54 protein-coding genes, 3 pseudogenes and 1 other annotated feature (1 of these 58 running past the window's edge) are annotated in these 57,671 nt (G+C 42.8%); of the genes and pseudogenes, 50 read left to right on the forward strand and 7 right to left on the reverse strand.

Annotated elements, in window-relative coordinates:
* The 14 genes from DP091_RS27555 to DP091_RS27620 all read left to right on the forward strand — a co-directional run.
* Positions 1–430, forward strand: a 430-nt coding sequence (locus DP091_RS27555) for a methyltransferase (protein WP_258394710.1), incomplete at its 5' end; no start/stop codon positions are given.
* A gap of 144 nt (positions 431–574) precedes the next feature.
* Positions 575–832 (forward strand): acyl carrier protein, encoded by a 258-nt coding sequence (locus tag DP091_RS27560; RefSeq protein ID WP_113061263.1) that lies wholly within the window; start codon positions 575–577, stop codon positions 830–832.
* Positions 833–930: 98 nt separating this feature from the next.
* Positions 931–1,635 carry a thioesterase II family protein gene (locus tag DP091_RS27565; RefSeq protein ID WP_113061264.1) on the forward strand — a complete coding sequence of 235 codons (705 nt, stop codon included), beginning with the start codon at positions 931–933 and terminating at the stop codon, positions 1,633–1,635.
* A 53-nt stretch (positions 1,636–1,688) separates the two neighbouring features.
* The gene (locus tag DP091_RS27570; protein ID WP_220091186.1) at positions 1,689–2,897 is read left to right on the forward strand and encodes a cytochrome P450; all 1,209 of its coding nucleotides are present in this window, start codon (positions 1,689–1,691) and stop codon (positions 2,895–2,897) included.
* A gap of 108 nt (positions 2,898–3,005) precedes the next feature.
* Positions 3,006–4,526, forward strand: coding sequence for an FAD/NAD(P)-binding protein (locus DP091_RS27575; RefSeq protein ID WP_113061266.1), 1,521 nt, complete (start codon positions 3,006–3,008; stop codon positions 4,524–4,526).
* Positions 4,527–4,674: 148 nt separating this feature from the next.
* Complete coding sequence (locus DP091_RS27580) at positions 4,675–6,231, forward strand: amino acid adenylation domain-containing protein (protein WP_113061267.1); 1,557 nt, start codon at positions 4,675–4,677, stop codon at positions 6,229–6,231.
* Between the two features lie 506 nt (positions 6,232–6,737).
* Positions 6,738–7,298, forward strand: coding sequence for a GNAT family N-acetyltransferase (locus DP091_RS27585; RefSeq protein ID WP_113061268.1), 561 nt, complete (start codon positions 6,738–6,740; stop codon positions 7,296–7,298).
* A gap of 429 nt (positions 7,299–7,727) precedes the next feature.
* On the forward strand, positions 7,728–8,585 hold the full coding sequence (locus DP091_RS27590; protein ID WP_113061269.1) for a manganese catalase: 858 nt from the start codon (positions 7,728–7,730) through the stop codon (positions 8,583–8,585).
* A gap of 655 nt (positions 8,586–9,240) precedes the next feature.
* On the forward strand, positions 9,241–9,801 hold the full coding sequence (locus DP091_RS27595) for a helix-turn-helix domain-containing protein (protein WP_113061270.1): 561 nt from the start codon (positions 9,241–9,243) through the stop codon (positions 9,799–9,801).
* Between the two features lie 207 nt (positions 9,802–10,008).
* Entirely contained in the window at positions 10,009–11,241 is a 1,233-nt protein-coding gene (locus DP091_RS27600) for a CynX/NimT family MFS transporter (RefSeq protein ID WP_113061271.1), read from the forward strand.
* Between the two features lie 5 nt (positions 11,242–11,246).
* Entirely contained in the window at positions 11,247–11,678 is a 432-nt protein-coding gene (locus tag DP091_RS27605) for a universal stress protein (protein ID WP_113061272.1), read from the forward strand.
* A 429-nt stretch (positions 11,679–12,107) separates the two neighbouring features.
* Positions 12,108–12,815: a response regulator transcription factor gene (locus tag DP091_RS27610; protein WP_113061273.1), complete on the forward strand. Its 708-nt coding sequence runs from the start codon at positions 12,108–12,110 to the stop codon at positions 12,813–12,815.
* A 71-nt stretch (positions 12,816–12,886) separates the two neighbouring features.
* Positions 12,887–14,233: a sensor histidine kinase gene (locus tag DP091_RS27615; RefSeq protein WP_258394711.1), complete on the forward strand. Its 1,347-nt coding sequence runs from the start codon at positions 12,887–12,889 to the stop codon at positions 14,231–14,233.
* 112 nt (positions 14,234–14,345) lie between these two features.
* Positions 14,346–15,065, forward strand: a complete 720-nt coding sequence (locus DP091_RS27620; protein ID WP_258394712.1) for a hypothetical protein — start codon at positions 14,346–14,348, stop codon at positions 15,063–15,065.
* A 207-nt stretch (positions 15,066–15,272) separates the two neighbouring features.
* Here the strand turns inward: DP091_RS27620 and DP091_RS27625 are convergent, their stop codons facing one another.
* The gene (locus DP091_RS27625) at positions 15,273–15,767 is read right to left on the reverse strand and encodes a hypothetical protein (RefSeq protein WP_113061276.1); all 495 of its coding nucleotides are present in this window, start codon (positions 15,765–15,767) and stop codon (positions 15,273–15,275) included.
* 290 nt (positions 15,768–16,057) lie between these two features.
* On the opposite strand from DP091_RS27625, the gene DP091_RS27630 reads away from it, so the two are divergent.
* Positions 16,058–17,482, forward strand: coding sequence for a hypothetical protein (locus DP091_RS27630; protein WP_113061277.1), 1,425 nt, complete (start codon positions 16,058–16,060; stop codon positions 17,480–17,482).
* A 2-nt stretch (positions 17,483–17,484) separates the two neighbouring features.
* Here DP091_RS27630 and DP091_RS27635 read toward each other — a convergent pair whose 3' ends face one another.
* A complete protein-coding gene (locus tag DP091_RS27635; RefSeq protein WP_113061278.1) occupies positions 17,485–17,847 on the reverse strand; it encodes a winged helix-turn-helix transcriptional regulator in 363 nt (120 codons plus the stop codon).
* Positions 17,848–18,349: 502 nt separating this feature from the next.
* Here DP091_RS27635 and DP091_RS27640 point away from each other — a divergent pair.
* The 11 genes from DP091_RS27640 to DP091_RS27685 all read left to right on the forward strand — a co-directional run bounded on the left by DP091_RS27640 (position 18,350) and on the right by DP091_RS27685 (position 28,048).
* Entirely contained in the window at positions 18,350–19,027 is a 678-nt protein-coding gene (locus DP091_RS27640) for a response regulator transcription factor (RefSeq protein WP_113061279.1), read from the forward strand.
* Positions 19,024–20,034: a HAMP domain-containing sensor histidine kinase gene (locus tag DP091_RS27645; protein WP_113061280.1), complete on the forward strand. Its 1,011-nt coding sequence runs from the start codon at positions 19,024–19,026 to the stop codon at positions 20,032–20,034. Before DP091_RS27640 ends, DP091_RS27645 begins: the two co-directional genes overlap by 4 nt.
* A gap of 92 nt (positions 20,035–20,126) precedes the next feature.
* On the forward strand, positions 20,127–20,840 hold the full coding sequence (locus DP091_RS27650) for an ABC transporter ATP-binding protein (protein ID WP_113061281.1): 714 nt from the start codon (positions 20,127–20,129) through the stop codon (positions 20,838–20,840).
* Positions 20,837–21,586, forward strand: a complete 750-nt coding sequence (locus tag DP091_RS27655) for an ABC transporter permease (RefSeq protein WP_113061282.1) — start codon at positions 20,837–20,839, stop codon at positions 21,584–21,586. Before DP091_RS27650 ends, DP091_RS27655 begins: the two co-directional genes overlap by 4 nt.
* Positions 21,583–22,341 (forward strand): ABC transporter permease, encoded by a 759-nt coding sequence (locus DP091_RS27660; protein ID WP_113061283.1) that lies wholly within the window; start codon positions 21,583–21,585, stop codon positions 22,339–22,341. Before DP091_RS27655 ends, DP091_RS27660 begins: the two co-directional genes overlap by 4 nt.
* A gap of 119 nt (positions 22,342–22,460) precedes the next feature.
* Positions 22,461–22,586: an ATP-binding cassette domain-containing protein gene (locus DP091_RS32130; RefSeq protein WP_258394713.1), complete on the forward strand. Its 126-nt coding sequence runs from the start codon at positions 22,461–22,463 to the stop codon at positions 22,584–22,586.
* Between the two features lie 54 nt (positions 22,587–22,640).
* Positions 22,641–23,036: a hypothetical protein gene (locus DP091_RS32135; protein ID WP_373456956.1), complete on the forward strand. Its 396-nt coding sequence runs from the start codon at positions 22,641–22,643 to the stop codon at positions 23,034–23,036.
* A gap of 88 nt (positions 23,037–23,124) precedes the next feature.
* Positions 23,125–23,367: a binding site (T-box leader), on the forward strand.
* Positions 23,368–23,475: 108 nt separating this feature from the next.
* Positions 23,476–25,347, forward strand: a complete 1,872-nt coding sequence (locus DP091_RS27670) for an alanine--tRNA ligase (RefSeq protein ID WP_181469932.1) — start codon at positions 23,476–23,478, stop codon at positions 25,345–25,347.
* A gap of 525 nt (positions 25,348–25,872) precedes the next feature.
* A complete protein-coding gene (locus DP091_RS27675; RefSeq protein ID WP_113061285.1) occupies positions 25,873–26,601 on the forward strand; it encodes a stalk domain-containing protein in 729 nt (242 codons plus the stop codon).
* A 200-nt stretch (positions 26,602–26,801) separates the two neighbouring features.
* Positions 26,802–27,008 carry a DUF6366 family protein gene (locus DP091_RS27680; protein WP_113061286.1) on the forward strand — a complete coding sequence of 69 codons (207 nt, stop codon included), beginning with the start codon at positions 26,802–26,804 and terminating at the stop codon, positions 27,006–27,008.
* Between the two features lie 281 nt (positions 27,009–27,289).
* Positions 27,290–28,048 (forward strand): hydroxypyruvate isomerase family protein, encoded by a 759-nt coding sequence (locus DP091_RS27685; protein WP_113061287.1) that lies wholly within the window; start codon positions 27,290–27,292, stop codon positions 28,046–28,048.
* A 311-nt stretch (positions 28,049–28,359) separates the two neighbouring features.
* On the opposite strand, the gene DP091_RS32420 is transcribed toward DP091_RS27685, so the two are convergent.
* Entirely contained in the window at positions 28,360–29,223 is an 864-nt protein-coding gene (locus DP091_RS32420) for a helix-turn-helix transcriptional regulator (RefSeq protein WP_113061288.1), read from the reverse strand.
* A 116-nt stretch (positions 29,224–29,339) separates the two neighbouring features.
* Here DP091_RS32420 and DP091_RS27695 point away from each other — a divergent pair, with 116 nt between their 5' ends.
* Positions 29,340–31,325 (forward strand): beta-galactosidase, encoded by a 1,986-nt coding sequence (locus DP091_RS27695; protein WP_113061289.1) that lies wholly within the window; start codon positions 29,340–29,342, stop codon positions 31,323–31,325.
* Positions 31,326–31,592: 267 nt separating this feature from the next.
* A pseudogene (locus tag DP091_RS27700) lies at positions 31,593–31,828 on the forward strand (alpha-galactosidase); the annotation flags it as partial.
* A 758-nt stretch (positions 31,829–32,586) separates the two neighbouring features.
* Here the strand turns inward: DP091_RS27700 and DP091_RS27710 are convergent.
* Complete coding sequence (locus DP091_RS27710; RefSeq protein ID WP_113061290.1) at positions 32,587–33,000, reverse strand: Lrp/AsnC family transcriptional regulator; 414 nt, start codon at positions 32,998–33,000, stop codon at positions 32,587–32,589.
* A gap of 141 nt (positions 33,001–33,141) precedes the next feature.
* On the opposite strand from DP091_RS27710, the gene DP091_RS27715 reads away from it, so the two are divergent.
* The 16 genes from DP091_RS27715 (at position 33,142) to DP091_RS32430 (ending at position 50,171) form a co-directional block, all read left to right on the forward strand.
* Positions 33,142–33,906, forward strand: a complete 765-nt coding sequence (locus DP091_RS27715; RefSeq protein ID WP_113061291.1) for an MBL fold metallo-hydrolase — start codon at positions 33,142–33,144, stop codon at positions 33,904–33,906.
* A gap of 184 nt (positions 33,907–34,090) precedes the next feature.
* Positions 34,091–35,275, forward strand: coding sequence for an MFS transporter (locus tag DP091_RS27720; RefSeq protein ID WP_113061292.1), 1,185 nt, complete (start codon positions 34,091–34,093; stop codon positions 35,273–35,275).
* Between the two features lie 754 nt (positions 35,276–36,029).
* Positions 36,030–36,305, forward strand: a complete 276-nt coding sequence (locus DP091_RS27725; RefSeq protein WP_113061293.1) for a hypothetical protein — start codon at positions 36,030–36,032, stop codon at positions 36,303–36,305.
* Positions 36,306–37,215: 910 nt separating this feature from the next.
* Positions 37,216–37,536 (forward strand): hypothetical protein, encoded by a 321-nt coding sequence (locus DP091_RS27735; RefSeq protein WP_113061294.1) that lies wholly within the window; start codon positions 37,216–37,218, stop codon positions 37,534–37,536.
* Positions 37,537–38,393: 857 nt separating this feature from the next.
* Positions 38,394–39,311, forward strand: coding sequence for a GntR family transcriptional regulator YhfZ (gene yhfZ / locus DP091_RS27745; RefSeq protein ID WP_113061295.1), 918 nt, complete (start codon positions 38,394–38,396; stop codon positions 39,309–39,311).
* A gap of 18 nt (positions 39,312–39,329) precedes the next feature.
* Positions 39,330–39,674 (forward strand): PRD domain-containing protein, encoded by a 345-nt coding sequence (locus DP091_RS27750; RefSeq protein ID WP_113061296.1) that lies wholly within the window; start codon positions 39,330–39,332, stop codon positions 39,672–39,674.
* A 27-nt stretch (positions 39,675–39,701) separates the two neighbouring features.
* Entirely contained in the window at positions 39,702–40,058 is a 357-nt protein-coding gene (locus tag DP091_RS27755) for a DUF2620 domain-containing protein (protein ID WP_113061297.1), read from the forward strand.
* Between the two features lie 31 nt (positions 40,059–40,089).
* On the forward strand, positions 40,090–41,385 hold the full coding sequence (locus DP091_RS27760) for a YhfT family protein (RefSeq protein ID WP_181469934.1): 1,296 nt from the start codon (positions 40,090–40,092) through the stop codon (positions 41,383–41,385).
* A gap of 12 nt (positions 41,386–41,397) precedes the next feature.
* Positions 41,398–42,330, forward strand: coding sequence for a phosphotriesterase family protein (locus DP091_RS27765; RefSeq protein ID WP_113061298.1), 933 nt, complete (start codon positions 41,398–41,400; stop codon positions 42,328–42,330).
* Positions 42,327–43,433 carry an aminotransferase class V-fold PLP-dependent enzyme gene (locus DP091_RS27770; protein WP_113061299.1) on the forward strand — a complete coding sequence of 369 codons (1,107 nt, stop codon included), beginning with the start codon at positions 42,327–42,329 and terminating at the stop codon, positions 43,431–43,433. The genes DP091_RS27765 and DP091_RS27770 overlap by 4 nt, the downstream gene beginning before the upstream one ends.
* Positions 43,434–43,437: 4 nt before the next feature.
* Positions 43,438–44,601, forward strand: a complete 1,164-nt coding sequence (locus DP091_RS27775) for a YhfX family PLP-dependent enzyme (RefSeq protein WP_113061300.1) — start codon at positions 43,438–43,440, stop codon at positions 44,599–44,601.
* Between the two features lies 1 nt (position 44,602).
* The gene (locus DP091_RS27780; RefSeq protein ID WP_113061301.1) at positions 44,603–45,796 is read left to right on the forward strand and encodes a phosphopentomutase; all 1,194 of its coding nucleotides are present in this window, start codon (positions 44,603–44,605) and stop codon (positions 45,794–45,796) included.
* Between the two features lie 185 nt (positions 45,797–45,981).
* Positions 45,982–47,397: an FAD-binding oxidoreductase gene (locus DP091_RS27785; RefSeq protein ID WP_113061302.1), complete on the forward strand. Its 1,416-nt coding sequence runs from the start codon at positions 45,982–45,984 to the stop codon at positions 47,395–47,397.
* Positions 47,390–48,784 (forward strand): (Fe-S)-binding protein, encoded by a 1,395-nt coding sequence (locus tag DP091_RS27790; protein ID WP_258394715.1) that lies wholly within the window; start codon positions 47,390–47,392, stop codon positions 48,782–48,784. Before DP091_RS27785 ends, DP091_RS27790 begins: the two co-directional genes overlap by 8 nt.
* 276 nt (positions 48,785–49,060) lie before the next feature.
* Positions 49,061–49,366, forward strand: a complete 306-nt coding sequence (locus DP091_RS32425) for a winged helix-turn-helix transcriptional regulator (RefSeq protein ID WP_113061303.1) — start codon at positions 49,061–49,063, stop codon at positions 49,364–49,366.
* A 592-nt stretch (positions 49,367–49,958) separates the two neighbouring features.
* Positions 49,959–50,171, forward strand: a complete 213-nt coding sequence (locus tag DP091_RS32430) for a GNAT family N-acetyltransferase (protein WP_113061304.1) — start codon at positions 49,959–49,961, stop codon at positions 50,169–50,171.
* 325 nt (positions 50,172–50,496) lie between these two features.
* On the opposite strand, the pseudogene DP091_RS32435 reads toward DP091_RS32430, so the two are convergent.
* Positions 50,497–50,625 (reverse strand): annotated as a pseudogene (locus tag DP091_RS32435) (aminoglycoside phosphotransferase family protein); the annotation flags it as partial.
* Positions 50,626–50,931: 306 nt separating this feature from the next.
* Complete coding sequence (locus DP091_RS27815) at positions 50,932–51,816, reverse strand: LysR family transcriptional regulator (RefSeq protein WP_220091187.1); 885 nt, start codon at positions 51,814–51,816, stop codon at positions 50,932–50,934.
* A 164-nt stretch (positions 51,817–51,980) separates the two neighbouring features.
* Here DP091_RS27815 and DP091_RS27820 point away from each other — a divergent pair, with 164 nt between their 5' ends.
* The 5 genes from DP091_RS27820 to DP091_RS27840 all read left to right on the forward strand — a co-directional run bounded on the left by DP091_RS27820 (position 51,981) and on the right by DP091_RS27840 (position 56,178).
* Positions 51,981–52,859 (forward strand): DMT family transporter, encoded by an 879-nt coding sequence (locus DP091_RS27820; RefSeq protein WP_113061306.1) that lies wholly within the window; start codon positions 51,981–51,983, stop codon positions 52,857–52,859.
* 122 nt (positions 52,860–52,981) lie between these two features.
* Positions 52,982–53,521 carry a prolyl-tRNA synthetase associated domain-containing protein gene (locus tag DP091_RS27825; RefSeq protein ID WP_113061307.1) on the forward strand — a complete coding sequence of 180 codons (540 nt, stop codon included), beginning with the start codon at positions 52,982–52,984 and terminating at the stop codon, positions 53,519–53,521.
* A 1-nt stretch (position 53,522) separates the two neighbouring features.
* On the forward strand, positions 53,523–54,329 hold the full coding sequence (gene proB / locus DP091_RS27830) for a glutamate 5-kinase (protein ID WP_113061308.1): 807 nt from the start codon (positions 53,523–53,525) through the stop codon (positions 54,327–54,329).
* A gap of 54 nt (positions 54,330–54,383) precedes the next feature.
* Positions 54,384–55,274, forward strand: coding sequence for a DMT family transporter (locus DP091_RS27835; RefSeq protein WP_181469936.1), 891 nt, complete (start codon positions 54,384–54,386; stop codon positions 55,272–55,274).
* Positions 55,275–55,617: 343 nt separating this feature from the next.
* Positions 55,618–56,178, forward strand: coding sequence for a Crp/Fnr family transcriptional regulator (locus DP091_RS27840; protein ID WP_113061310.1), 561 nt, complete (start codon positions 55,618–55,620; stop codon positions 56,176–56,178).
* 7 nt (positions 56,179–56,185) lie between these two features.
* Here DP091_RS27840 and DP091_RS27845 read toward each other — a convergent pair.
* Positions 56,186–56,841, reverse strand: a pseudogene (locus DP091_RS27845) (DUF4386 domain-containing protein).
* Positions 56,842–57,425: 584 nt separating this feature from the next.
* Between DP091_RS27845 and pyrH the strand changes: the two are divergent.
* Positions 57,426–57,671, forward strand: partial view of a UMP kinase gene (gene pyrH, locus DP091_RS27850; protein WP_113061311.1) — the beginning only. It continues 492 nt past the right edge of the window; only the first 246 of its 738 coding nucleotides appear in the window; it begins with the start codon at positions 57,426–57,428; its stop codon lies off the right edge, out of view.

Below are 57,671 nucleotides of genomic sequence, written 5' to 3' on the forward strand. Positions count from 1 at the left end.
AACTTTGCACGGGATTTTGTTCGATAGACCACATGTTTTACCAAGGAATCGACTAGAGGAACTTGGTGCCGATGACCGTTGGGAACTCGCGCCAGGGAATTTCTTCGAATCGGTCCCTAAGGCAGACATCTACGTGCTTAAGTACATCATGCATGACTGGCATGACGAGGAAGCCATTCGTATCTTACGCTGCTGCCGAGAGGCTATGGCTCCTGGCGGCCGGGTACTGGTGATGGATCCTGTCATTCCGCCGGGGAATACGCCGCATACAGGTAAGATCCTTGACCTCATTAGTATGACGATCTATGACGAAGGTCGTGAACGTACGGAAGAGGAGCTCCGCCTATTGTTCGCTGAAGCTGACTTAAGGGTGACGCGCATCATTAACACGGGTTTCTACATTTCGATCGTTGAAGCGGTAGCCAATTAAGACTCAGACTCATGATTGAGAAGTTTTCTGCTTCCCAAAGCACCACTTTCTGCACCAACTTCCCAATTTATACATCCAACAGCGGGCAATTTTTGTTGTCCGGAGTTGGATGAAATTCTATTTGATTAATCAGGAGGAACATATATGGATCGAAACGTCTTCTATTCAATTTTAAAAAGCGAACTAGCTCAGTTAGGAGTAAACGATACCGACTTGATCAACGAACAAGATAACCTCATTGAACACGGCGTAGATTCTTTGGCTTTGACCGTCCTGATCTCGAAAATAGAAGCTATCACTGCAAGAGAATTACCGATTGAACAATTTGAATTGTCCGATTTCTATACACTAAAGACGATTTATGAAAAAGTAGTGCTCCCTCAGCTAAACGCCCAAATTTAACTAATCCGCGGCCATGGATTTACTGCATATCGTCATCTATGAAGTCTTAGCAGGAAGAGTCTGAAAAGTCATCGAAGTCGTTATTTAGGGGTGAGCGCTTGATCCTATTTTGTATACCGTATGCCGGTGGAAGTTCAAAAGTATTTAGTTCCTGGGCAGATTCCTTAACAGGAATGCGTGTTATTCCAATTGATCTTGCCGGACATGGAAGCCGATTGCTTGAACCGCCTTATCCATCGTTTGACGAAGCGGTTGAAGATATCATTAATCAGATGATGAAATTCAATGTTTCGGATGAGTTTAGCATTTTTGGACATAGTTTAGGCGGTATTTTGGCTTACCACGTATGTTTGAGATTGCATAGTCGAGGCTTTACATATCCAAGGGTACTTTTCATATCGTCTACAACGCCTAACAGAGCGTCTGACCTTGAAACCATTCATGCATTAAGTGACGAAAAGCTGGTTCCGAAGCTTAGAGAATTAGGCGGCATTCCTAGGGAAATCATGGAGAATGAGAAACTATTAAAATTATTCTTGCCTGTCATCAAACGTGATTTGCGCCTTTTGGAGAGTGCGGACGGCGAAGTTCCATTGCAAAATCCATGCAGACTTGTCGTGCTCTACGGCATGAAAGATGAGTTCTGCAAGCCCTTTGTACACAAGTGGGAGTCGCTTAGCAACAACTGTATCTTCCATAGATTTTCAGGAGATCATTTTTATTTGTTCGAAGAGGCAGATCAATTGTTTGAAGTGATTCATAGGGAGCTTCATGACTTGGGATCTCCAAGTAATGCAGATTAGTCCGGAAGCCGACATTAACTAATTTTATTCACTTGAAGGGCAGGTTGATTCATTTGAAATTGGCTGATATTGACTTAACAGACCTTGAGTTGTTTGCAAGCGGCAAGATTGATTCCTATTTTGCTGCTCTAAGGCAATACACGCCGGTCTTTTGGAATCCCACTTCTGGCTCAAGCGGGTTTTGGGCATTAACCAAGTATCATGATATTTTGAACGCGTGGAAAGATACAAAAGCTCTAAGTTCGGAATATGGTAACATGTTGCGTCTGCACGGAAAACGGGATCCTGCGGCCGGTCGAATGATCAACGTGACGGATCCACCACGCCATGCACAGCTATATGCTTTGCTTGGTTCTGCGATTAACCGGAAAACGGTGGCGGAAATGGAGCCGCGAATCCATGCCATTATCTGCAAACTGCTTGATAGGGTTGTTGAGGGTGAAGTATTTGACTTTGTAGAGGATGTCGCGGCTAAATTGCCAGTTGCTGTGACTTGTGAGTTATTGGGAGTTCCTAGTACAGATTGGGAACTAATGGCGGATCTTAGCAGGGCTGCAGTCACCGGGGAGGATCCGGAATTCAGAAGAGAGGATTCGGTAAAAAAATCGCTCACGACGGCTCATACGCAAATACTGAGCTATTTTCTCAATCTTATTCGTTCCCGTAGACAGAATCCTGCTCAGGATGTGATCAGTCGATTAATTCAAGCCGAAAAGGATGGGGTGCGGCTAAGCGACCAGGAAATTGCACTTAACTGTTTCGTTCTTCTAATGGGTGGTAACGAAACGACAAAGTACGCTGCGGCCGGTGGGCTGATCGCTTTCATTAGGCATCCAACGGAATGGGAACGTTTACTTCAAGACCCCACATTACTATCAAGCGCCATTGAAGAAATATTACGTTGGACGACTCCCAACGTACACGTCATGAGGGTGGCCACAAAGGATATACAAATCAGAGACCAAACGATTTACAGCGGTCAGGCCGTGACGTTATGGACCACTTCGGCCAATCGGGATGAAGAAGTCTTCCCATCCCCATATAAATTTGACATTGGCCGGAGCCCCAATCGACATTTAACTTTTGGGGCTGGGCCCCACCATTGTTTCGGTGCCGGTTTAGCTCGGTTAGAACTAAAGCTCTTGTTTGGCGAAATCCTTAATCGTCGCTACCTGGCGGAAGTTCATGAAGTTCCCCCAAGGGTCGTCTCCAACTTCATGCAGGGCTACAAACATCTTTCAATCGCTTTTACCCGTCATTGATGACTAAGCATCCTTAAGTTCGTTCGGGTCCTGTCTGCTGTTTTAGTAAGTTTCAGTTGACGCGCCCCGTTTACTATCGATATTCGCACAAGAAAGGATGAGAAATCCATGCCTGCTCTTGAACTGGTCGAGCCTCTACAAAATACTTCAGGCACATATTCGGTTGCTGTCGTAGGAGGAGGCTCAGCAACTGTTTCATTTGTAAAGTCGCTAGTTAATCGCGTCATGGATCAAAAAATTAAAAAGGTCAAGCTAACCATCTTTGAGAAAGGGAACATAGCTGGTCCGGGGTTGCCTTACCAGGACGACTTCGACTGTATAAGAATAAACGTACCCGCCCAAGCCATGTCAATTTGCTCTAGGAATGCAAAAGATTTCGAAGAATGGTTGTACCACAAAAAAGAATACTGGCGGTTATATATGGAAAGTGAATTTCTTCCCAGGAGGGTTTTTGGAGAATATCTGTCAGAAACACTTTATTCGACCATAGAGCGGGGAAAAGACTACATTCCGTGTGAAATCATTTTTAAAAAAGTAATAGATATCCATAAACGGGACAATGGTAGGTACGAGATTATTACGGAAGATGGACAACGCTTCGATTATAATTTTGTTTTACTTGCGATAGGCGTCATGAAACCGGATGACCACTATCAGCTGATGGGGGAATCAGGATATATCCACTGTCCATACCCAGCGAAAAGGACATTAAAAAACATAGAGAAAAAAGAAACGGTAACGATGATTGGCTCGGGTCTGGCGGCCGTTGATATGGCTCTCGCGCTTCGCTTCAAGGGTCATGAAGGTAAAATTTTCATGGTATCAAGAAACGGAAAGCTACCCGCCATTAGAGGGCAAGACGGACCTTACAAAACAAAATTTTATACTTCCGATAACTTGAATTGTTCCCTTGAAAAAGATGGCTACGTAGGTTTGCGGCATGCCGTTCGGTTACTGCGAAAGGAGTTTAAGGCTGCTGAACTCGATTGGCGGGAAATCTTATTTAATAAAGCGGAACGGCACGATCATCTGGAAAGCTTTAGAGCAAAATTAAATGAGAGTGTGACGGAGAATCCATGGTATGAGATTTTATGCGAGATTCATGCTGTGACCAATCGATTTTGGAAGGACGTTCCCGGCGAACACAAACAGATTTTTATACAAAAATATCAATCCGCTTATATCAACAAAAAGGCGCCTATTCCATTGATCAACGCAAGCCAAATATACAGCCTGCTCAGGTCAAAGCAACTTCAAATATTAGGCGGCATACAATCCATACAGAAAAGGGAACGAGAGTTTTACGTTAAACTCCAAAACCATCAACAGATTACGTGCGACCACATAATTAACACGACCGGGCCTTCGATGGACGTTTCCAAAAATGGATTATTAAAAAAATTATTGGCGAGAGGCTATGTAACCGAAGATATCAATGGGGGAATAAGGGTTGATTTCGAATCCGGCTCCGTAATTAGTAAAGATGACCGCGTGAATTCTACCCTTTGTGCAATTGGCCATATTGCGAATGGGACTTATTTCTTTATCAATAGTCTTGAACTTATTGTATATCTCGCTGATAGCATTGCCGAGAGATGTGTGACCTTGCTGACGGAATCAACCTTATGAATTCGTACACTGCAGGGGGAGTGGGCAAATTTTTCTTCACAGAATTATACGAGGTTCTACCCATATTGAAAGAGTCCCCTCGAGTGCTGCCTTAGCACCTGGAATCGAATTTTCTTATGAAACTAACTAAGAACATTGGAGGGAAAATATGCGGGATTTTTCTAAACCCCGATTCTTACACGAATATTTTTTGCAGTTGTCATCCAAAATTCCTGATCAGCTCGCGATTATATCAAATCATGCAGAGTGGACGTATTCGCAACTAACAAAACAATCGGAAGCGTATGCAAGAATCCTGGAAGGGATTGGTCTTTCGATCGGGGACCGTGTCATCTTGGAATTTGAACCTTGTCCTGAAGCCGTTGCTCTCATCATTGCTTGTTCGATTCAAGGGCTTGTATTTATTCCCGTGAACCCTGATACTCCTCAAGAACGAATAGAATCCATTATATCAAAGACCGAAGCAAGGCTGCATATTCAAAAAGAGAGAGTTCGATCCTTCTCCCAACACCCACACTTAATTTGTGCCTACCTGGACAAGGATGTAATCATCACAGATTCTAGTACAAAACCTGAGGTCAATCGAAAAGAAATGAGGCTGCTAGAAAGCAACTTGATTTATATCATATTTACATCTGGAACCACCGGACAACCTAAGGGGATTATGATGAGTCATCGTGCAGTCCTATCCTTCTTTGATGGATTGATACACTTTTGCGATTTACCGGCAAAAACTCGAATTGGATCGATCTCTCCCTTGCAATTTGATTTCAGTATTTTGGATATGGGCCTTGCGTTAGGAAGTGGGGGTACACTCGTTCATGTCCCGCGCTCGCTTGTGTATCATCCGAGGCGTTTCTTGGAATACATTGACCGGCATCAGGTCAATCAAATGAATGCCGTCCCATCGATGTGGAAAAGCATTCTGGAATATGCCGACAACAATGCGATATCCAACTCCAACATGCATCTTTCTAGCATCATGTACGGCGGAGAATACTTTCCGATTGACGACTTGAGAAGGTTGCAATCCTTATTTTGCCTTACAAGGATCATAAATGCCTTTGGACCTTCCGAGTCCATTGGATGCTCTTTCAAAAATATCGAAATTCCCATACCGGAAGGGTTAACCAACTTATCGATTGGGGCGGGAATGCATAATGCAGAAATGTTACTTATAGACGAAGAAGGTGCTCTCATACGGGAACCGGATGTCGTTGGGGAAATATATTTAAGAAGCCCGTGTTTGTTCTCAGGCTATTGGAGGGACGAAGCATTAACCCAGATGCGGCTTATTCCTCTGCCGTTATGGCCCGATTCGGGAGAACGGATCTTCAAAACAGGCGACCTGGCATATCAAGATGAGGCTGGTGATTTTTATTATGTTGGCAGAACGGATAACCAAGTGAAAGTGTTGGGCAATCGAATCGAATTAGAAGAGGTGGAACGTAAGTTGATGTCCCACCCTGCTATCAATCAGGTAAGCGTCATCGTAGAAGAAGGGCAATTGCCACTGCTTCATGCCTTTGTGGTGCTTCATGATCAAAAACTAAAAACGCCTCCAAGCGACTTAAGAAGTTACTGCGCGAAGACGCTCCCCACTTATATGCTGCCGGCGAAATTTGATTTCTTGGATTCTCTCCCGCTTAATGCAAATGGGAAAGTGGATCGGAACGCTTTAAAACGGTTATATCAAAAAGTATAGCTAAATATTGTAGATTACTCTTTGACTATCATCATAATTGGTGTGTATGATAATCAATTCTTCCTTAAAACGACAAATAGAAAGATAATGATAGTGGAAAAACTATAAGATAAGATAAAAACTCCTGTAGCTAAACGGGAGTTTTTTTATGCATTATCATAGTTCGGCTTTGTTCGCATTAGCAAGAATACGTTACATGTAACTAATATTTCAATATTACTTGACATGTGAATGGATTGGATTATTACATTTGTATGAGGCCGTTGCTTTTACTTGAAGAGTTATATTTCCAAAGCGTTCAAGGCATTTCTATTCCTCTCAGGCAGCTAAAGAGCTGAAAAGGACACGAACTTGATCCGATTACCGATTAGATGTTTATCTAACTATGTTTCTGTTTCCATGCAATTTTATTAAGCTAACGGGCAGTTTAACGTGGTTCTAGCCATGGAAAATGCACTACCAATTAATTGGATTATTTTGTATATTGTAAGTAAAAGAGGTTGTCTATGAATTCTATCATGATTGATTTTCCGGATGAGTTTTTTACAGAGCGTCTACTAATTAGAATGCCTAGACCAGGTGATGGCAAGATAGTATGTGAAGCTGTTAATGCTTCCATTGAAGAGTTGAAGCCTTGGATGAAATGGGCCCAGGATAAGCATACCGAGTATAATTCAGAACTTGGAATAAGAGAAGCACATATTAAATTCCTAAGTAGAGAAAACCTAAGGCTACTTGTATTTTTGAAGGATACCGGGCAATTTATAGCCTCCTCAAGCTTACACAGCATCGACTGGGAAGTTCGAAAGTTTGAGATCGGCTACTGGATTGATACTAGGTATAGTGGGAAAGGTTACATGACTGAAGCTGTACAAGGTATCGCTGATTTTGCTTTTAATCACCTGAATGCAAATCGATTAGAGGTACGTTGTGACACTAAAAACACTAAAAGCAAGATGATTCCCGAAAGGTTGAAGTTTGATCTGGAAGGTGTTATTAGGAATGAAGATCTGTCTGTTGATGGAAGCGAATTAAGGGACACGTACATATATGCAAAAATAAAGTAATCATCCATTACTGAAGCAGTACACTGAGCTATCTAGAGACGATATTTCAATAATTGCACCAAGACAAGGCTGCCGCTGATAAACGGCAGCCTTGTCTTAGTATGTGTATTTTAGTAAGCAAGATTTGGCGCCTTTAGGCGCAGTTTGGCAACAGGGAGTTATACCCAAGAGCAAACCACCTAATGGAAGAGTGGTAATGATTTTAAGTACACAACTTCTTGTCCTAACTCAATGGCAAGAACTTATAGGCTTTGCCGAATTTTCAAGAACTTGATTACTTGGCCGATTAAGTAATTATTAATGTCTGGTGCGAGCACCTTGTTAAGCTAACTCATGAACCAGAGAATGGATGAACTGCTGCACTCATCCTTTGACAGAGCATATAATGCTGAGGGTAAACGCCCATATTTGTCAAGGAGTGATGTAGGAATGTTTTTTCATATCAAAGAATTGCAGTATCATGCGAAGCCCGAAAGACCCGACCCATTATACGCCAAGAAACTCCAGGAAGTTCTCGGGGGACAATTCGGTGAAATTACCGTAGCGATGCAGTATTTATTTCAAGGTTGGAATACGAGAGGGGACGGAAAGTACAGAGACCTTTTAATGGATACAGGAACCGAGGAGCTTGCACACGTCGAAATGCTCGCGACAATGATTGCAAGGCTACTGGACCATGCTCCAGCGGGAGATTTGGAAGAAGCGGCCAAAAACCCGGTTTTAGCAGCCGTACTCGGCGGCATGAATCCTCAGCATGCAATCGTATCGGGATTGGGTGCTACGCCAACCGACAGTGTCGGCTATCCATGGAATGCTCGGTATACGATCGCCAGTGGCAATTTATTGGCTGACTTTAGGGCAAACTTAAATGCCGAGTCCCAAGGACGGCTTCAAGTGGCGCGTTTGTACGAGCAAACGAGCGATCGTGGTGTAAGAGACATGCTTTCTTGGCTGCTAGCACGGGATACGATGCACCAAAATCAATGGATGGCAGCAATTGCCGAGCTCGAAGAGAAGGAAGGCAAAGTCGTTCCAAGCACATTCCCCCGAAGACTAGAGAAGCGCGAGGTATCTTACACGCTGTTTAACTTTTCGATGGGTGAAGATAGCACGTTGGGACGTTGGGCAAAAGGTCCGAGTCCGGATGGATGCGGCGAATTCAACTACGTACCAAATCCGAAACCGCTGGCTCCCGCTCCTCATCTTCCACCTGCACCGCCTTATATTTTCGATACGCCACCGGGCGTCGTATCGGGGAAAGGCCCATTTGTTCCCCCTTGCTATTGATAACTAGTACAGCTGATCTTCTTATTAAAGATGGATATATTTGATCAGGGATAACCCTTTCATGCATTGTTATATAAAATGGAGTGGAACAAATATTGATGAATATCAATTACTGTTAAGCATTTAAGTTGGACGACAAGAACATAAAGGTCGCATTATATGCGGCTTCGTATTATTAGGCCATCCAGAGAGTGAGATTTCTGGTTGGCCTAATTTTCTGGCTGGGTTAAGGTGGCGGTAGCCGGGAAAAAACGGTGAGTCTATGTGCTATGTCTCCGTTAAAAATAATCAGCGGCTTTTTATTTTTTGGTTTAATGAGAAGGAGAGTGTGATAAATCGAATGATCGTGGCGATTAGGCCAAATGTTGTCGGTGACTATAAATTTACGTGCCCCGTGTATCATATTTTTACAGATAATCGGTACATTAATAGCCATTGAATCTTCAATCTTTGTTCCGTTGTAAGCATCTGCATAATGAGCAATGACGAAAGAAGAACCAGCGGAGATAAGATGATTTCCACATAGACAGAGTTACATAGCTATATGGAAGTAAGGAAAGTATGGAAATCCACTGGGCTTACACGTGGTTCATATGGAAAAGAGTCTAAATAAACAATATACTAGCTATAAAGTATTAGTTGAGGTGAATTTTAAATGGATGAAGTCGATGAATCAAAACAAATGGTATTACAAATCGGCAGTGCATTGAAAAAGTACAGAAAAGAAAAAAACATGACCTTAGACGACTTAGCGGAATTAACGGGCGTAAGCAAACTTACGCTGGGAAATATCGAACGTGGCGAGACAAATCCAACTTTGGCAATTATATGGAAAATTTCAAAAGGCATATCTTTACCGCTATTGGCTTTGTTCAGATCAGATAACCCTGTTAGTTTATATCGAGCAAGCGAAGGATTACGGTTTTCTAATGATGAAAAAAATTGGATCATTGAACCAGTCTTTAAAAGCAACGATATTGAAATGTGTCGGGCATACTTACAGCCAAATAGCTCGTATCACCCCGAAGGTCATCATGTGAATACAACTGAAATCGCGACAGTAATGACTGGCTCCATTGAAATTCAAGTCAATGAAGAGATTTATACATTGAATCAATATGATACGATCAGTTTTCGTGCAGATTGTCCTCACTCTTATACCAATCGTACGAATAGCGAAACAGTGCTCCATATATCCTTAAAATATGGTTTCTAACAGTCGAAAAATCCACTTATTAAATACAACTCCGAATCCATGGCGGGAATTCAGAGTTGTATTTTTATTGTTTAGATAAGATTTAATATATCTTAAAATATTTATTGTTAAATTTAATATATTATAATATACTTTTATTGTTCGCGCGGATGTTATTCTCATATAGAAAAGAATAATTAGTATGAATTCTGGAAGGAGAAAAGAAGAATGCCGAAAAAACATAATAAAAAATTCGTGCAATCCTCTATAGGGCTGATCATTCTCGGCATTATTGTTATTGCAGCTAATTTACGTACTCCCTTAACCTCAGTCGGTCCTTTAGTGAGTCTTATAAGGGATGACGTTCATATTTCAAATACATTAGCAGGCCTGATCACAACGGTACCCTTGCTCGCCTTTGCTTTATTATCGTCTCTTGTACCAAAATTAGGACGAAGATATGGGGTAGAGCGTGTCATTTTGATTGCCCTAATCTTTCTGACTGCTGGTATTGTAATACGTTCATTATCTGGCGCAGTTAATCTGTTTATTGGGACAGCAGTTCTTGGATTCGCAATTGCCGTATGTAATGTATTATTGCCAAGTATAATCAAAAGGGACTTCCCAGATAAAATTGGCTCCATGACAGGTGTTTACTCCATCTCAATGAATTTATGTGGAGCAATCGCATCGGGAATCAGTGTTCCTCTAGCCGTGAACGCAGGTCTAAAATGGCAGGGAGCTTTGGGAATATGGGGGATTCTAAGCTTTGTATCGATCCTCTGTTGGCTACCCCAATTAAGAAATCAAGCGAAGGAAACAGCCACGACGAGTCAAAGGATGGTCAGCTACGATGTGAATGTTTGGCGATCCCCGCTTGCCTGGCAGATAACCTTGTTTATGGGTATACAGTCCATGGTTTTCTATGTGTTGATCGCTTGGTTGCCTGAAATTTTAAAGCAGCAAGGAATTGCCTCCAACCAATCAGGATGGTACCTCTCGATCATGCAGTTAGCGATGCTTCCATTTACCTTTATTGTTCCCGTTATTGCCGGGCGCATGTCTAGTCAACGTTTGTTAGTGGTCATCACAACCATTTTGCTATTGACGGGAACGCTCGGACTTCTTTACGGAAACTCCAATATCATTCTGTTGTGGATCATCCTACTCGGAATTGGTGGAGGTTTCGCCTTTAGTTTGTCCATGATGTTTTTCGGGTTGCGCACTGAAAATGCGCATCAAGCAGCGGAATTATCTGGCATGGCCCAATCGATCGGATACCTTCTTGCCGCAATCGGTCCAGCCCTTATAGGATATCTGCATGATGCGACAAATAGTTGGAACCTGCCACTTTTCATTCTGCTCGGGGCTTCGATCGTACTCTTTTTAGTTGGTATAGGAGCAGCAAGAAACCGTTTTGTAGGTAGCCGAACTAGTTACGAGCTGCCACGGAAAGGATGATAAATATGTTTGACAAAATTATGGTGGCCATTGATAAAGCTGAAATAACAACCAAACTCCTCGATGCAACCGTTGAAATAGTCCGAAACAAACAAACTCAAGTTACCTTGGTTAATGTCATCCAGGAATATGTGCCGAATGGCATGACATATGTACCAGAGAATTTCTTGGAAGATATACTGAACGAAATGGAGAAAGCGAGTTTGGAACAATTGCAACAAGCCAAATCTAAATTAAAATCTGCGGGGATTAACTCGGAAACAGTTCATCTTAAGGGAGATCCTGCACATGAAATATTAAAGTATGCAAGGGATGCCGAACAGCAACTTATTATTATCGGAAGTCGTGGGCTAACGGGCATAAAAGAAATGATGCTTGGTAGTGTCAGCCACAAGGTTTCACAGCTATCAAGTTGCCCAGTCCTCATTGTACATTAACTCCTTCGGAACTGCAGAGAAGATGCATTGTTATAATAACGGAATACGTGCAGCGGCATTCTAGGATATTTGTGTCCTACAATGCCGCTGTTTCTATATCCCTTTAGCTGCTCAAATGTTGACGATGAACATGAGCCGATAACCGATTAGATAAGCGTCTAACTATGTTTCCATGCAATTTCATTAAGGTAACGGGCAGGATTGCTTACCAATCTGAATTGATAGAAGAATCGCTCGTGAAAGATACATTAAAACTGGCTTATGTTATGAGTACCCAGAGCAGATCCATGGATTGTTCTCCTTTCTTCGGGTTTATTACAAGTTAAGTTGGGCACAGTGGAATCAGTTGGTGGAGGAATCTAAAGTGTCTGTGCTAAGATGAGGGTATATTATGATTCAAGCTGGGGAACAGGGCAGAAGGGGTGCACATTGAAGAAAATACTTGTCATTGACGATGAAGTCGCAATCAGAGATTTAATTGAGCTCGTACTGAGAAGAGAAAACTACGTCGTTCAAACGGCTGAAAACGGTAAAATAGCCCTGCAGCTGCTGGATGCTTTTGGGCCGGACCTTGTTGTGCTTGACTTGATGCTGCCTGACTGCTCCGGATATGACCTGTGCAAGGAAATCACCGGGAAACGTGCCGTTCCTGTGATCATGCTCTCTGCCAAAAATGAAGTAATCGACAAGGTGTTGGGACTAGAGCTAGGGGCGGAAGATTACATGACCAAACCCTTTGACAATCGTGAATTGCTCGCTCGGATCAAGGTGATTCTGAGAAGAAACGAGAGCAAGGAGGAATCAAGTGAAGGAACAGAAGTGAAATCTACACGCATTATTCATGAAGAGCTTACATTTGATCTGGAAAGCCGAAGGGTGCTGAAAAACGATGTACCCGTGTCTTTAACGGCCAAAGAGTTTAAAATTCTGGAAACGCTACTCAAAAGGCCAGACAAAATCTTTACCCGGGATGAGCTGCTGCAGATCGGATGGGGATATGACTTTATGGGAGACAGTCGCAGCGTGGATATGACCATCATGCGATTACGGAAGAAGCTGGAGGATAATGCGGACGAACCGAAGTATGTCAGGACGATCTATGGATTTGGCTATCAACTTGGAGGTGGCGAGGCCTGAAGTATGCAACCCGGTTACTGCTGAATTATTTATTTTTCTCCGTGCTGTCCTTTGGCATCATCATTTTAGCAGTGAATAAAGCCATCGATTACTATAGCTTCATTACCATTGAAAAACAGATGATGGAGAAGGCGGATTTGTCCGAGTTGTCCTTCCGTGAGGTGTTGGCACAGCATAGATCATCGACAGGAGAACCGCAGACAAAAGAAATCGTCAGACTTGCTTTGGAGAAGCTGAAAGCTTCAGGCAAGGAAGTACGTATCTATGATAGCTCCAAGCAGTTGCTGGGCTTGGCTGTGGATGGCATCATCGTTAATGATGGCAAACCTCTTATTTTTGATAATAATATCGAGAAAGCCCTTAGCGGCAGTTATGCCTACACCGTAACGGAAGATCATCTGCTTTATTTTGCCACTCCCATTCAGGATCAATACTACCAAAACGCTTATGTGTATGAGTTCGTGGAGGACATTTCCTACTTTTATGCGATTATGGATCAAATCCGTTACATCCTGTTTGCGGGTGCAGGCGGATTTATTATACTGATTACGTTATCCAGTCTGTGGATTGCACGCAACACAACCAAGCCGATTAAGCTGTTGCTTGGCGCAGCGCAAAGTTTCTCTAGACAGGAGTTTCGGAGAGTTCATCTAAACCGGAAGGATGAGCTGGGCATGCTGGCAGATGGGCTGGATTCCATGGGGCGGCAGCTTCATGATTACATTCAGTACCAGAAACAATTTGTCTCCAACGTATCTCATGAGTTAAAAACACCCCTGGCAGCCATTCGTGGTTTCTCTCAATACTTGGTTGAAGGGGAGAACGAGAACAAGGAGCTGCAAAAAATCTATGCTCATCTGCTGCAGGAATCGGATCGGCTGACGCGCTTGATTAATGAACTGTTGTTGCTATCTCGATTCGACAAGGCTGGTTCTAACGACCTGGAAGTCCGGAAGACGGAAATGAACGGACTGATTCAGCAAGTCGCAACGAGTATGGGTGCCAAGGCCAAAGATAAAGGAATCGAGATTATGTTCAGGGAGGCGGAACCGGAGGATAAGCTTCTGACGAGAGTCCACGCCAACGTGAATCCCATGCTGATGTCCCATGCGATCGCCAACCTTGTGGACAATGCCATCAAATATTCAGGCAGTCCATCGCTAATCGAATTGAAGCTTACACATACGCCAAACGAGGTAGTTATACGGATACGTGATCAAGGTATCGGTATCGCGGGCGATGAGCTGGAGAGAGTGCAGGAACGCTTTTACCGGGCGAAAAATGCAAGCACAGCGAACGGTTCAGGTCTTGGACTTTCTATTTGCAAAGAGATTGTAGAGCGGTTTAATGGATATATCGACATGGAAAGTCAAATCGGGGAAGGGACGACCGTTACGATTGTGTTACCCCGTGCGTAAACACGCGCGTAAATAGTTGCGTTACAAGATTAATACAATTCTGTTATGAGACTAACAAATGCTTTTTTTATAATCACTTCATAAGAAGAAATCACACATTTATGGAGGGATCATGATGAAATTGATAAACAAAGCTACAGCTGTTATCCTGCTGAGTATTTTACTCACGATGGCACTGACGGGCTGTCAGTCCAATGGTGCCAAGTCGCCTGAAGCGGCGCAGAACTCGGCTGAAAAAAACACGCCCGACGAACAGGCCAAAGGCGAAGGAGCATCAAATTCTACTGCGCCTGCTTCAGAAAATTCGGAAGGACAGAGTGCTGAAGCTATTAAGGAAGGTTCGATGGAGAAGGAAGGCAATGTGGTGCTGAAGGAGCTTGCTTTTGTCTATAATGAGCACACCATTGCGATTTCGGATACAGCGAATGAAGATCAGATGGAACAGATGCTGGGCAAACCGGATAACCTGAAATCTCATACGTACAGTGCCGGCGATGGAACAAACATGGATACGTTAATCGGTTTTACAGAAAAGGTTTATACGTATCCTGGTCTGGAGATTAAAACAATCAGTATACCGGAGGGGAAACAAGACTCCATCTTTCATATCGAAATTACAGATCCTAAGTACGCGACAGTGCGAAACATTAAAGCAGGAGATAGCCTGGATACACTCAAAAACGCCTACCCTGAGGGGAAACTGCTTGGTGATGGAGCCCCTAATGAGGAGGATGACTTCCGTTACGAGCCATCCAATTATGTGGATGTAATGTCATTTCATATCAAGGATGCCAAGGTGGAGAGCATTCAGATCTACAGCCTTCTGGACTAATATTTAGTGGCCGATGTTGGTAAGCCATTCATACGATTCACCTTTAATACCTGCCCCTGAGAGGGGCAGGTATTTACTCGTTTATAGAATGGTATCGAGCTGACAGGTGTTCTCTTAAAAAAACTTACTCATGGTACAATTTTGCCATACACAACTTTTTTCCAAGTGATGAACATATGATCCTTCAAAAAAGTATTTTCTAGTTAATCACTGTTGCTCCCTGTTTTGCAACCATTTAACCGTCCCAATGAAACCTGCCAGTCCTATTAAAAATACCAGAAAATAACTGGTGCCTGCCAAGGGAAATGATGCGATGCCGTTTTCCTGCAAATGCAAAGCAGGTACAGACCAGGGCAGATATGTGCCAATGGCAGTGGGACCGAATACCAAGCCCAGCATCAAAGTTGTAAAAGCAAAGCCGATAGGCACCAGAAAACCGCGCGATATAGGCAAACCGAGCAAATCTTTAAGCGTCCGATCCGAATACTCACGGACAAATGTCCAGCTTGTCCACCAATCCAAACCCCAGCAGCCCAAACACGGATGCATACAAAAACGCAGTCCACTCAAAAAAGAAGACCAATCGGGCTGTCCCAAGAACAACTTGATGACAAACAATATAAACAGAAGCGTGCCCCATAAAACAAAGGATCGACGCAATTTGTAAATTTCAACGCTGCAGGCTGTCAGCAATGGTCTCATTTTCGTTTTCCCTCCTGGGCTCCGATCACTTTAAGATCATTAACTGGAGAGGTGAGAGCCATTGGTATGATTAACTATCGAATTCTAAGCCGAATAAGTTTACTAACCGTTTTATGATGGACCATTACCCCAGGATGTCTGATATAAGTATATCTCCTGCCCTGATGCTACTCAGGGTTTCTCTTTTGAAACCAAGGCACTTATTTGAAATTGGCATACCTAAAAGTGCCTACTTTTCAAGAATATTGATTGAATTTATACTTCAGAAATGATGAAAGGGAGTGATTATATTGGAATATCGGATCGTATCAGGGGATAGCAGACTGCGACTTGGGACGCAAATTGATATCGAGACTTTGACGTTTCGTGGTAATAATTCGCAAGAAATCCCGCAATGGATATTTCCTGCTGGAGTGTACCGTGCTAAAGATATCGTTCGCGAAACAAGTACTTTACTCGAGGCGGTTTGTATGCAGCTAGGGGAATCTGCAGCTGCTGAGCCGCTGCTTAGGAATCTACAATCCAACTTAGCGGTTTCCGGAAGAGATGCTGTGTTGCCTTTGGCCTTGATCGCCTCGGAAGATGAAACGAAAAGCACGTTCCTCGATCAGGCTGAAAAAATCGGAACAAAGTTGTCTAGCTGGGCACGAGAAATTTATTTCGAGAATCCTGCCCGGCAAAAGTACGGAGAAAAAGCCTTACTCGAGCTTATTCAAAGAAGCCAGTGTGATAATCATCGGTGGACGCCAGAGGTGGCGAGCATTTTAATGGGGCCAAAGGGTAGTCCCGAAATCATGCAGTTGTTTAATGAGTATCTGCACCAACTTATCCTCCTGAGAGATGCGTTGATTCCTTTTGAGAACTGGGAGGAAGTTCCTCTTGTGATCGTAGAGGGGGATCAAGCGAAAGGACTTCGTTTTATCGAGCCGGCGCGGAATCGCTTCCTCACAGAACTGATGGTCAAACAAATGCCGCACAGAGAGGTTGTACGCTTCGCGCAAAGTTTCTTAAGCCCTGAGCTCTCCACGGTTGTTGGATACGGATTTCAATACCGTCTCGGGATGGTGCTGCCTGCGGCAATTGGAAAACCGATTACCGCCACAAAAAGCTTACTCTGCTGGCATCCCGCTCATCTTTTGCCCTATCAAAAGGCCGGGGAGTCAGACTCCGTTGTCTTCGATTATGCTGAGGGCGATTACTACGCAGCCTCCCGCAGTCGGATAGGTTCCCGCACATCAAAGCAACAGATCAACAATGAAATCAGTTTTCAAAACGAAATAGATATCGTACCCGAAGCAATCGAACAAGGTAGGGTTATATTAAATATGAGGTTGTCGGATGGGAATTACGAGTATCGTGTGGATGTTGGGCAGGCTATGCGAGGACACCGATATATGTATCGTCGTGAGCAAATCGCCGTAGCTACGGAAATTACAGCCTCGCAGTCCCGATCCGAATGGATCGAACATGCAGCTTCTGAAATATTGGGGGCGCCAGGACTCGCGACGTTCGATGAGGAAGGCGTTCACTACATTTCAGTAGGAGGAAATCCGCTCGTTGTGTGGGCGCTGCTTGGCAAATTATTTCCGCTAAATGTGGTTGTAATCGTTGACGAACAAGCGGATGGGGTGAAAGCGCCGCTTCTGGCAGGTAATGAATTAAGAGGGTTAATTCTGTTGAATGGAAGCTATTCTCGTCAAGTTGTTACCCGTTAACATCATGCCCTAGTATTGTGAATGGCAGTTTTGTCGTCCGGAAATAACCGCATATAATCTGTCCCAAAGTCGCGAAGCTGGATTAATATATCCATGAGGGCCTCCCCCAATTCGGTTAGCGAATATTCGACCTTTGGCGGAACTACCGCATACACTTTCCGGGCGATTAATCCGTCGTTTTCCAAGTCTCTTAACTGCACCGTCAGCATTTTTTGCGTAGCTCCGGGCATCAACTTCTGAAGCTCGTTGAACCGGTAGGTTTGTTTCGATAAATGACTTAAAATCAAAGGCTTCCATTTTCCACTTATTAATCCGAGAGTGATTTCGGAGGTACAAAGATAAACGCTATTGCGATATTCAATCATATTCAATACCTCTCTTTATTTTATTATTAATATCTACTAATCAACCCTGTTTAATATGAATTTTATCAAACCGAGCCCATCGTTTCAAGTATGAAACCCATGCTCAAAAGGATTGGCACATGGGACATGGTAGCTTGTAAGCAACAGGCTTGCCTCCAGATGAACCTCATTAGCATTGATAATGAGTACATTATGAAGTTGTAGTCCTGGTATTCCGTGCGGTTCGTTGATGTACTGGAGTAGCACCTGTTATATCCATTTTGTTGTTGAGGAAGGACTTACAACAGTACAGGATTTGCAGATGTTTTCAACATGTTTACCCTCACTTTTTTGAACCATAAATTTAGTTTATTTAAGAACAGAAAGAGCCCATCAGTTAGACGTTAGACGGGCCTCTTTTTTTTAAAACTCTATTAACGAACGATAAAATTGTCTTAACTGGAAACTATTTTTTATATTGTGTTAATCTGTAGTGGACTCCATTTAAAGAGAGGGATGTTACTTGAAAAGAAATGTATTATATATTGAAGATAATGAGAAAATTGGCAGTTGGGTAAAGGAAGAATTGGAACAGCGAGGGTTTTCAGTTCAGTGGCTGCTAACTGGTGAAGGAGCCGAAAGAGAAGTCAATCAGCATGAAATCGTTATTTTGGATATCATGTTACCCGGTTTAGACGGATTTACTGTGGGAAGACGATTAAAGAAGGCAGCTCCTGCTATTCCTATTTTGCTGTTAACTGCTCGAACATCGATAGATGATAAAGTAGATGGTTTACAATTTGCTGATGACTACTTAACGAAACCATTCCATACGGATGAATTAGTTGCAAGATTAGAAGTATTATTCCGTCGTAATGGTGGAACAAAATTCGAACGCATTTCATTAGGAAATCAGATTGAAGTAGATCCAGAAGGTCAAATGATATTTGACAAACGCACAGGAGAAGAAATTATATTAACAGGGAAACAGCATCAAATCTTAATGTACTTCTTACGCCACCCTAATCAAGTTTTACCAAAAGAACAAATTTATGAAGCAATTTGGGAAGAAGCTTATATAACTGGTGATAAAACATTAATGGTTCATATCCATCGACTGCGTCAAAAGCTGGAACGTCATCCGGATTCCCCAGAGATTATTGAAACATTGAAGGGAATAGGCTATCGGGTGAAACTATGAAACAGACTAGATCATTATTTCGTCGTTTTCTAAAAGTGCATTTTCTATTTATCTTTTTACCTCCCATTGTGCTTGTTTTCGTCAGTGCGTTTTTTGGGGTTTCAGATAATAATGAAAAAAATCTGAATACGTTAAATCTGTTTTACGTTACCGTGCTATTGTTTGGGTTTATTATTGTCGCATTTGTTATCTTATCTTGGCTGTTCTTCTTGAAACTTCAAAAACGTCTTGCCCGCTTACAGGAAGTCATGTCATTTTCAGCTAAAAATAATTCATTTCCTAAACCCATATCTGTTCAATCGGATCGTATGGATGAGATAGACCAGTTAGGAGTGTCTTTTAATTGGATGATTCAGCAGCTTGAAGACAGTCGCAAGCGAGCATTTGAAGAAGAATTATTACGACATCGACTCATTGCGAATTTATCTCACGACTTACGAACGCCACTTACCATTTTGAGAGGACATGTCACCCGTTTAGATAAAGAATCCATGAGTTTAGAAGGACAACACTCGTTAACAGAAGTCAACCATACGATTACAAGAGTCGGAGATCTAATGGATGATTTACTGTCCTATACATTGCTTACATCAGGGAAACATCCTTTTGAACCCGTTTCAACAGATATTGTACGTTTAGTAAGAGCATCTGTTGCTGCGTGGTATCCTGTGTTTGAAGAAAAAGAAATTCAGCTCGATGTTGATTTACCGGCAGAGGAGACTTTTTATTGGGAAGCAGATCCTAATTGGATAACACGGGTATTGGATAATTTATTTCAGAATATTCTTCGCCATGCAGCAGAGGGGAAATATGCAAACATTGTAGTTGATGTAGAAAAAGAACAGATCATTGTTGCAGACAGAGGTCCCGGTTTGGATAACTCTTCCCATGAGCGTGGGGCGGGGATTGGTTTATCGACTTGTCATTATATGTTGAAAAAAATGAATCTGAAAGCGAACTTTACATCAAATGAAAATGGTACAAGAGTAACCATTGCTAGGGCTTAACCAAAAGGTAATCCAGAATTAAACCACATGATATCCGTGATGTAACTTTGCTTCTATATAATTGGAACCATAACAGAAAGGAAGTGTTATGGTTGATTACCATTAATAAGTTAGTCAAATATCGCGGAACTCAACAAATCTTATCAGGTATCAGTTTTAAAGCAAGACCTGGTAGAGTGACTGGTTTTTTAGGTCCGAATGGGGCAGGGAAAAGTTCTACACTACGCATCCTGCTTGGATTAGATCGTGCCACCTCAGGGAGTGCACTCATTAATGGCAAGCCATTCGCAGAATTACATAATCCTCTAGCAACCGTAGGTGCCGCACTGGATGGATCTGGAGCTCATCGTATGCGAACAGGAAGGGCCCATTTACGTTGGATTGCTCGTGCCGCAGGATTGCCTCGTTCACGTGTTGAGGAAGTTCTGGAAATCGTAGGTCTTACTAATGCAGCTGACAAAAGAGTAGGGAATTATTCGCTTGGTATGGGGAGAAGACTTGGAATGGCGGCTGCACTGCTGGGTGATCCCCAAATATTAGTTTTAGACGAACCCGTAAATGGGCTCGACCCGGAAGGAATTCGTTGGATCCGGACATTTTTACGTGAACGTGCTGAGTCAGGCAACACGGTGTTACTATCCAGTCATCTAATAGGAGAGCTTGCAGAGACGGTTGATGATGTGGTCATTATTAAGCATGGAACAATCGTTGCAGATGGAACATTGGATGAAGTAATAGGTAACCATTCCACGCTGGAGAAAGCTTTTTTTGCCCGGACATCTGAACATGCAGGTGATGTTGTATGAGAGCATTCAACGCGGAACTATCTAAATTGTTCTCCCTTCCGGGCATTTGGCTTGCCTTTCTTATTGGAGCATTTGCCCCTGCGGTCATAGCTGCCTTAGACAGCATAGCACAAAAAGAGGATATTATAGCTGGAATTAACACACGGCTATTGGAAGTTGGCTATATTGGATTAGCTCTTGGTGTACAAGGTGTCATCATTCTTGGTGTGCTTGCTGTCAGTAGCGAGTATTTGACAGAGAGCAGTGAATCTGGCGGAGGACAACAGATTACAACAAGTTTAACGGTTATTTCATCAAGACTGCATTTTTTGCTGGCAAAAGCAGGCGCTGTGACAGTAATCAGTATACTGCTTTGTATTGTTGCTATAATGACAACTGTGTCAGCCACGCATCTTGTTCTTGGTCAGTATACCCCTGCATTGGAATGGTCTAAACTGCTCGGTGCAGTTTGTTACTGGACATTCACTGCTCTTGTAGCATTTGGGATTACTGTTCTAACTAAGAATGGCACTATTCCGCTTGCTGTTCTCATCATCAATACATCCGTTGTATCATTTAGTTTCTTGCTTTCTAAGGTTACAAAGTTAGCGTTATACTTACCGGATCGGGCTGGCCTTGAAATGTTTATGTTTCTGAGCGACAGATTTCTCACCCCGTTCACAGGCGGCTTAGTCATGTCTGCCTGGGTAGTCGTTCTTTTCATTGCTGCAGCTATTGTATTCCATAGGAGGGATGTTGCAGGATGAGTGTCCCTTCTAGTAGACAGATTACACAAATCCTTCGTGCTGAACTGGATAAATTAGTAACATTACCATTGATATGGCTCACCCTTATGGGTACATTCATTCTTCATTTACTATTAGCCGCAGCTTTTACTTCTATTGGTCTACAAGGGGCAGCAGGGACGCAAAGTATACTGAATATAGGGCTTGCTTCGATGGGATATCTTCAAGCAGGATTCATTATTCTTGGGATCATAGCTACTTGTTCGGAGTATACCGGTGGACAGATTCGAACGACGTTAGCTACGATACCTTGGCGTGGGATTCAATTATCCATGAAGCATTTGGCATTGGCAATCATAAACGTTCCCGCGGCCTTTATTATTGCTGCATCCGGTGTACTATATACTTATATGATGATGAGAGATACAGCAGTAGGGTTTGATATAGACACAACGATAGAAGCATTAGCAGGTGCAACAGGCTATCTAACGTTAACCACGCTTCTGAGTGCAGCTATAGGTGCTTTATCAAGACGAACCACTCCTGCTTTAGTAGTACTGCTTGGTTACTATTTCATTGTCAGTCCATTGTCGAGAGATTTTCTACCTGGTATTAAACATTATTTTCCCGATACGGCAGGATATTATATGTATACGCCGCCTTCCTCTGACGAAATAACTGTCCTTACACCAATGGAAGGGACAGGTATTTCAATGTTATGGACACTGATCTTTATTACAGTAGCTATTGTATTTTACCGTAAACGAGATGCCTAAGTTTAGGTTTCATCAATTCCATATTATAACGGTAGTGAATTTTTAAAGTGGTGGGCAAATGACAACGGAGGCACTATTAACACTTAAAGAAGTTTCAAAAAAATTACGGAAATAGAGAAGTGTTAACAGATGTCTCTCTTACGATTAACAAAGGAGATTGTTTAATTTTAAGGGGGAACAATGGTTCCGGAAAAAGTACGATGCTCCGAATTGTAAGTGGGCTAATTCCGATAAGTTCGGGGTGAACGGTTACTGAAGCATTCTGATTTAGTTATTGGTTACACACTAATACGTTGAAAATGACTCATTTTTCTAAAGGAATGTTGCAAAAAACGAACCTAATGCAAGCAATGATTGAAACGCCAGATGTCCTTGTACTGGATGAGCCTTTTTCAGGATTAGATAAAAAATCTACAGGGCACTTACTTAGCTCTGATCCGTTACTAGCAGGTCAATTGGAGAGTAGGGCATACTGGATCAGGCAAGGGCGAATATTGATGGATAATGTAGATAATTCTTCAGATCATTCGACTGCTTTTTTCGAACTGGAAGGTTCAGTGGACCAGGAGACTTGGAAAACATACGATAATGGATATCTCCTGTTCACCATCATGAAGAAAGATTATCGTGGCTTATTAATTGAATTTATACACAAAGGTGGAGAGTTTAACAGCCTGTGTGCAAAATCGACTTGACTCTTGGTTAAATTTTACATAGAATAGGAGAAACGTTATATGAAGAAGAGAGTCATTTGAGTGTGATACCATTGGTTTAACTTAAAACGTAAAGGCTATGATGAGAAATAGTAGGTATTAGGGATCTCACAGAGAGAAGATGGTTGGTGCGAATCTTCATTGATCTAATAGTGAAGCAGTCTCGGAGCTGTGAACCGAACAGAGGAATCTTAGTAGGCTTCAACGGAGTTCCACCGTTATTCAGGAAACAATATCGGAAATATCCCGTATTGATAGAGTGCAGAGAAATCTGAAATTAGGTGGTAACACGGACTAAAAGTTCGCCCTAAGTTGACAAGAAATATGTCAGCTTAGGGCTTTTTTATTTTATATCTTATCGTTTGATTATTTGTAAAATAATTTCCGAGAATAAATAATAATTGAAATGGAGGTATTGAGCATGGTGAAAATGACACCAGATGAGTTAAGAAAATCATATATTGATTTTATGAAAGAAATAGGGGCTAGCCAAGTGCCCTCTTCTAGCTTGTTACCAGAAAATGATCCCTCAACGTTATTTACAGGAAGTGGAATGCAACCTATGGTTCCATATTTATTGGGGGAAAAGCATCCGATAGGTAATGAGATTGCTAATATTCAGAAGTGTTTAAGGACAGTGGATATTGATGAAGTAGGAGATACGTCGCATCTGACATTTTTTGAAATGATAGGTCGATGGGAGTTTAAAGCAAATGAAAATATCTATAAGAAAAAGCAAATCGATGCCATTTGGAATTGGCATATTATCGAATTAGGAATTGATCCTGGCAGGCTGTATATCAGTGCTTTTATAGGAAGTGATGATTTGAATATACAGAAAGATACGGAAGCCATTCAAATCTGGTCAGAAAAATTTAAATCAGTTGGTATAGAACCTATCATTGAAGATGATCCCTATCAATATGGGGCATCTAGAGGTGGAAGAATATTCTTATACGATGAAAAAGAAAATTGGTGGAGTCGAGCCGGAAGTCCATTGGATATGCCTGTTGGTGAACCGGGTGGACCTGATAGTGAAATGTTCTATGATCTTGAACCAGGCGGTGATTCACTGGATCATCCTGCTTCTGTAAGCGAGAGGTTTTTAGAAATTGGGAACAACGTATTTATGTGTTACAAAAAAGAAGACACAGGATTTGTAAAAATGCAAAATCCCAATATTGATTATGGAGGCGGATTAGAAAGGGTTGCAACAGCCCTTAATGGTGACAAGGATATTTACAATACGGCTTTCTTCCTTAATCCCAAGAAAAAATTGATGGAGTTAAGTGGTAAACAATATACTGACGATTTAAAGTCGTTTAGAATCATACTTGATCATGTGAGAGCGGCTACTTTTCTAATTAATGATGGTGCGGAGCCAGCGAATAGTGATGCAGGGTATATAACAAGAAGGTTATTAAGAAGGGCGATTCGTGCAGGTAAAAAAATAGGCATACAAGGAAGTTTTGTAGGTGAGTTATCTGAAGTTTATATAGACGAAGCAACAGCTTATGAAGATTTGATCGGTAATAATAAGAAAGTTATCGAAATAGTAAATAAGGAAGAAAATCTTTTCTATAGAACTTTACAGCAAGGAGAATTTGAAATACAAAAACATCTTAAGAATAAGGGTAAAGTTACAGGTGCAGATGCCTTTTATTTTTACGAAACATATGGGTTTCCCTTGGAGTTGACGGAAGAGTTTCTAACTGAAAGAGGATATAGCATGGAGGACAAGGCGTCTTATATGGAGGCGGCAAAGAAACATGCTGAAAAGAGCAGAACTGCTTCTGCGGGTAAATTTAAAGGTGGATTAGCTGAACATTCAACAGAAACAACAGCGCTGCACACGGTATCTCATTTATTACTTGCTGGTTTAAGGGAAGTTTTAGGTGATCATGTTCATCAACAAGGAAGTAATATTACTTCAGAACGATTACGGTTTGACTTCAACCATGATGAAAAACTTACGCCTGAGCAAATAGCTGAGGTGGAAAAGTATGTGAATGATGCGATTACATCAAAAGCAGTTACCTATATTTCAGAGATGCCTAAAATTGAAGCGAAAGAAAGTAATGTCGAAGGGAATTTTTGGGATAAATATCCGGATATCGTTAAGGTGTATACAATCAAAGATGACGAAGGGAAAGTTTGGAGTCGAGAAGTATGTGGAGGACCTCATGTAGAAGATACAACAAACTTAGGAAAGTTCAGTATTAAAAAAGAACAATCTTCTGCTGCTGGAGTTAGAAGGATTAAAGGAGTAATTAATAAAAACGCGGAACAATAGCTGATGAATTAGGATTGCCATTTGTAACAACGTTATGAGTTGCCGGGAATCCTGAATGAATGATAAATCCGGCAATCGAAGAGGGTTTAACATCGCTTAGCCTTTCCGTTGGCGGTACCGGAGCACAGTATTCAAAGAAAGGGGAACTTATAAAAAAACAGAACGAAAATCGAGCTATATGGTGACACTAAATGAAAATTCAGTAGTTGTTCGAGGGACAAGAACTTGTACCGATTGCCGGAATGGACCAGATCATGAGCCGATATCCGATTAGATAAATATCTAACTGTTTCCATGTAATTTCATTAAGCTAACGGGCAGTTTAGCTTAATAACTCATCCTGCGCGGGGCACGAAGAAGAGAGCTACACAATCGCTTTTTTAGGCATATGGATGAGTAGTAGTGACCTAATGAATAAATTGCTGTTACTCAAAGGGTAAATTAGTGGATAAATTTACCTGTATTATTAATTGCTAATTCATGTAAAATTTATTGGTAGTATGAATAATTAAGTGAGGAGTAAATATGAAAATCATTATTTTGAAAAAACCAATTTTGTGGGTTGTTTTTATATCATTATTAAGTGGCGCTTTAATGATTGGTCCAAAGAGCACTTATGCCGCAAATGATGATTATGATGCATATGGCGGAGTAAACGGTTTGCTTTCTGAAGGTAGATTATATGCCCCTCTCCGTAGTATGGCGATGAATTATCAATTCAGATACGATGAACAACTTGATACATATTTTGATGTAAAAATAACTTGGAATCAGAAGACAAAAACTGCTTCACTAACTAAAGGCGGGAAGACTTTTAATGCTACTGTTGGTAATGGAGTATTGTTGAAGAATGGCTCGGTGTATGTACAATTTAAAGCTTTAAGTAACTTCTTCTATCCGAACGATTATATCAAATGGGATAAATCTACTTTGACAGGAAATTCTGAGCACATTACGGTATATGCTCGTCCATTGACAGATAATCAAGCATTGACTCTTGCAACAAATGCGATGTCCAAAAAGAAATACTGGATTCAATTTCATAAAAATAACGTAGAAATAGGTCTTCCTGAGTCAGAGTATATTCAATGGAATAAAAGTCTTACTAAATTTAAAGCGGTCTTTCATTCAGATGGGATTGTTGGCGACTATAACTATAGCTACAGTATTGAAGCTGAGATGACTAAGAAGGCTAATAATTGGACTATTACTTCATTTAATTATTCCGATGGTACAAGGATATATTATCCTTAATCATTACCTGGTCATTTACGTGATAAGGTTTGGTTAAATCGTGAAGCGCGCGTACAAGAGAGCCGTATGGGAAAGCATCCCTACGGCTTTTTTAATTTTTGATGAGCGTTGAAATTGAAAAATAATGTTATAATTATATTACTTCATCAATATAGTAGTATTTGATATCTAATTAAAATTATTTACCTAGGGGGTAAATAATGAGCAAAGATAATGAAACTCCTGAAAGAACAAGAGAAAGACTAAGACAAAAAGAATTGAAAAATAATCCATTTGGTCATATGAAAGACGGAATTGATAGGGCTCAGTATGGTAGTTTAGTCGATTTAGTAGGTAGTTTAGGTTGGAAAGGCACTTTAGTAATCATTGTTATTATAGTTAGTCTTATAGTTGCCCAATATTTTTAAGTAAGAGAATTTTTATTAATGGGTTTTAGTTTTATTCAGGGGACAAGATCATGGTCCCATTGAAAGTCGCTAATTTAGCGTTGTTTTATCGGTAAAAGTTGTTGTCCCGAATCGAGGACGATTGCCGAAATGGACAAGAACATGATCCGACTGCAAATGAACTACTTTCATCGAAGAACGATAGTTGAGGAGTTTTTATTGTTATTGGGGTAGTGGTATTAAACTTATTCGGTGCTGGACATGTTGAACGATAAGAATAATATAAAGGACGCGGTAAACTTATGAAGTTCTCAGTGTGCATTGATTCCGTATTTCGGGATATGGACATGCAAGAGGCACTGTCACTCGTAAAATCTTCGGGTTTTGACGCATTCGAGTTTTGGAATTGGAGACAAAAAGACATAAATCTGATGGCGAACGTAATGAAAAGACTAGATCTTTCGGTCTCAACTTTTTGTACGGATGGCGGCACCTTGGTCGATCGGGAATCGCATAAGGATTTCTTGGAAGGTCTCAAGGAATCAATTAGTGTGGCTAAGAAACTGGGCTGCAGCACGCTGATAACCCAAACTGGCAATGAACGGACGGGTATTCCGCGTGAACGTCAAATCGAATCCGTAGTAATGGGGTTACGATTGGCAGCTCCGATAGCAGAGGAAGCTGGAATTACACTTCTTTTAGAGCCTCTCAACACGGCAGTGGATCATCCTGGCTATCTCTTAACCAGTTCTAGCGAGGCATTCAACCTTATCGAACAAGTCAGTAGCGATCATGTGAAAGTGTTGTTCGATATTTATCACCAACAGATCACAGAAGGGAATATAATCAGTTCTATGCTGGGCAATCTTCAAAGTATTGGCCATTTACATGCTGCCGGTTGCCCGGGGCGCCATGAGTTGCAATTTGGTGAAATCCATTATGCTAACGTAATCCAAGCATTGCGCAGTGCGGGGTATTCGAACTATTTCGGTTTAGAGTTTTTTCCTTCCGTTGAACCTGCTCAAGGATTAGTGTTCGCCAAGAGTCTGATGGATCCATAGTAAGGACAGAAGAATAGTGGCCGGGCGCTGTTAGCTACCTGGCCATGTTTATTGAATTTACAAGATAAGTGCTGACAAGTATCCGGAGCTCGTCATTGAAAACTGCGATAGCGTATGCGTATCGACTATACCTTGTTGAGTTGGCACTGCATCCAGTCTACGAGTGATCAAGAAGGCTAATTGCGATATGCAGGCATTGCAGCTGAGCTCACCACTAGTTCTGACCACCGAGTAGTCGGCTATCAGGTCTATCCACTTCGAAAGGGAGACGAGGAAGAGGTTGTAGTCTACATGATAAACGCCTTATGTTGTTAGTTGCTGCCTATACCTCGCATTATTCTGAATTGTTCAGGAGTCATCCCCTCAGACTTTCGGAAGCACTGTATGAAGTACGTGCTGTTTGAAAAACCGCTGTACTCCGCAATGTGCTTCACTGTCATGTTTGAAGATACCAGTAGGGCTTTGGATTTGAGAATACGACATTCTGTTAAATACTCAATCGGAGTCTTTCCGATTGAGCGGTGGAACTGTCTGCTGAAATGTGAAGGACTACAATTCGCCTGCGACGCCATCTGCTCTAGCGTGAGCGACTCATGGCAGTGGGAGAGTATCCACTCCGCCGCCTCGGCTAGCTTGTCTCGCATCCCTGGTTTAGGGATGCCCTTGATAGCTTCTGCATGCTGGACGAGTAAGGCGACCATCTCATAAGTGATGGCTGATAATCTCGCTGATCCCTCTTGAAAAGGAGGCATGCTGCAGCAGTCTAGCAATTCTGACCAGAGCTGGTCAAGTCGCGCAACACCTTCCCACGAGAAGATCCAAACGTCTCGCTCCCCACGCCCCTGCAGAAGTGAGCCTAGTCCGCGCCCTGTAAAATGAATCCATCTGATATCCCATGGGTCGATACTGTCAGCGTAATATCGTTGCGGAACGCCGGGCCCGTAAAGAAACCCAGAGCCGCTTCGCAGTTCCACGAATTCCTCTCCGGTCCACACGTATCCCTTGCCTGCGCGAACGAGATGCCAGTTATAGGTTGTTAATCCGTTGGGTCTATTCTCATGGTGTTCTGTCTCATCGGTATAGTGACCGAATGATTCTGGATAACAGAGAAAGCGTTCGAATCGCGGGTTCGGAACAAAGTGATTTATGCGCAATAATGTCACCTCGAATAGCATAATTTTGATATACCGAGCAAAAATGAATGATTTATCACTCCATTTATTAATAATATAATTATTTTGTTGTTATAAACGCAAGCAAAATAATAATACAAAAAGTGGAGGATCGAAATATGAGAATGGGTGTGGATTACTATCCGGAGCATTGGGACCGCTCTATGTGGGAAGAAGATGCTAAGCTCATGCAAGAGACAGGCGTAAGTTTGATTCGTGTAGCCGAATTCGCCTGGTCACGACTTGAACCGACTGAAGGCAACTATGATTTCACTTGGCTTGACGATGCAATAGATACGTTTGCAACACATGGTATCCAAGTGGTCATCGGAACGCCGACCTGCACGCCGCCGAATTGGCTCGTGAATGCGTATCCGGATGTGCTACCACAAGATGAAAAGCTGCATCCACGTTATCCGGGAATTCGGGGGCACCGTTGTTATAACAGTCCTTCCATGAGACACTATTCGGCATTAATCGTGGAAAGGCTTGCGCTTCATTATGCGAATAATCCAGCTGTTATTGGTTGGCAGACTGATAATGAGTTTAGTCTGAATGAATGCAACTGCGAGCATTGCAATTCGCGGTTCCGGATGTGGCTTCAGGATAAGTATGATTCGATCGAATCCATCAACGCGGCGTGGGGTACCGTCGTGTGGAGCGGGGAGTACAGCGATTGGTCGCAAATAACGACTCCGCTTGGGGGAACCAATCATAAGAACCCATCCTATGTATTGGATTACAAACGTTTCGAGACTGATTCCGTAGTCGAATTCCAACAGCTGCAATTGAACATTTTGTGGAAGCATTGTCCAAATCATTTTGTTACGCATAACATCTGGAGTTACCCGATGTCGCTGGATTATTACAAGCTTTGCGAGAATCTAGATTTCGTTTCCCTCGACTATTACCCGAGCACAAGTCCGGAGAAAGCGGAGTCGAGCGGATACAGCGGAGCACTTACATTGGATTTGGCCCGTGGAATTAAACGGCAGAATTTCTGGATCATGGAGACGATTAGTGGCCCGCCGGGGTGCTGGATGCCGATGTGGCGTACGCCTCATCCTGGATTTATCCGTGCCTTTGCTTGGCAGAGCATCGCACGTGGCGCGGATACGCTCGTACACTTCCGTTGGCGAAGCGCTCCATCTGGAGCAGAGCAATTCTGGCACGGGCTTATCGATCACAGTAACGTGCCCGGCAGGAGATTCGAGGAATACCGCGGGTTGTGCGATGAAGTCCGGAAGCTTGCTCCGCTGTTGGAAGGGACGGAAGTGCAGGGCGAAGTGGCCATTCTTCATTCGCACGATCAATATAACGCGTTTCAGATTCAACACCAGGTAGAAGGTATGGATTTTTTCGATAATCTGAAAACGATCCATCGTGCCTTCACTAAGCTCGGCATCATGACGGATGTATTAAACGAGACAGATGATCTGAGCGGATATAAGTTAATTGTGGCTCCTTCGCTCTTCCTGCTCGACCCAGAGATTGCGTCTCGTTTAGAGACTTGCGTCAAGAACGGGGCTACGCTGGTATTGATGCCTCGAACGGGCGTGAAGAACCAGAATAACGTATGCTGGATCCAACCGTTGCCCGGACCGCTTTCCAATGCGGCGGGGGTCACTGTAGCTGAGTATGACCCGATAGGGAGGGATGTACACAAAATCCGCTGGCAGAATAAAGCTTACTCCTGCAGCCAATGGTGCGATATCCTAACACCTAAAAGTGCTGAGGCAGTGGCATGGTATGAAGACGATTTCTTCGCAGGTGAGACAGCCGCGACTGTTCATGAATTTGGCGAGGGCAAGGTTTACTATTTGGGAACGGTTCCCGAGGAGGCATTCTATTTGGACTTCCTTCGGGATATAGCAGATAATTCGGGCCTGCACTTTATCCCTGACTTGCCAGAAGGTATTCAGATTTCGACACGTGTCAAAGGGTCTACGAGATATTTGTTCCTAATGAATCTTACGCGTAAGCAACAGACCATGCTGCTTGATGATACGTTTCGAAGTCTTCTCGACAGTAGAGAGATCGGCCCAGCACTAACGATGGCTCCTTATGCGGTCGAAATCGTAGAACTTCCCCAGAAAAATGTATAGCTATAACGAAAGATAACATCGAGGCAAAGGAGTATGTTAGATATGATGGCACTCCTGCCATGTGGATCAAATTTTCAAAATATTTGAGGTGAGAAATTATGCTGTTTGCGGGTAAAAATAGCACTTATCAAAAAGATCCTCTACAGTTGCATATTAACACCGAAAAAAACACTATTAATTAAGAATTAAAAGGAGTTTGAATAATGAGTGTCATTGTTCAAGAGCAAATCTCAAAGTAGTATATCATCGGTTGTATCGAACAAGACTGAAGCGGCCAAGCTTGGAATTGAACTTTTTGTTTTGGTTGATGGTTGGTTTGGGAATAGGGATTCTGATAATTCGTCATTAGGTGATTGGTTCGAGGATCGCCGGAAACTGTCTGGCGGACTTGCTGATCTCGCGGAACTCGTGAATCGGCAGGGACTCAAATTCGGTCTCTGGTTTGAACCTGAAATGATCTCGCCAATGACCTCTTCAGAAAACAGCCAGTTTGGTGTCTTCATGTTCCGTGAAGGAGGCGAACTGTTTTAACGGTACATGTTTTTGTCCTCCGACAGACGACGAGGAGCATAAGATACGATAGTTCAGAATGAACCGCTTAAATGGCGGTTTTCCTTTTGCTCTCAAATTAACGAGCTTATGCAGCCTCGTCAACTATCGGGTAGAGGATAAAGGATACCGTAAACAAATGTTGGGGTAACAATACTGTCGGTGGACTAGAACATCGGTCCATTGAAAGTCGCTAATTTAGCGGCTTTTTTGTTTTATCGGTACAAGTTCTTGTCCCGAGCCAAGGACAAGAACATGGTCCGAGTACCGATTAGATAAGTATCTAATTATGTTTCCATGCGATTTCATTAAGCTAACGGGCAGAATAATATAATACGCTAAATATAATTTTGTAATTATTCTGGAGGATATTTATATGTGGCTAGGTGAGTAGGATTAATCAATTTAACCCTAGGTTCAGAAGAAATTTCATAGGTCATTCGAGCATATCCTGTAACCTAAGCTCTTCAGAGTCATGAGTTGGTTTGTCTGAAGAAAAGGTTGTTGTTTGAAAACTATTAATACAAACAAGGGATAGCATAAAAGTGATTAGGATCCTTTTCATTTTTTAATACACCTCTGCCAACGGACCTAGTAATAGTGACTTATGATTTTTATGCATAAAAGAAGCCGCTCCAATGATGGAGGGCCATTTTACTTTTTTGTGATGGGTTCGCTTCTCAGTAATACAAGTTTCTTTGTACGTTATTGTTTACAAGGTTTTGTCGATTACAATGGATAATTTATAGTTAGCATAATTGTTTAATTCTAATAAAAATTGGTTTAACGCTTCATTACTTGGAAACCTACATTCAAGCAGATAGCATCCATCACCGCTTATTTTGTAATTATTTAGGATGTGATCCTCTTTAGAATGAATGAATGAAAGAAATGGTTGATGGTGTGTATCTTTAATATAGATATTTAGAAATGCATACGTAAAACATCCTAATTTTGCGTGATTAACTTTTATGCTGTATCCCTCTATAACTCCAGTGCCCTCAAGTTTTTCTACCCGGGCTGCTGCTGCAGGTCCAGTTAGGTGAACTCTTTCCCCTAATTCTTTCATCGTAATTCGGCTATTTTGACTCAGCTCTTCAATAATTCGTTTATCTGTTTGATCCAAATCAAGCGCATCTCCTTTAAAAATAAAGTAAAAAGACCAATACACTTTATTTAATCTGTGTATTTGAAGGTAGCATCTAGTATAAACTTATCATTGTCAATAAACAAAATAAAAAATACAGAAGGAGAATTAAAAATAAATATGCACATTCAACAAGTTCGAAATGCAACAATCATTGTTCACTATGCAGGTAAAAAGTTCCTAGTCGATCCATTACTCGCAGACAAAGGTCTGTATGATCCATTCCCAGCAGGGATCAGAGAGGATTTGAGAAATCCTATAATTGATTTGCCAATGTCCGTTTACGACATCATTAAGGATGTCGATGCTGTTATTCTGACTCATTTGCATTTAGATCACTACGATGATAGAGCAAAAGCAGTGCTTCCAAAAGGCGCTAAAGTTTTTGTGCAAAACGAAGAAGATGCTAAACAAGTAAAAAGTGACGGTTTTCAACATGTAGAAGTACTTACTGAAGATACGCTTTTTGAAGGTATTCAGTTAATTAAAACAAAAGGCGAGCACGGCAGAGGGAAAGATTTATTAGAAATGATGGGTCAGGTGTGTGGTGTTGTCTTTAAACATGCCAATGAGAAAACATTATACGTAGCCGGAGATACAGTATGGTATGAAGGTGTCGAAAAAGAAATCACTTCCCACACGCCTGAGATTATCGTCCTGAACGCTGGAGATAATAGTTGGCACGATTTGGGGTCACTTGTAATGGGCAAAGAAGATGTCTATGAGGTGCATAAGGCGGCTCCTAACGCCAAAATTATCTCAGTCCATATGGAAGCAGTGAATCACTGGACATTATCTAGAAAAGAACTAAAAAGCTTTGGAGAAGAAAAGGGATTCACCTCTAGTTTATTAGTTCCCGAAGACGGGGAATCGTACATTTTTTAAATTGCACTGCGAACGGTAGGAATATGAGTCGCGTTGGAGGTTGTGTGCAAATAAAATGAGACCTTCATATGGGTCTCATTTTATTATGAATTTTTTACAACAAGTTATTTATTCCTTTAATACAAAATATTAGCTCACCTGCATATCAAGTATTTACCAAAATCTACAGATAGGAGAATATGCTATGAACCAAACGGATCCTAAACTGTGGACAAAAAACTTTATTATTCTTTCGTCTGTCAATTTCATTATGACATTAATTTTCTTTTTATTAAACGCGACGATCACTCTTTATGCAATTAATGAATTTGATGCATCAACCGGCCAAGCTGGTATCGTCGCAGGTATTTTTATTATCGGTTCATTATTAGGGCGTTTGTTTACAGGGCGTCTTATACATTCCAAAAAAATCTTGATGACCAGCTTGTTTTTATTAATTTTAACAACATTACTTTATTTCGTTCATCTTAATGTTAACTTTCTCATATTAAATCGGCTTTTAAACGGGATCACAGTGGGTATTATATCTACAATTGTGAGTACGGTTGTTGTATTTAGCCTTCCTGCATCACGAAAAGGTGAAGGGATAAGTTATTTTGCCATTAGTACTGCCTTGGCCACAGGAATCGGTCCATTTATCGGTTTAGTTTTGAGTCGAAATTCAAACTTTGATATGATTTTTTCTCTAAGTCTATTGCTTGGAATTTTCAGCTTGGTCATCGCATTTTTTCTGAAGTTTCCCGCAACGTACAAGACTGAGAAGAACAATAGAAAGGGAATTAAAATCTCTGACTTTGTTGAGCCAAAAGTAATGCCGATAGCAATTATTATTTTTCTCATGACTTTTTGTTTTTCCGGCATAGTTTCATATTTAAATATTTATGCTTTGGAGTTAGGGTTAATAGACGCAGCAAGTTTCTTCTTTATGGTATATACAGTTTTTGTCTTAATATCACGACCTTTTACAGGACGAATAATGGACAAAAAAGGAGCTAACATTATCATATATCCGGCTCTTATTATATATGGAGTAGGGATGTTTCTTTTAAGCTCAGTTAACAGTAACTTTACATTGTTATTGGTAGGAGCATTAGTTGCTCTAGGATTTGGTAATATTTCTTCTATAACTCAAGCCATAGCCATCAATTTAGCTGAACCTCACCGAGTTGGCTTAGCAACTGCGACGTTCTTTATATTCTATGATTTAGGGAACGGATTTGGCCCATTAATTATCGGTTTGGTAATCCCAGCTACAGGATATAGTGGTTTGTATGTAATACTCGGATTAATTGTATTAGCTACACTTTTTCTATATTACATGTTGTATGGAAAGAAAGAAGGTGAAATTCAAAATCAAGTGGTAAACTAAAGAACACTTAAAGAGAGGATCCTGAGAATTTGAACTTTGACCTGTAAGAGATAGACATCTATATAATTATTTTTTATATCAAAATAAAGGGTACGGGAAAGCAGCTGTTAATGAGATAATAAATAAAAACTCTAACTATCGGATTGGCCTGAATATTGAAAAAGTTAACCCTAAATTTCCTAATAATATTCAAAGAATTAAAAGGAAACGTTTTTATCAACTCTTAGGTTTGAGTCTCAGGATTACTTGTTTTCAAATTATGAAGGCGTATCTTTCGAAACGATGTCAATAAATGGCGATGTATCCTATAAAGAAATGCATGCGTTATTCGATTATTTTAAAAAGCTAAGATAGACTGAGAATAACACGGACGGGTAGCAAGAAAAATTATCAAAAGAATCTGACTGTAAATATGTTGATGGTGTGTGCATATTGAGGGAAACTAATATGCACACTTTACTATATATTTTCTTGATGTGATGATGAAGAAAAAACTTCTGTCGATGAAATCATATCTGGAATGTAACCATGTTCTTGTCATCAGTCGGGATAGAAGGATTCCACGGTGTAATTAAAGTAATGTCGGGGGACAAGAACACGGTCCATAGAAAGTCGCTAATTTAGCGGCTTTTTTGTTTTATTTGATGTCATGATTGCTTGGACATTATCACAAGGTATTGATCAATCTAATCTGCGAATTCGAGCGCATAACAACGGAGGTGCTCCGGAGGAGGATTTCTATTACGAGGTTTATATGGATCATACAGGGATAGATGTTTCAATAACAGAGGATTCACTTATCAGCCTGATAGATTTTGAAGGCGGATTGTTTGTCGTCACGCCCACACTTCATCGTATGTTGGAGCCGACAGGAGAAGCGTTTTTCAAATGGTTTGACCAGCAGGAGAAGTATATGATGACGAGTAAATGGTTCGAGGAATTTTTAATTCATGGCAGAAAAGTCACTTTGGACACACTTATCAGGATACATTTCGAAGCGAAGAGATTGTTGGTTACTGAATTGAAGTAACTGGGAAACGATAGCTCAATAAAACAATGGAGGCAGGCCGACCAACGTGATCGGCTGCCTTTGTTCATTTGCTTAATAAGTAAAAAGTAGCTCCTGGTAAGCGACGATTGAATGGGAGTTTATCTTAATTACGCATAACTCAAGTTAGACGAAATTAAAGTTGAGTATGTTTTGTTATGATATGAAAGTGAAGGGTTGTGGAAAAAGTTGAAGAAGAGATTATAGTCTGAAAAAGCAGAATGGTCTGATGTAATAGAAAAGACAAGACTGGTTTGATATCGTGTTTCAGTTCAGTGATATTCTAAAAAAATAGATGATAGAGTGTAAAGATGAACAAATCGAGTTATTGAAACAGATAAACAATAATCTTTTTGGTATGAAACTTGGTTAAATATAAAGATTACTCTGGAGTATAAAAGGGACTACTTGTGACACAATCCTGTCGGGTGACAAAAACATTGATAACATTCCCGACTCGATTTCATCTAGGGCGTCTAATAAAGATGATTAGACGCCTTTTATTAAGCTAACGGGCAGATTAACCTAATGTGTAACTAATCCTTAGTTTATTCCGTTATTCAAAGTAGGCATGTAATTGGATTTAGCGATAGTTTCAATCTGTAAGGAGCATTTCGCTACGGTGAAGTGCTCCTTACATTTCTTCATTCAACAACCTATAGGTTAGCAAAGTGGTGTGGGATTCCAAAAGTCGGGATACGAATGAAGGAAAAATTCCTTGGTTAGCGCGGCAAGACCTTTAACTGGCTTGATATCGTTCCAAGGTGAAAAGCTTCGTGAATCAGAGTGAAGTTTAACAACTCGCCTGGGGTGGAGAATTGGAACGGTCCCAACGAAAACGGAGCAGAAAGCTTCTCACCCAGCATTTCAGGTGTCAGATGAACCTCATTATGTGAAGCCTGAAACTGATAAACAGTATGTGTTGTTTTTGAGTAAATATAATGATATTTATGTGCCTTCTGTGTCTCCGTTTATTATAGAAATAGATGATCAGGACGCCGCCATTCTAAAATACAACACGGATAACGCTCCGAAAACTTTTAAAATATCTGGAACTGAAAGCATTGAATTGGATGATAATGATTACAGTGAAATTGACGAAATTACAGGCATGGATAAGAGCACTCTCATTGAAGCTATAAAAAACCAGATTCGGAGTTCCAACATGGAGATATCAAAAGTGATTATAAATTCGAGATTGAGGAGCTTTTAGGTGAAGAAGCCATTAAAGGTGTGTCGGGAGACAAAAACATAGTCGCATTGAATGTCGCCAAAAAAGCGGCTTTTTTGTTTTATCGGTACAAGAACATGTTCCGATTACCGATTAGATAAGTATTTTTTTATTTCTGATGTCACAAATCAGGGCCTTATATTGTTTTATGTGCAAAACGAAAACGGAGCTGGAAGGATGAGTGACTAGACATGAATAATTGGAGGCGAAAGTGCCGGGCATGGCGAATGAACGGTGAATTCGGTTTGTTCCTGTTCGACAAGCGGCAGTTGAATCACTTAGAAAAATAGCAAAGGAAGGTTGATACCACATGGTAGGAACGGAGAGTATGAAACAAGAAATTTTAAAAGCTTAGCCATTCAGAAATGCTTGCAAGGTATTTGACACCAACAAAAAGATTTCGGAAGAAGATTTCGACTTTATTTTGGAGACAGGTGTCGAGGGACAGGAACATAGTCCCATTGAGGGTGGTCTGCAGGTTGCCGGCAATGATGGCTACTCTTGTTTAGTTGAACGTTTCATCACTGCTCGCTTTAATAATATGAACATAAAGTCACTCCTCGAATGTTATGTAATATGACAACTCATGAAGCTTTGTGCAAATAGAAGATTCCAATCAATTCAAATAGATTTGTTGTGCTGGATTTTTCTATTAAATATATTCTTATATTCCAAATGAGGACGCATTAATCCAAGAATAATCAATCACCTTCTGAAAACTGATATGAAACAAGTTGACGTGTAATAAAAGAAGTATTGAAGTCAAGTTAACAAGATGATATGATTGTTCCAAATACAAAATACAGAATATTGTATATTGAGGAGGTGAAACCGAAATCGTGATACAAGGATTGAATTCGAAAAGCAGTGTCGTTCTAAAAAACCTAGCGGAAGAGCTACTCTTTATCGGACTGGACTCTCGGATTCCCCGAATCGAGGAGTTGTCGGGCAAATACGGCGTGGGCCGCGGCACGATTCAAAATGTTTTGAAAAAAATGGAGGAAAGCCAATGCATTACGCTGGAGTCCAGAGGTCATCTCGGCACCTTTCTCCGAAATAAAAACATGGACTTGCTGCTTCAATGCTGCGGGGTGAGCAGCATTATCGGCGTTATGCCGCTTCCGTACTCCCGTAAATACGAGGGACTGGCTACGGCAATGCATGCCAGCTTCGAAAAAATCGGGATCCCTCTGCACTGTGCTTTTATGCGCGGAGCGACCGTTCGTCTGGACAATGTCATTGATGGCAGATATGATTTCGCACTGGTATCCAAATATGCCGCGATGTCGGCGATCCGCAAATCGGATGATCTCGTTATTGTAAAGGAATTTGGAGGCAGATCATACGTTTCCCGTCATGCGGTTGTCTTTGCGGAGGAAACAAACGGAATCCAGGATGGGATGAAAATTGGCATCGACAGTTACTCGATCGACCAGCAAGTATTAACGAATCTTGAAGTAAAGGACAAGGATGTCGAGCTCATCAACCTGAACTACATGCATTTGCTGGAGCATTTAAAAGCCAAGTCGATTGACGCTATGGTATGGAATGTGGATGAAATCGACAAAGGTTCGTTCTTTTTGTCCGAGCTATCCTCCAAAGAAGCGTTGGAAATGGACAAAGAAATGAGCCAGGCTGTGTGCGTTATAAACAAGAACAATAAGAAAATGGAGTTTATGTTCAATCAGATCTCAACCGATCATGTCATGCAGATTCAGAAACAGGTGGAGCTTGGCGTGCTCATTCCGAAATACTGACAGGGAGCGTGGAGAAGCGTGAGTGCTTTGAGGGAACGACTTGATATTTTATTTTCTACCAATACGATTACACCCGGTGCCATGAAGCTATGCGAGGCCACGATTGAAAAATTTGTACAGCCGGACAATGAGAAGCGATATAAAAAGCTGGTGACGCATCTGGGGATGGCCGTCACACGGATCGAGCGGGACGAGGAGCTGAACGCTCCCCCTGAAGAGATCATGCAGGAAATCAGACGCTCTCAGCATTTTCCCCAAGCTGTAGAAAATGTAAAGTGGATCGAATCCCAGATGGATGGCGAGCTTCCGGATGAGGAAAGACAGTACCTGATCATGCATTTTGTTAACGCTTCAGAAATGTAAAAAACATACGAAAAGAGGAGAATTGTTATGAAAATCGTGATTGGCGGGCAAGTGGAAAAGAAAGAAATCGAAGCTTTGGTCAAACAGCATGGCGGAGCCGGCGTGGAAGTAACCGTTAAATCGGATCTGGAGGCGGCAATGGCTCTGAAGATGGGACAAGCCGATTATTATGTGGGTGCCTGTTATACCGGCGGGGGCGGCGCTTTGGCCATGGCCATCGCAATGGTAGGCAAATCGAACTGCGCTACGATTTCCATGCCGGGACAGCCGCCGACGCAGGAGAAAGTGGATCAGGCCGTCGCGCAAGGCGCGAAAGCATTCGGTTTTACCGGTGACCATAAAGAGAAGGCAGTGGAGCTTCTTATGAAAGCACTTACCAAGTAAGCGTTACGTCAAATGATTAGGGGGACATCTTATGCTGGAAGCTTTATTGTTAATCGGGCTAGGAATCGTGACTGCAATTATGGCCAATTTGGGGATCGCCGTATTTAATGACGGTCTTAGACCGATCGTCCCTGAAAATCTTGAAGGGCGGATGAGCCGGAAGGAGCTGGGCGTCACCGCTTTTGCCATGAGCTTTGGGCTTGTGATCGGTTATGGAATCCCCATTTCGATATCAGGCAGCATTTTGCTAATCCATAGCATTCTGCTCGGGACCGATATCATCGGGTTGTCTTTTAAACGAGGCAAACTGAGCACAGCTGCTGCCGGAGTGCTAGGCGGCGTGTATGGAGCGGGTATCTATTTCGGGCTTCAGGCAGTTGTGAAAGCGTTTGAAATGCTCCCGCTTAATTTTATTGACGGATTCAACAAAATTGGCGAGCCCGTCGTTGTATCCTTTATGGTATTTCCCGCCCTGGCCATCGCACTTCAATTTTCGATCAAAAAAGGCGTCATCGCATTTCTGGTGGCGGCATTGGCCAGGCAGCTCGTTGTTTTCAGCAACACAAAAGAACTTATTCAAATTGACGGCACACCGGTTATTTTGAGCCCGGAAGGCATCGCGTTGATCGTGGGCATGGCGTTTCTTATCACGTTTGCGATGAAGGAAAAGTCCGAGGATCAGAGCCTTTCAACACTTGCCTCCATGTTTACGGATCGCGTGACACGCATTAAAAAGTTTTCGTGGATCGTCATGATTAGCGGCGGTTTAGCCGCGGCTGCCACCAATCTCCTGTTGATTGCCGGCGATCCGATCTCGCTGAGCTTGCTGGCGGACGGAAAAATCTCGGAAGGCGGCATTGCCTCCCTGGCCAAAGCCATCGGATTTGTCCCGCTGATCGCCAGTACGGCGATCGCTACCGGCGTATTCGGCCCGGTCGGGTTTACGTTCGTATTCGGAGTGGGGATATTTTCTCCGAATCCGCTCGTTGCAGCGCTGCTCGGTGCCCTTGTCATCTTCCTGGAAATTCAGCTATTGTCCAAAATGGCCAAATTTCTGGATCGGTACCCGGGTATCCGTGCCTCGGGTGAAAGCATCCGGACTGCAATGACGCGTGTCCTTGAGGTCGCGCTTCTGATCGGGGGAGCGAATGCAGCCAATGCCATCGTGCCGGGACTCGGTTACTTTGGAATTGCCGGCTTCTATCTGTTGAATGAGGCGGCGGGACGTCCGATCGTTCGGATGGCTGTAGGTCCTGTGGGAGCTATCGCCATCGGTATCCTTGGGAACATACTGGTTCTGCTCGGATTGTATACACCACCACAGTAAGGAGAGAAAGAAATGTACATCCAGACCGTACTTGGGCCCATACAACCGGAGAAGCTTGGCGTATGCGCCTGTCACGAGCATCTATACGTGGATCTGAGCCGCATTAAGAAGAACGAAGATACCTGCCTGCAAGACACGGAACTTGTCATGGATGATCTGAAAAGCTTTTATGCCTATGGCGGCCGTGCCGTCATCGAGGTGACCAACGACGGAATGGGCAGGGATGCGCGTAAGCTTGCCGAGATCAGTAAAGCCTCCAATATTCATATTGTTGCTAGCACGGGGTGTTATAAAGACCCTTTCATACCCGAAGAGAAGCAGCATTGGAACCGGGATCAATTCGCCGAATGGATGATTCGAGAGATTCGATCCGGTATCGCGGATACGGGGATCAGACCGGGGGTAATCGGCGAGATCGGCAGTAGTATGAACGAATTCAAACCGGTCGAGACGGAGCTGTTCCACGGAGCCGCCGCCGCGGCCAAGGAAACCGGGCTTCCGTTATCCACGCATACAACGCTGGGAACCTGTGCGTTGGAGCAGATCGAGCTGTTTACTGCGGAAGGGATGCCGCTGGATCAGGTGATTATCGGTCACCAGGATCTTAACGAGCAAGATGAAGTGGTGCTCGAGGTGCTGAAGGCAGGCGTTTACGTCGCGCTGGATACGATCGGCAAGGAAAACTACCGCAGTGACAACGCCCGCTTGGAATCCTTATTGAAGTTTATCGAGCACGGGTACGAGGACCAGCTGCTATTGTCGACCGATCTGACCCGTAAATCACATCTGCACGCGTTCGGCGGACAAGGCTATGACGTGGTGTTAAGGTCGTTCGTACCTGCCTTGCGCGGCCGGGGAATCACGGAGGAAGTGATTCATAAATTACTGGTGGGCAATCCACAGAGGGCTTTCAGTATTCGAAAGGCGGGTGACTTGTCGGTATGAAATATGAACAATCGGTATTGATAAATCGCACGATGGAGCAGGCACAGCAGCTACAGTTTATATTGATTGATGAAATTACGAAAGAATTTGCGAACAATGAGTTTTTCCAAGTTGGCGATGTGGGGCTGCATCCGGAGTTCCACAGGCCGCTGGTTACGGCCCGCGTCGAAAAGGTGCTTGCCCGAACGTTTGGAGGGGAACATTGCGCATTGGTACGGGGCAGCGGTACCGGAGCGATCCGGGGAATTTTAAGCGTGCTGGTCGAGCCGGGAGATTCGGTTATCGTACACACGGCACCGATGTACACCACGACCAAGGAATCCTTTCGTTTAATGGGAATGCGGCAGTCCCAAGCCGACTTTAATGACATGGATGCCGTGGCGAAGCTGCTCGAGAACGATCGGATTTCCAAGGTATTTTATGTACAGCATGCGCGGCAGCAGCCTACGGATACGTATCTTCTCCAGGACCTGATCGCGCTCGTGAAAGAGAAGCGTCCCGATTTGCCGATCGTGGTGGATGATAACTACTGCGCGATGAAAATGCTTGGAATCGGTTCGGAATATGGGGCTGACTATTCTACATTCTCCGGATTCAAGCTGATGGGACCCCAAGGAATCGGCGTGATTATCGGCAAACGGGAAGGGATCGAGAAGCTGCACGAGCGCAACTACTCCGGCGGTGGACAAGTGCAGGGATACGAAGCGCACGAGCTGCTGCGCAGCATGGTGTTTGCCCCCGTCATGCTGGCGATTCAAAACGAACAGGTAGAGAAACTGTGCCAGCGTCTGGCAACAGGTGAAGTACAGGGCATCAAGGAAGCCTATATCACCAACTCGCAGTCGAAGAATGTCATCGTTGAGCTGGAGCAGCCGATTGCCTCGGCGGTTATCGAACGCGCATCCCATTATGGTGCGGCCACTTATCCGGTAGGGGCGGAATCGCGCTTTGAGCTGGTACCGATGATATACCGGGTATCGGGAAGTTTTCTCGAGAGCGAGCCCAAGCTCAGGGATTATGGTCTGCGCATCAATCCGATGAAAGCATCGGCAGATACGGTTATCCGCATCTTAGAAAATGTTCTGCAGGAATTTAGGGGGTAACTGCATGTTTGTAGATATGACTTTACAACGGAATGAGGGGTTGATTCGTACGGCGGCAATCCTTCACCAGAGGGGGGATATACCGGCCAATACGTATGTAATCGATGCGGATGGACTCATGCATAACGCCTGCGTTCTTTCCGAAATGGCGGAACAGCACGACATGACGCTCTATTACATGACCAAACAAATTGGCCGAAGCGGTTATGCCGGAAAGCTGATCGAACAATGCGGAATCAGGCAAGCGGTAGCGGTGGACATCGATGAAGCATATGCTCTGTCCGAAGCCGGGTGCCGCATCGGAAACATCGGGCATATTGTACAGCCGAGCAAAAGCCAATGGGCAGATGTGCTGCGCCAGATCAAGCCCGAAGTGGTCACCTTGTTCTCTTTTGAACGGGCGGTCCAATTGTCGGAGGCCGCTGTGGCACTTGGACGAGTACAAGATGTCATCCTGAGAGTAATCCGGCCCGGCGATGCGATCTTCCCCGGCCAATTCGGCGGATTTTTGCTCCATGAGCTTGAGCGGCTACTGCCGGAGCTGATGAAGCTGGGGGGAATCCGAATCGTGGGGGCGACCAGCTTTCCTGTGCTGCAGATCAACGCCGAGAACACGGATTTTGCAATTACGCCGAATCTGGAGACGCTGCTAACCGCCGTGGAGACCCTTCGGACGTACGGCATTGAGATTAAGCAAGTGAATGCTCCAAGTGCGACCAGCTGTCACACCATCCCGCTGTTGAAACGCTACGGTGTCACCCATGGCGAGCCCGGCCATGCGCTGACAGGCACGACCCCGCTCCATGCATACAAAGATCGGCTTGCCGAAATACCGAGCATTGTGTATGTATCGGAGATTTCTCACATGGACGATGAGTACGCCTATACGATTGCCGGCGGATTTTATCCGAGGTCGCATATGCAGCAGGCGCTTTACGGTTCAACCCCGCGCGATATTACGTTCCAAAAGGCGAAGGTCAGTCAATACTCGGCGGAAAATATCGATTACTACGGATGCTTGGAACGGGAGCAGCCGATGAAGGTCGGTGATACCGTGATCTATGCGTTCCGCACGCAAATTTTCGTAACCCGGGCTCATGTCGCTTATGTAAGAGGAGTGAACAGCCTCAAGCCGGAATTGGTTCATTTCCAGAAAAGAGGGATGTAACATGGGAAAACTATCCTTACTCGTACTCGATGGTTTCGGTATTGGCGCTATGAGGGATTGCCGGACGCTTAAGCCCGAGGATGTGGATGCCCATACGTACAACCATATTCGGGAAACGGTGCCGCTTGCGATTCCGGTCCTGTACCGCTTAGGGCTCGGCAAGCTGGTGGACGATGTCGGCGAGCCGCTCGGGGCCTATGGCCGGAGCAATCTGGCTCATTACGGGGCCGATACCTTTATGGGACATCAGGAGCTGATGGGCAGCAAGCCCGGGATGCCGGCCCAGCGCCTAATGTCGGAGATCGGTCCAAGGATCAGGTCTGCGCTGGAGGCAGCCGGATATCGGGTAGAGCTCCCTATTGCGGAAGCAACGGTTCTGCTGGTGGAAGGCGCCGTCGTTGTAGGCGATAACCTCGAATCTCAGCTCGGCAACATTATCAATGTCGTCGGAGATTTGAATAAGCTGCCTTTTGAAGAAGTCGTGAAAATCGGAAAAGTCGTCCGCGCCCATGTGGACACAAGCCGGGTGATCGTATTCGGTAATACAAAGACCGATATCGATACGATTCTATCGGTCGTAAGGGAACGACATCCGGGACAATGGGGGGTGGACGCGCCCAAGGCCAACGTTTACGGCGAAGGCTACCAGGTGGTGCATCTCGGTTACGGGGTTGATTTTGAAAAACAATTCGCTTATATGGCCGAGGAAAGCGGGCTGCCCGTATACCGCATCGGTAAAACGGCAGACGTCATTCAGGCCGGCGGGTTCAGCGATCCGGTCGTGGAGACGAAAGACGTCCTGGCAACATACCGCAGGAAGTATTTAGAGTCCGAGGAAAATGCCATTTTTCTGGTGAATGTTCAGGAGACCGATCTAGCCGGTCACAAAGAGGATTGCCAATGGTATAAGGAAGTGCTCGAAGCATCGGACCGGTTCCTCGAAACCTTCATACCTGAGATGGGGGAAGATGATATGCTTATCATTACGGCCGATCACGGCAATGATCCGACGATCGGTCATTCCAATCACACGCGGGAGCAGACGCCGATTCTGATCGTCGGCAAGCAGATTAAGCCGGTATACATCGGTGAACGGAGCACGATGGCGGATATTGCAGCCACGATGGCGGAGTATTCCGGGATTGGAGCTCCCGAATACGGGACCAGCTTTTTACCGTTGATCCTAAAGCGGTAAGCTTCGTTCTGATTTGATTTTCTAAGAGAAATATGAAATACGACTGGAAAGAAAACAACCAGTAAACACATAAGGTTGCCATGAAAGGACCCTACGATGGTTGCGGGGTCCTTTCTGACATCGCAATAATGCGAAGCTCTAAAGAAAGGCAACCGGTTGGATAACATAAGGGAGGGAACGTTATTATGTTAGAATCGGCTCTCGCCGCGCAATTAAGAGCCATCGTGGGCGATGTCCACTTCCGGGAAGACAAGGAAGCCCGAATTACTCATTCGTATGACGGGACACCAATGCTGCAGGCAATCCCTGATGCTGTGATCTATCCTAAAAGCACGGAACAAGTTTCCGCCATTATGAAGGTTTTATCCGCCTACAAAGTCCCCCTGATTTCCAGGGGATCCGGTTCCAATTTATGTGGCGGCACCGTTCCGGTGCAGGGTGGGGTCGTCATGGTCATGCATCGGATGAACCGGCTGCTTGAACTGGATACGGACAATCTGGTCGCCAGGGTTCAACCGGGCATCATTACTGCGGACTTTATTAACCATATCGAATCCTTGGGCTTGTTCTATCCCCCGGATCCAAGCAGCATGCGCATTTCGACGATCGGCGGCAATATCGCGGAATGCTCCGGCGGTCTCCGAGGTTTGAAATACGGTACGACCAAGGATTACGTGATCGGACTGGAGGCCGTGCTAGCGAACGGAGAGATCATCCGCACTGGCGGAAAGCTGATGAAAGACGTGGCCGGGTACGATCTGACCAAGCTGCTGGTCGGATCCGAAGGGACGCTGGCGATTATAACGGAGGCGACGCTCAAGCTGATACCTCATCCTAAATCCAAAATGACCATGCTTGCCATGTTTCGCGACCTGTATGGAGCCGCTCGCACCGTATCCGCTATTATTGAATCTCGGATCATTCCGGCGACGCTGGAGTTCATGGACAATCCGACCATACGCGTCGTTGACGATTTTGCCAAGCTAGGGCTACCTCTGGATATGGAAGCGATTCTGCTAATCGAACAAGATGGCGACCCCGAAACCGTGGAAAGAGATATTGAGATGATCCGCCGAATATGCGAACGAGAGCAAGCAGACTCGATTCAGGTTGCCGCTGACCGTGAGGAAGCCGAGCGGTTGCTGACGGCAAGAAGAAGCGCGTTTACGGCGCTGGCACGGCTTCGACCGACCACGATTTTAGAGGACGCTACCGTTCCCCGCTCCAAAATTGCCGACATGGTCCGGCGGATCAATGAGATTGCCCAAAAATACAATGTCACCATCGCTACCTTTGGTCATGCAGGCGACGGAAATCTGCACCCGACGGCGACGACGGATGCGAGGGATGCAGAAGAGATTCATCATGTGGAGCAAGCTTTTGAGGAAATTTTCGCTGCCGCTCTTGAGTTAGGCGGAACCATAACCGGCGAGCATGGCGTTGGCGTGGTGAAAGCCCCGTACCTTGAATGGAAAATCGGCGCTTCCGGCATCGAGGTCATGAAGGGGATCAAAAAGGCGTTTGATCCTGACAACATATTAAATCCGGGCAAAGTGTTTGCCAAGGAAACCAAGAAAAGGGTGATTATCCATCATGGCTAGTCAAACCAACATGCCAATCAATTTGAAGCCGAACGCTCAAGTCAGCTTGGACAAGAAACCGAAAATCGATCACGCCAATCCTTTGGCCCGCACCTTGCTAGAAAAACTGGATTACGATCAATTGACCAACTGCATGCGCTGCGGTTTTTGCCTGCCGGCATGCCCTACGTTCAGAGAAACCGGCGTGGAGCCAGAGTCGCCGCGCGGGCGCATCGCTTTAATGAAGGCCGTTGTTGACGGACTGATGGAGCCTGATGGCATGTTCCGAGAACAGATGAACCACTGTCTCGGCTGCAGAGCATGTGAACCGGTATGTCCGGCTGATGTGAAATACGGTCATCTGATTGAGCAGGCCAGGGATGCGATCGAAGATCATCCGAACCACTCGCTTCCGGTTAAAGGAATGCGCAAGCTGTTTTTTAAAGGCATATTCCCGCATCGAAACCGTTTAAAGCTACTTGGCGGAGCGATGAAATTTTATCAGAAATCCGGTTTGCGACGCGTTGCAAGTGGAGCCGGCATGATGAAGCTGTTTCCCCGCCATTTGCAACAAATGGAGAGTATTTTGCCTGACGCTGGCGCACTTGGAGTCGTGGAGAAGCTTGGGACCGTGTATCCGGCCAAAGGCATACCTATAGCCCGCGTCGCGTTGTTCCGAGGCTGCATTATGGATGTGATGTTTGCCGAGACGAATTGCAATTCCGTTAAATTGCTGTCCGAAGCAGGGTTTGAGGTCGTCATTCCTCCCGAGCAGGTATGCTGCGGAGCGCTGCATGCCCACAGTGGAGAAATGGATCTGGCCAGAGCTTTGGCAAGAACGAACGTCAAGGTATTCAAGGAAATGAATGTGGACTACATAGTTTCCAATGCCGGAGGCTGCGGCGCCTTGCTGATTGAATATGATCATTTGCTGCACAAGGATGCGGTTTGGAAAGAACAAGCGTCTTGGTTTGCAAGCAGGGTGGTGGATATCAGCAAGCTGTTGCTGGAACACGGAAGGCTTCCATCCTTTGCAGAATCATCGGCGTCAGTCCACGAACCTATCGTGGTAACTTATCAGGATTCGTGCCATTTGCGAAATGTCATGCGTAGCGGTGCGGCCCCGAGGCAGCTCATCCGTCAGGTGGGCAATGTGATCTTCGAAGAGATGAAAGAAGCGGATCGCTGTTGCGGGTCGGCCGGCATCTATAATGTGACGCAGCCGGAGATGGCAGGTCAAATTCTGGAGCATAAGATGGAGAACGTTAACGCTACCGGGGCGCGATACCTATTGACCAGCAATCCGGGCTGTTTGCTGCAGATGAAGCTGGGCATAGAAAAGCACAGCAACACCGATAAGATGGAAGTGCAGCATGTGGTGGATTTTTTATATGAACGATTAGTTTGAACCGATTCTTCTAAAACTCTAAAATTTGAAACATAGTAATACATTCAAATGAAGGACCAGCGGTTGAACTTAAATCGGCCCAGCCAAAAATTCTAATCTATTCTACTTACGGAGTCGAATCTCTCAAAAAAAGTCACATCGCGTATGAGGTGGGAATCATCTCTAGCGCAGTTCAACACGAATTTGGTACACTGAGATTAATTATAAGGATTGTCTCAAACTTGGGAGAATAACGGGTTTCCGACCTCGAATAGAATTTCTTTATTTTCGTCGTTGATGAGGCAATTCACCTTATTCCAGGTCATTACTCAACTATATTATAGCCGCCAACGTTTCAATCAACTGAGACGGAATGTCGGCGATATAAGTGTTAAATCTTTAATTGATATTTTGAAGCATTTGGAACAATTGCAAATCGTTAATCGCGAAGTGTACCCTACCCCTACAATACCCGAAAGCGTGGAATATTCGCTAACGGAGAAAGGTAAGGAATATAGAAAAGTACTGCTTCAAATGCGCGAGTGGGGAGAAAAATGGATGTTTGATTCTGAAGTAGGTGATCGAACTAACGGGGAACGTTAGTTCAATAAAGTCAAGAGGGCAGCCGGTCAGATTAATTAACACGGGAGAGAGGAGAAACTTATTAGGAAAGGTGTGGTGAAAAACACAGCTATGAAAAATAGAAACGTAACTGGTATTGTAGTGGCTGTAATTTATTGTTTGGTCCTTTATGGGATTTTAATTGATGCCCCCCTGGTGAAGCTCCAAATAATCCGCCATGGGCATACGCAATGATTCCACTTGGAGCTGTTGTAATTACCTCTCTCTTTGATTATGTAATCAAGTTCGATTTCTTCAAAAAAAAGAAAGAGCTGAGTGTTTACGACACTCGTGTCGGACAACAAAATTATGGTCCCATAGAAAGTCGCTAATTTAGCGGCTTTTTTGTTTTATCGGTACAAGTTCTTGTCCCGAGTCAAGAACAGGAACATAAGCCGATTACCGATTAGATAATTATCTAACTATGTTTTACATGCAATTTCATTAAGATATCGGGGAGGTTAGTACAATGGCATCAGCTAACGGATAACTGTCCTTCATTACGTTAACGGGCAGTAATCTTTGACAAAGCAAAAGGAACGGACCTTTCGGATGTGGCTAACCTATCTGAAATATGGGTCTCAGAATCTATCACTTACGGTTTGGGGCTAGTACCGAAAAGTTGTTTAGAAACAATATCGGGAATTACTTCTGGGTTGCAGAAATCAACTCAGAAATTGTAGGCTATATAACTGGTAGTATACATGTAAGCGACGGGTTAGCTGTAATCGAGCAGGGAGAGCATTATCTAGAGGTAGATGAGGTATATGTTCACCCTGAGTATTGAAGTAGAAATATAGGTCACGTGATGGTAGATAAGCTTCTTGAAGCTGCTGAAGGTAATGGCATAACTCGGGCTGTTGTATATTCTGCGACTAAGCAGTGGCAAAGAATAAATAGTTTTTACGAGAAACATGGGTTTAAAATGTGGTTTGTTCAAATGTACCGTTAAGAGCATTACTTTTCCTAAGGATAAAACTAACGGGAAACGATAGTGCAATAATACAAATGAAAGCAGCAGATCAATGTGATCGGCTGCTTTTAACGGCTTTCTTATTACATTCAAGGTTTTTGGAGTTCTTTTTTAGAGTCAACCCTGCGCAGGCTGGTACTCATTTTTCTTTGATTTTTTGCGTATGGACATGCTTCGTCTTCCCGTAATCGTGCTTGTTGTGGAGATACCACTCCACAAGTCTGTACCCAAATACGAGAAGGATCAGCTCGTAGACGCAATGATCAGCGGGATACATCGCTAGTAGAATTCGAGCATCTGATCGATTTCTAAGTTCCATGGTTCTTAACGACAGGAATCCGAACGTCCACTTCATACATATTGTTGTCTTTCTCGTAAATCAATTCAAACTCGAGATAATTAGCAAATTAGTAATTACAGAGTGGAAACTACTCTCTCCAAGTGTACTTCAATTGATAAACACTGTCATTTAAATTTAAATATTTTCCGAGTTGTTTAACATTGCGATTAATGATTGTGAAGGAATGCAATGTTTAGAAAGAGTTGGGTTGAAATAGCTTTAACATTAGATCGGTTACACCTCGTCGTTTGTAAAGTTGTTTCTGTATTGCAGGTAATCAATGAACCTCTTGACGGCAAGTGATGCTGTTTTACTATCTCTCATTGCAAGGCCTATCTTACGATATGCTGGTATATCAAGTTCTTTCGTTATGATTCGATATGGAATACGTTTCAAAATAAGCTCTGGCAAAATACTGATTCCCAATCCGCTTTCAATCATTGACATGATGGCATAATCATCCCATGTTGTAAAATGTATGTTAGGTTCAATGTTACATTTTTCAAAAATTTCCGATATTTCTGCTTTAGCGCCTTTTTCTAAAAGCATGAAGGGGTAATCACATAACGCTTTTACAGGAAAACGTTCGCAGTCGGCCATGGGATGATCCTCCGGCAAAATGACTAGTAATTTATCCTGTTCCAAAAAAATTGTTTCAAACTCTGGGATTGTCGGTAACCGAATAAATCCACAATCCACGCGACCCTCCAAGATCCAGCCTTCTATTTCAGTATAGTCACCCAGTAATAGTTCATAATCAATATTAGGATAATCCTTCTGAAACATCTTGATAATATTCGGGAGCCAATGCGTTGCCACACTGGAAAACGTTCCAATCCGAATTAACCCAGATTGCAAGCCGTTCAGTTCGTCTACTTGAGTCTGTAATTTCTCGAATTCATTACATACACTTCGAGCAAAGGGTAACAGCTTTAATCCATCAGAAGTCAAACGAACACCAGCACGACCACGTTCAAGAAGTGACACGCGCCATTCCTTTTCCAAATCGTTTATCATGCGGCTGATTCCGGACTGGGAATAGTTCAGTACTTCTGCAGCCTTTGTAAAACTGCCCATTTCGACGGTTTTGATAAAAGCCATGTATTTTTGAATATTCATATCCATAATTAGATATCCTCTTTTACATTTGATTTTGTTATTCTCATCATTAAAAATATTCGTTTTTGTTATCTTTAAGGATATGATAACCTACCTATGATGTAAAAAACAAATGATGGCAACTCATTATTTATTTTCAAACCGATAGAAAGCAGGAGCCTAGAATGAAGGAAAAACTGTATTTTATGTTGTCGATGATTATCTTCGGCGCGGTAGGAGTTTTCGCAAAATATATTGACCTGTCTTCGAGTAAAATTTCACTATTTCTAAGTCTATTTGGAGCATTATTTCTACTTTTTATTTTTCTATTCAGAAAACAGAAGGTATCCTGGGCCCTTGTAAGAAAAAATGCTTTTGTTCTGTTTATTGCAGGCATTGCACTAAGCGGAAACTGGATTTTTTTATTTCAAGCGTATAAGGAAACAACAATAGCTAATGCGGCATTAAGCTATTATTTTGCGCCTGTCTTGGTTATTATGTTTTCACCTTTGGTTTTAAAAGAACAGTTGTCGCTTAAAAAAGTGATGTGTATCGTTGTCGCTTTATTGGGATTATTCCTTATATTGCTAAACAGTACAATGGAAAGCAACGGGAATCATTTGCTTGGTATCGGCTATGGACTAATAGCAGCGGGATTTTATGCCTTGTTAACTATGACAAATAAATTTATTCGTGGTCTGGATGGGCTGACAATTACCCTTTTACAACTTGGTTTATCGGTTTTGCTATTATTCCCTTTAGTATTATTCACCGATGGCTTCAATTTTTCTTCTCTCACGTGGAGGCCGATTTTTGTAATGCTTTTACTGGGTGTCCTTCATGGCGGAATCGGATTTTATATGTTCTTCGCAGGTATGAAAGGATTAAAAGCCCAAAGTATCGCCGTATTAAGCTATGTTGATCCACTTACTTCACTAATGATTTCAGCTTTAATAATAAGAGAGGAAATGACTATGCAACAACTGATAGGTGCTGCTTTGTTGTTAGGGTCCATTTGGTTCGGTGAATCTGGCATATCAAGGGCAAAAATGAGCGATTCGTAAGCTAACAAGCATCTCTTTATATCTGGTATTGTAATGAAAATCATGATAAATATTCGTTATTGTATTCCAAATAAAAGTGATACATTAAAAACATGAATTACTCAGTGAAAGGAAAATGATCAATGTTCTTTGTAAGTGATATATATACAACAGCACCTTCCGAGTTTAAGTCGGTACTACAAGAAAAGACCTACCATACGTTGCAAAACCTGCATATTCCATTTGAGCGTGTAGATACCGATGAAGCGATAACAATGGAAGATTGTGTGCAGATTAATAAAAAGCTGAATATGAAGATGGTAAAGACTCTATTTCTTTGCAACCGGCAACAAACAGCATTTTATTTATTCATAACGGCTGGCGATAAACCTTTTAAGTCAAAGGAGTTCAGCAATGCTTTAGGAATTTCACGAGTCTCCTTTGCCCCTTCGGACTTACTGGAAAAGATGCTGGGAACAAAAGTCGGAGCCGCAACTGTATTTAGTGCACTACTTGACAAAGATAATGTTATACAAATTGTATTTGATAAGGACATTATCTGCGAAGAATGGTATGGATGTAGCGACGGTACAACCACAGGTTATATGAAAATCAAAACGGCGCAAATCATTCACGAATTTCTGCTTTTTGTGAAGCATACACCGTCTATTGTTGAGGTGTAGTATGGGACTATATCAGAATAGAATTGTTGTGAAAGTTGGAACTTCCACACTGACAAATGAAATAGGACAAAATGACTTGCGTTCTTTTGACCGGCTTGCCTGTGTATTATCCGATGTTCATAACATGGGTTATGAAATTATCTTAGTATCTTCCGGTGCGATAGCCATAGGTTCAAATAAGCTTCAAATGAAAACGCGGCCTACTTCTATGCGTTTGAAGCAGGCTGCAGCTGCGGTTGGACAGTGCAGTATCATGTTTTTATATGATAAATTTTTTAATGACTACGATAAGACCATAGCACAAATCCTCCTAAATGCTGAGGATATAGAATTCGAGGAAAAGAAGGAGAAGCGGACAAACACTTTTGATGCTTTACTCGAAATGGGCATAATTCCAGTTGTGAACGAAAACGACTCCGTTAGTTATAACGAAATCGAGTCTGAGGAAAGATTATTTGGCGATAATGATATGCTTTCTGCTATTGTCGCCGTATTGTGTAGAGCTCGAAAACTCGTCATTCTATCAGATATTGACGGCTTTTACGACAGCGATCCTCGGTTGCATTCAGACGCAAAGCTAATAGAACGAATCAACACCATTGACGAGAAAATACAATCATCAGCAGGAGGATCTGGTTCCCGCCGGGGCAGAGGAGGCATGAAAACGAAGTTACAAGCGGCAAAGTTGGCAACCACACAGGGGGTTGACACTATCATTACAAATGGCAAAAACCCATCCGCTCAGTATGAGATTATCAAAGGATCTAGCGTTGGTACGCTTTTTGTTGGAAATCGCTTAAAGTGGTAGTTCAAGGGATTCATTTTATCAATGCAGCTCCCTTGGTAAGAAAGGAAAATGGAGTTGAAACTATCTAAGACGCATGCAAATTTGGCCTTAATTATAGTAGCATTTCTATGGGGAACGAGTTTCACTTTTATCAAACAAGCCATTGCCGCAGGGATGCCTCCAGGGTTAATTAATACTTTCCGGGGTTTGATATTTGCATTACTCATTTATTTGTTTTTTTATAAAATCATAAATAAAATGACTTGTACTGAATTCCGGGTAGGCTTATTCGCTGGAGTAATCAACTGTATTGTTCTTCAGTTACAATCAGCTGGGCTAAAGTATACAACACCTAGTCATAGTGCATTTTTAACAGCTATGTATGTCGTTATACTTCCCTTTGTTACATGGCTAGTATTTCGAAAACAACCTGCTAAAAAAAGTTATATTTCGATTGCTCTATGCCTCTTAGGGATGGCATATCTAACTGGAATTGTTGAGGACGAATTTCATGTCCAGTTAGGAGACTGGTTTTCTGTATTAGCGGCCTTGGCCTTATCCTTTCAGATCGTTTATTATGGGCATTTTGCCACTGGTGCACGACCTCAAATCGTTGCTTTTATGTTAGGAATAACGCAGTTAACTATGAGTGGGGTTTATTCATTATTAATTGAAAGTGCAGATTACCCGTTGATCAATTGGTCACAAGCAATTATACCAGTAATAATATTGGGGGTAAGTGCTTCATTTCTAGCTCAGACATTACAAATATATAGCCAAAAATACACTGATGTGGTTACAACTGGACTAATCTTAATGACTGAATCCTTATTTGCGAGTGTAGTATCCATTTCCTTCGGAATTGAGCAACTAACAAATAGATTGATTTTTGGAGGAATATTAATCATTATTGGGTTATTGATTATACAATTTAATATGCAATGGTTAAAGATAAAAAGAAAATAAATGACAACCAAAAAAACATACCCATTGAAAGTCGCTAAAATAGCGGCTTTTTTGTTTTATCGGTACAAGTTCTTGTCCCGAGTCAAGGACAAGAACTTGTACCGATTGCCGTAAAGAACAAGAACATGAGCCTATTACCGATTAGATAAGTATCTAACTATGTTTCCATGTAATTTCATTAAGCTAACGGGCAGGATAGTTTAAGATCATTCACGGTGAACCGTATCACAAATAGTGGTAAAGCAACGAATGGAGATTGTAGTAGGTTGTATTAATCTAGGGTTATACTGTTAATTGGAGAGAGATGAAAGGAAGGCGAAAATGAAAGACATATTTCAAGCATATGACTAGATTGACATCCCCTAACGAAGAAGAACAACAAGCGATCGTTAATGAGATACATATTGAAGAATTTAAAAAGGGATCAATTCTCCTAAAACAAGGAGATGTGCCCACGAAATGTTATTTCGTCTTGAAGGGATGCGTAAGGCAGTACTCGATAGATGAAGCGGGAAGAGAAATCACATCGAATTTCTACACCGAAGAGCAAACCATTTCAATTTTCAATCATCATAAACTAGATAAGTCATCCGAATACACCTTCACTTACCTTGAAGATTCTGTGATGGTCGTTGGCGATTTAGATCCTGAAAAGGGCGTGTATAACAAATACGCTCAATTGGAATCTATGACACGCAAGATGATCGAGGAGAACTTTGGTCAAGTACAAGATGAATTCGCTGCTTTTATCGCTTCTTCACCTGAAGACCGCTTCAAAGGACTATTAATGAAACGCCCTTATTTAATCGATCGCGTACCCCAACATCAATTGGCGAGTTATCTCGGTATTACTCCAGAGTCATTAAGCAGAATTAAGAAAAGAGTTCATAAAGATAAAGATTAGCCAGATGTCACGCCTTTGCAGTGACTTTCCCTCCTCTGAACAGCGGCCATAACCCAAAGCCTAATTCTCCAACAATCATAGGTACAGTAAATACAAATTCAAGTATCGTAAAGATTCCATGGTCGTGTGGACGAAACGTGTTGTACAGGTGAATGACAATATAACCTATTGAAGCAATCAACAATAGGATGCTAATCAATTTAGGTACGCTGTCTGATTTGAGAGCCACCCACCCTACAATCAGTGGATGCCCGCCAAAAACAATTAAACCAATGGACCATATTGAATCAAAGGCTTTCAGATACAACATAACTTGTACTTGAAGTTGTTCGTCGCAATTCCCAATATAGTCGCATAAGTAAGTCGGAGCCATGCACCGAGCAATGAAAGATTTCTATTAATTGGCTTTAGGAATATATAGAAAGACCAGGCGACCACAATGTTACAGATCAGGATGATGATCCAACCAAAGATTTCAGCTTTGAAAAGCATATTTTGTGAAATAATGTTCTGAAGTGTAGCGCTGGCATCCCCTTGCAACATAAGGCTTCCATGGACATAGCCATACGAAAAAAATGCTGCAAGCGCCATGATAATAAGTGATATGCCAGCAGTCAGAGCAGATTTTCGCAGATCGGATAGAACTTTTCCTGAGGTAACCATCAATAACCCCTCCTAATTATTAGTCGTGATTCCATTGTAATAGGAAGGTTTATGACGTTCATTGACTTAAGTCAATAGTGCGTATCATTTTGTGTTCATCATTATTTACAGATTAGGTGCGGTGAACCGTATCATAAATAAGGGCAAGTTTTTTGCGTAATTCCTTGCGGGGCTTGGGATAAATTCGCTCTTAGCTTTGTCTTCAAGTTCAACCCTTAGCTGCTTGAAGTAATCTTGGACAATTTCGAGGAGCGCCTGCGGAATTGCTTTGGCATGGCGAAGCTTTTAAATCCTGATACGTAAAGATGATACGCAAAACAAATACCTCCTTAAGAAACAGAAATAGAGCCCCTTAGAAAAGGAGCTCATGTAAAAAATGTATGAAATTCTGCAACTTTCGATGTTGCGTTTTACTCCCACACAGTATAGAATGAATTGATGACAAATTACTGGAAGGAGAGGGAATATGAGGTGGAAACGGGAGACTTACAATAAGTCGATTGTTACAATTTCATATTCTCGTTCCATTAAAACACTAAAGCATTCGTTGCTTTAGTGTTTTTTATTTGCGCGGAGGTGTTAATTTGACAAGGTACAAAAGAGTTCTTATTAAACTAAGTGGTGGAGCAGTCGCCGGAAACACGGACTTTGGTTTTGAGCCTGAGAGGTTGGACCATATTGCCAATGAAATTATGTCAGTTGTGAATCTAGGTGTTGAGGTATCATTAGTTATAGGTGGAGGGAATATTTTTCGCGGTAATATGGCGGAAAGCTGGGGAATAGAAAGAGCAGAAGCTGATAACATCGGGACGCTTGCGACTGTTATTAAT

Origin of the sequence: Paenibacillus sp. MDMC362, assembly GCF_003269305.1 — a bacterium.
In the GTDB taxonomy this organism is placed as follows: Bacteria; Bacillota; Bacilli; order Paenibacillales; family Paenibacillaceae; genus Paenibacillus_AQ.

Excerpts from the sequence above, each read along its gene's own strand:
- DP091_RS27560 (WP_113061263.1), top strand. The coding sequence starts at position 575 with ATGGATCGAAACGTCTTCTATTCAATTTTAAAAAGCGAACTAGCTCAG.
- DP091_RS27575 (WP_113061266.1), top strand. The coding sequence starts at position 3,006 with ATGCCTGCTCTTGAACTGGTCGAGCCTCTACAAAATACTTCAGGCACA.
- DP091_RS27580 (WP_113061267.1), top strand. The coding sequence starts at position 4,675 with ATGCGGGATTTTTCTAAACCCCGATTCTTACACGAATATTTTTTGCAG.
- DP091_RS27585 (WP_113061268.1), top strand. The coding sequence starts at position 6,738 with ATGAATTCTATCATGATTGATTTTCCGGATGAGTTTTTTACAGAGCGT.
- DP091_RS27590 (WP_113061269.1), top strand. The coding sequence starts at position 7,728 with ATGTTTTTTCATATCAAAGAATTGCAGTATCATGCGAAGCCCGAAAGA.
- DP091_RS27595 (WP_113061270.1), top strand. The coding sequence starts at position 9,241 with ATGGATGAAGTCGATGAATCAAAACAAATGGTATTACAAATCGGCAGT.
- DP091_RS27600 (WP_113061271.1), top strand. The coding sequence starts at position 10,009 with ATGCCGAAAAAACATAATAAAAAATTCGTGCAATCCTCTATAGGGCTG.
- DP091_RS27605 (WP_113061272.1), top strand. The coding sequence starts at position 11,247 with ATGTTTGACAAAATTATGGTGGCCATTGATAAAGCTGAAATAACAACC.
- DP091_RS27620 (WP_258394712.1), top strand. The coding sequence starts at position 14,346 with ATGATGAAATTGATAAACAAAGCTACAGCTGTTATCCTGCTGAGTATT.
- DP091_RS27625 (WP_113061276.1), bottom strand. The coding sequence starts at position 15,767 with ATGAGACCATTGCTGACAGCCTGCAGCGTTGAAATTTACAAATTGCGT.
- DP091_RS27635 (WP_113061278.1), bottom strand. The coding sequence starts at position 17,847 with ATGATTGAATATCGCAATAGCGTTTATCTTTGTACCTCCGAAATCACT.
- DP091_RS27645 (WP_113061280.1), top strand. The coding sequence starts at position 19,024 with ATGAAACAGACTAGATCATTATTTCGTCGTTTTCTAAAAGTGCATTTT.
- DP091_RS27655 (WP_113061282.1), top strand. The coding sequence starts at position 20,837 with ATGAGAGCATTCAACGCGGAACTATCTAAATTGTTCTCCCTTCCGGGC.
- DP091_RS27660 (WP_113061283.1), top strand. The coding sequence starts at position 21,583 with ATGAGTGTCCCTTCTAGTAGACAGATTACACAAATCCTTCGTGCTGAA.
- DP091_RS32135 (WP_373456956.1), top strand. The coding sequence starts at position 22,641 with ATGACTCATTTTTCTAAAGGAATGTTGCAAAAAACGAACCTAATGCAA.
- DP091_RS27670 (WP_181469932.1), top strand. The coding sequence starts at position 23,476 with ATGGTGAAAATGACACCAGATGAGTTAAGAAAATCATATATTGATTTT.
- DP091_RS27675 (WP_113061285.1), top strand. The coding sequence starts at position 25,873 with ATGAAAATCATTATTTTGAAAAAACCAATTTTGTGGGTTGTTTTTATA.
- DP091_RS27680 (WP_113061286.1), top strand. The coding sequence starts at position 26,802 with ATGAGCAAAGATAATGAAACTCCTGAAAGAACAAGAGAAAGACTAAGA.
- DP091_RS27685 (WP_113061287.1), top strand. The coding sequence starts at position 27,290 with ATGAAGTTCTCAGTGTGCATTGATTCCGTATTTCGGGATATGGACATG.
- DP091_RS32420 (WP_113061288.1), bottom strand. The coding sequence starts at position 29,223 with ATGCTATTCGAGGTGACATTATTGCGCATAAATCACTTTGTTCCGAAC.
- DP091_RS27695 (WP_113061289.1), top strand. The coding sequence starts at position 29,340 with ATGAGAATGGGTGTGGATTACTATCCGGAGCATTGGGACCGCTCTATG.
- DP091_RS27715 (WP_113061291.1), top strand. The coding sequence starts at position 33,142 with ATGCACATTCAACAAGTTCGAAATGCAACAATCATTGTTCACTATGCA.
- DP091_RS27720 (WP_113061292.1), top strand. The coding sequence starts at position 34,091 with ATGAACCAAACGGATCCTAAACTGTGGACAAAAAACTTTATTATTCTT.
- DP091_RS27725 (WP_113061293.1), top strand. The coding sequence starts at position 36,030 with ATGGATCATACAGGGATAGATGTTTCAATAACAGAGGATTCACTTATC.
- DP091_RS27755 (WP_113061297.1), top strand. The coding sequence starts at position 39,702 with ATGAAAATCGTGATTGGCGGGCAAGTGGAAAAGAAAGAAATCGAAGCT.
- DP091_RS27760 (WP_181469934.1), top strand. The coding sequence starts at position 40,090 with ATGCTGGAAGCTTTATTGTTAATCGGGCTAGGAATCGTGACTGCAATT.
- DP091_RS27765 (WP_113061298.1), top strand. The coding sequence starts at position 41,398 with ATGTACATCCAGACCGTACTTGGGCCCATACAACCGGAGAAGCTTGGC.
- DP091_RS27770 (WP_113061299.1), top strand. The coding sequence starts at position 42,327 with ATGAAATATGAACAATCGGTATTGATAAATCGCACGATGGAGCAGGCA.
- DP091_RS27775 (WP_113061300.1), top strand. The coding sequence starts at position 43,438 with ATGTTTGTAGATATGACTTTACAACGGAATGAGGGGTTGATTCGTACG.
- DP091_RS27780 (WP_113061301.1), top strand. The coding sequence starts at position 44,603 with ATGGGAAAACTATCCTTACTCGTACTCGATGGTTTCGGTATTGGCGCT.
- DP091_RS27785 (WP_113061302.1), top strand. The coding sequence starts at position 45,982 with ATGTTAGAATCGGCTCTCGCCGCGCAATTAAGAGCCATCGTGGGCGAT.
- DP091_RS27790 (WP_258394715.1), top strand. The coding sequence starts at position 47,390 with ATGGCTAGTCAAACCAACATGCCAATCAATTTGAAGCCGAACGCTCAA.
- DP091_RS32425 (WP_113061303.1), top strand. The coding sequence starts at position 49,061 with ATGAGGCAATTCACCTTATTCCAGGTCATTACTCAACTATATTATAGC.
- DP091_RS32430 (WP_113061304.1), top strand. The coding sequence starts at position 49,959 with ATGGGTCTCAGAATCTATCACTTACGGTTTGGGGCTAGTACCGAAAAG.
- DP091_RS27815 (WP_220091187.1), bottom strand. The coding sequence starts at position 51,816 with ATGAATATTCAAAAATACATGGCTTTTATCAAAACCGTCGAAATGGGC.
- DP091_RS27820 (WP_113061306.1), top strand. The coding sequence starts at position 51,981 with ATGAAGGAAAAACTGTATTTTATGTTGTCGATGATTATCTTCGGCGCG.
- DP091_RS27825 (WP_113061307.1), top strand. The coding sequence starts at position 52,982 with ATGTTCTTTGTAAGTGATATATATACAACAGCACCTTCCGAGTTTAAG.
- proB (WP_113061308.1), top strand. The coding sequence starts at position 53,523 with ATGGGACTATATCAGAATAGAATTGTTGTGAAAGTTGGAACTTCCACA.
- DP091_RS27840 (WP_113061310.1), top strand. The coding sequence starts at position 55,618 with ATGACTAGATTGACATCCCCTAACGAAGAAGAACAACAAGCGATCGTT.